This window comes from Saccharothrix coeruleofusca, from assembly GCF_014648515.1.
Classification (GTDB): domain Bacteria; phylum Actinomycetota; class Actinomycetes; order Mycobacteriales; family Pseudonocardiaceae; genus Actinosynnema; species Actinosynnema coeruleofuscum.
Window position 1 is genome coordinate 187,106 of sequence record NZ_BMRG01000005.1, and the last position, 50,514, is coordinate 237,619.

Consider the following 50,514-nt stretch of genomic DNA (forward strand, 5'->3'; position numbering starts at 1 on the left):
TGGTGATCACGTTCCTGCTGCTGTTCTTCGTGAACTTCGTGCTCACCACGATCTACCTGCAGGTCGTGCCCGCGAAGGGGAGTTGACGTGGCCACGATCAACGACCGGCTGCGCCGCGTCGCCCGCCGCCCGCTGGAGGTCCTGGACACCCTCGGCGACCAGCTGTGGTTCTACCTGCGCGCGCTGCTGTGGACGCCGCGCACGCTGACCCGCTACCTGCGCGAGACGCTGCGGCTGCTGGCCGAGGTCAGCTTCGGCAGCGGCGCGCTGGCGGTCATCGGCGGCACCATCGGCGTGATGGTCGGCCTGTCGGTGTTCACCGGCACGGTGGTGGGCCTGCAGGGCTTCACCGCGCTCAACCAGCTCGGCACCTCGGCGTTCGCGGGTTTCGTCTCGGCCTACTTCAACACCCGCGAGATCGCGCCGCTGGTGGCGGGCCTGGCGCTGTCGGCCACGGTGGGCTCGGGGTTCACCGCGCAGCTGGGCGCGATGCGGATCTCCGAGGAGATCGACGCGCTGGAGGTCATGGGCATCCCCAGCCTGCCGTTCCTGGTGACCACCCGGATCATCGCGGGCTTCGTGGCGATCGTGCCGCTGTACGTGATCGGCCTGCTGACCTCGTACCTGGCCGCGCGGACCATCACGGTGGAGTTCTACGGCCAGTCCGCGGGCACCTACGACCACTACTTCACCCTGTTCCTGCCACCGGTCGACGTGCTGTGGTCGTTCGGCAAGGTGCTGGTGTTCTCGGTGGTGATCATCCTGACGCACTGCTACTACGGCTACCGCGCCAGCGGCGGCCCGGCGGGCGTGGGCGTGGCGGTCGGCCGCGCGGTGCGCACCGCGATCGTGACGACGAGCCTGCTGGACTTCTTCCTCAGCATGGCGATCTGGGGCACCACGACCACGGTGAGGATCGCGGGATGACGATTCGGCGCAGGCTCCTCGGCGTCACCCTGCTGGTGGTGATCGCCCTGTTCCTCACCTTCACGGTGGCGCTCTACAACGACGCGTTCACCGAGGTAGTGAAGGTGACGCTGAAGACCGACCGGGTGGGCAACCAGCTCCAGCCCTCCTCCGACGTGAAGGTGCGCGGCGTGGTGGTGGGCGAGGTCCGCGCCATCCGCACCACCGGGGACGGCGCGGAGCTGGAGCTGGCGCTGCACCCCGACAAGGTCGAGCGCATCCCCGCCGACGTGTCCGCGCGGCTGCTGCCCAAGACGCTGTTCGGCGAGCGGTACGTCAGCCTGGTGCCGCCCCGCGCCACCACGGCCGCACCGCTGGCCGAGGGCGCGGTGATCGAGCAGGACCGCTCCAGCGGCGCGGTCGAGCTGGAGCGGGTGCTCGACGACCTGATGCCGGTGCTGCGGGCGGTGCAGCCGGAGAAGCTGGCGACCACGCTCACCGCGGTGTCGCAGGCGCTGGAGAACCGGGGCGAGCCGCTGGGGGAGACCCTGGTGGCGCTGGACGCCTACCTCGGCGAGTTCAACCCGCAGCTGCCCGCGCTCAAGGCGGGCATCAGCAGGCTGGCCGACGTGTCCGACGTCTACGCCGACGCCGCGCCCGACCTGGTGCGGGCGCTGGGCGACGCCACCACCACCAGCCGCACCCTGGTCGAGCAGCGCGACAACCTGCTGGCCATGTACGGCTCGCTCACCACCACCTCGCTGGACCTGCACAGCTTCCTGGCGGTGAACAAGAACAACATGATCCAGCTGGCCGACTCCAGCAGGCCGACGCTGGAGCTGATGGCCAAGTACGCGCCCGAGTACCCCTGCCTGCTCGACGGGCTGGCCAGGTTCAAGCCGGTCATGGACGAGGTGTTCGGCAAGGGCACCGACGAGCCCGGCCTGCACATCACGCTGGAGGTCACCGCCGACCGCGGCAAGTACGTGCCGAACCAGGACGAGCCGGAGTACGCCGACAAGCGCGGCCCGCGCTGCTACGACATCACGCCGAGGCCGACCCCGTTCCCGCAGTACCCGCCGGAGGGGCCGGTGCGGGACGGGGCGGTCGCGCCGCCCGCCGGGCGCAGCACCGGCGACGGCGTGCTGCCGCCGACCGCGGCCAGGGGCACCACCTCGCCCTCGGCGGTGGCGTCGACGCCCAGCCTGGCCAACTCGCCGGAGGAGCAGGCGTTCCTCGCCGCGCTGCTGGCGCCGCGCTTCGGCGTGCCCGCCGAGCAGATGCCCGGCTTCACCGCGCTGCTGCTGGGCCCGCTGTACCGGGGGGCGGAGGTGGAGCTGCGATGAGGGACCTGGCCGCGCCGCTGGTGAAGCTGCTGGTCTTCGCCGCGGTCACCATCACGGCGACCGCCCTGCTGGCGGTGACCATCTCCAACGCGAGCTTCACCGACGCCACCGCCTACACCGCGCGGTTCACCGACGCGACCGCGCTGCACGAGGGCGACGACGTGCGCATCGCGGGCGTGCGGGTCGGCCAGGTCGAGGAGGTCCGGGTGGTCGACCGCAGGGTGGCCGAGGTGGAGTTCTCCCTCGACGGCGAGCGCGTGCTGCCCGCGTCGGTGACCGCGACGATCAAGTACCGCAACCTGGTCGGCCAGCGCTACGTCGCGCTGGAGCAGGGCGTGGGCCAGGCCAACGCGGTGCTGCCGCCGGGCGGGGTGATCCCGCTGGAGCGCACCAAGCCCGCGCTGGACCTGACCGTGCTGTTCAACGGGTTCAAGCCGCTGTTCCAGGCGCTGAACCCGGAGGACGTCAACAAGCTCTCGTACGAGATCATCCAGGTGCTCCAGGGCGAGGCGGGCACCGTGGACAGCCTGCTGCGGCACACCGCCTCGCTGACCTCCGCGCTGGCCGCTCGCGACCAGGTCATCGGCGAGGTGGTGGACAACCTCAACGCCGTGCTGGACACGGTGAACTCACGCGGCGAGCAGGTCACCCAGCTGGTGGACACGCTGCAGCGGCTGACCAGCGGCCTGGCGGGCGACCGGGAGCCGATCGGCGAGGCGGTCAGCGCGCTGGGCGAGCTGACCGGCGCCACGGCGGGCCTGCTGGAGGACGCGCGGGCGCCGCTGAAGGAGGACATCGCCCAGCTCGGCCTGGTGTCGCGGACCCTGGCCGACCACGAGGCGGTGGTCGAGGGCGTGTTGAACAACTTCCCGCGCAAGCTGGAGACGCTGTCGCGGACCGCCTCCTACGGCTCGTGGTTCAACTTCTTCCTGTGCGAGGGCACCGGGCAGGTGGCCGTGCCGCCGGTCATCCGCGACCCCGTCCCGATCACCGCCCTGCCCGTCACCCAGCCGAGGTGCCGCCCGTGAAGCCCCAGCGCAACCCGGTGACCACCGGACTGGTCGGCCTGACCGTGATCGCCCTGCTGCTGCTGGCCGCCTTCCACTCCGACGACCTGCCGGTGATCGGCGGCGGCACCACCTACGCGGCCGAGTTCAGCGAGGCCGCGGGCCTGGTGCCGGGCAACGAGGTGCGGGTGGCGGGGGTCAAGGTCGGCGCGGTGACCAAGGTCCGCCTCGACGGCGACCGGGTGCGGGTGTCGTTCAAGGTCAAGGACGCCTGGGTGGGCGACCGCTCCACCGCGGCCATCCGGATCAAGACGCTGCTGGGCCAGAAGTTCCTGGCGCTGGACCCGCAGGGCGGGCAGCCGCTGGACCCCGGCACGCCGATCCCCAAGGAGCGCACGCTGGCCCCTTACGACGTGCAGGAGGCGTTCAACGGGCTGGCCGCCACGGTCGGTCAGATCGACACCAAGCAGCTGGCGGACAGCTTCCAGGTGCTGACCGAGACCTTCGAGGGCTCGGCGGAGAGCGTGCGCGGCGCACTGGACGGCCTGTCCGCGCTGTCGAAGACGATCTCCTCCCGCGACGAGCAGCTGGCCCGCCTGCTCGACGGCACCAGGCAGCTCAGCGGCACCCTGGTCGACCGCAACGAGCAGTTCGAGAAGCTGCTCGCCGACGGCAACCTGCTGCTGGCCGAGCTGCGCAAGCGGCGGGACGCCATCAGCGCGCTGCTCACCGGCACCCGCGAGCTGGCCGAGCAGCTCGGCGGGCTGGTCGCGGACAACAGCGAGCAGCTGCGACCCGCGCTGGAGCAGCTGGACCGGGTGGCCGCGGTGCTCCAGCGCAACCAGGACGACCTCGACCGGGGGCTGGCGCTGATGGCGCCGTTCTTCCGGGTGTTCGCCAACACCCTGGGCAACGGCCGCTGGTTCGACGTCTACATCTGCGGCCTGCTGCCGCCGTCGGTGAACCTCGGCGCGGTGGGCTTCAACGAGGAGGGCTGCCTGCCGCCCGGTGTGCGGCGCAGCGGAGGTGGGGGCTGATGGCCACCAGTCGGATCGGCCGCGACCTGACCCGCGCGGTGGTGATCGCGATCGTGCTCGCCCTGGTCGCCGCGACCGCGATGTGGTGGGCGTTCAGCGGCGCGGGCAGCCGCCGGGTGACCGCGCTGTTCGGCTCCGCGGTCGGCGTCTACCCCGGCTCGGACGTGCGGGTGCTGGGCGTGCGGATCGGCTCGATCGACCGGGTCGAGCCGCAGGGCACCGCGGTGCGGGTGGTCATGTCGATCGACCGCACCGTGAAGGTCCCGGCGAACGCGCAGGCCGTGGTGGTCGCGCCGAGCGTGGTCAGCGACCGCTACGTGCAGCTGGCCCCGGTCTACCGCACCGGCCCGACGCTGGGGGAGAACGCGCTGATCCCGCGCGAGCGCACCGCGACCCCCGTGGAGCTGGACGAGCTGTACGACAGCCTCAACCGGCTCACCGCCGCGCTCGGCCCCAACGGGGCGAACCGGGACGGCGCGCTGTCGGACCTGCTGGACAGCTCCGCGCGGGTGCTCCAGGGCAACGGCAAGGCGCTGGGCGAGACGATCGAGCGGCTCGGCGACGCCACCCGCACGCTGTCCGGCTCGCAGGAGGACCTGTTCGCCACGGTGGACAACCTCTCCGGGTTCACCGCCATGCTGGCCGCCAACGACAGCCAGGTGCGCGACCTCAACCGGCAGCTGGCCGAGGTGGCCGGGTTCCTCGCCGACGAGCGGGAGGACCTGGGCGCGGCGCTGGCCGAGCTGGCCACCGCGCTGGGCCAGGTGCGGGACTTCATCCGGGACAACCGCGCCGCGATCAAGGCCAACGTGGACAAGCTCACCGGCATCACGCAGGTGCTGGTGGACCAGCGGGCCGCGCTGTCCGAGGCGCTGGACGTGGCCCCGCTGGCCCTGGGCAACCTGCAGAACACCTACAACGCCGCCTCCGGCACGCTGGACACCCGCGCGAACATCAACGAGCTCAACCAGCCGCCGATCGTGCTGGTCTGCAAGCTGCTCCAGCAGGTCGAGCCGGGCACCGCGCCGCAGGCGCTGGCGCGGGTCTGCGACCAGCTCGGCCCGGTGCTCAGCGGCACGGTGCCGCTGCCCACGCCCGCCGACGTGATCGGCGACCTCAACCAGGGCAAGCTGCCGCTGCCCCTGCCGCTCGCGGGGGTGCCCCAGTGATGAGGCCAGTGATGAGGCCGGTGACGGGCTTGGCCGTCGTGGGGGCGCTGCTGGCGGGCTGCGGGTCCGGCGGGTTCAACGGCGTGCACACCCTGCCGCTGCCCGGCGGCGCGGACCTCGGCGACCACCCCTACCGGGTGACGGTGCGGTTCGCGGACGTGCTGGACCTGGTGCCGCAGGCCGGGGTGAAGGTCGACGACGTGCCGGTGGGCCGGGTGGAGCGCATCGCGCTGGCCCCGGACGGCTGGACCGCGGAGGTGGTCGTCGCGGTCAACGGCGGGGTGTCGCTGCCCGCCGACGCGGTGGCCCGGCTGCGCCAGTCCGCCCTGCTCGGCGAGAAGTACGTGGAGCTGGACGGTCCCGCCGAGGGCCGCGCCGAGGGCGCGCTGGCCGACGGCGCGGTCATCCCGGTGGAGCGGACCAACCGCAACCCCGAGGTCGAAGAGGTGTTCGGCGCGCTGTCGATGCTGCTCAACGGCGGTGGCGTGGCCCAGCTCCAGGACATCAGCCGGGAGCTCAGCGCCGCGCTGGAGGGCAACGAGGCGCAGGTCAAGTCCCTGCTGGGCAGGTTGAACGCGCTGGTCGCCGACCTGGACTCGCACAAGGCCGAGATCACCAGGGCGCTGGACGGGCTCAACCGGCTCGGCGGCGTGCTGGCCGCCCAGCGCGACCAGGTGGGCGTGGTGCTCGACGACCTGGAGCCGGGGCTGCGGGTGCTCAGCGAGCAGCGCACCCAGCTGGTGACGCTGCTGCAGTCGCTGGACGCGCTGTCCGACGTGGCGGTGGACACCGTCAACCGCAGCCGCGACGACCTGGTGGCCGACCTCCAGGCGCTGGTCCCGACGCTGCGCGCGCTCGCGGAGGCGGGCGCCAACCTGCCCAACGCGCTGGAGCTGCTGCTGACCTACCCGTTCCCGGACTCGGCGGTGGCGGGCGTCAAGGGCGACTACACCAACCTCTACGCCGACATCGACCTGAACCTGAGCACGATCGTGGAGAACCTGGGCCGGTCCCGGCAGAGCCCGCTGCCCGGCGCGGCGCTGCCCGGCATGGGCCAGACCGCGCCGAGCCTGCCGCTGCCGCTGCCCAATCAACCGCTGCCCGCCCAACCGCTGCCCGTGCCGTCCCCGTCCGCCCCGCTGCCCGGCGGCGCCACCGGCGGCGGGTTGGGCGGCCTGCTGGGTTCACTGCTGGGAGGTGGCCGGTGATCCCCCGCGCGACGAAGGTCCGGATCGGCGCGTTCGTGCTGATCGCCCTGCTGGGCGTCAGCTACGTGGGCGCGGAGTACGCCGGGCTGGGCCGGGTGTTCGGCTCGACCGGGTACGTGGTGACGATGCGGCTGGCCGAGTCCGGCGGGATCTTCACCAACGCCGAGGTCACCTACCGCGGTGTCACCGTGGGCCGGGTGGGGCAACTGCGGCTGACCGCCGACGGCGTGGAGGTGGACCTGACCGTCGACCCCGACGCGCCGCCCATCCCGGCTGACCTGGAGGCGGTGGTGGCCAACCGGTCCGCGGTCGGCGAGCAGTACGTGGACCTGCGCCCGCGCCGCGAGGACGGCCCGCACCTGGGCGAGGGCTCGGTCATCCCGCGCACCGCGACCAAGGTGCCGCCGCCGGTGGACGGCCTGCTGACCAACCTGGACGAGTTCGCCCGGTCGGTGCCCGAGGACTCGCTGCGGACCGTGGTGGACGAGCTGCACCTGGCCTTCGACGGGGCCGGGCCGGACCTGCGAGCGCTGCTGGACGGCACCCGCTCGGTCACCGACGCCGCCACCCGGCACCTGCCGCAGACCAGGGCGCTGATCGACAACGGCCTGGTGGTGCTCACCACGCAGGCGGAGCAGGGCGGCGCGATCCGCTCGTTCAGCGGCGACCTCAGGGCGCTGGCCGAGCAGCTCAAGAGCTCCGACGGGGACCTGCGCAGGCTGATCGGGGTGTCCCCGCAGGCGGCCGAGCAGGTCTCGGCGCTGCTCGCGGAGAGCGGCCCCGGCCTGGGCGTGCTGTTCGCCAACCTGCTGACCACGGCGAACATCCTGGTGACGCGGCGGGACGGCCTGGAGCAGATCGCGGTGACCTACCCGCTGGTGGTGGGCGGCGGGTTCACCGTCGCACCGGGTGACGGGCGGGCCCACTTCGGGCTGGCGCTGAACGTGTTCGACCCGCCGCCGTGCACCGTCGGTTATGAGGGCACCACGATCAGGCAGGGCACCGACACCTCGGCGGCGCCGCTGAACACCGGGGCTTACTGTGCGTTGGCCAGGGGCAGTGCCACCAGCGTGCGCGGCGCGCAGAACGCGCCCTTCGGCGGCGTGCCGAGCACGCCGACCGGGAACGCGACGGTCCAGCCGGGCCAGGAGCGCTCCGGCGGCCAGGCCGCCGGGGTGCCGGTGCTGACCAGCCTGGGACAGCTGCTCGGCCTGCCGGGCTGAGCGGGGCGGAGGAGAAGATGGGCACGGGTGTGCGGCGCTGGGCGCTGCCGGTGGCCGCGGTGCTGGCGGTGCTGGCCGCCGGGTACGCGGTGTGGGCGGGTGTGTCCTGGTGGGGCGCCTCGAGCAGCGACTCGGTGGCCTACGCGCGCGAGCGCGACGAGGTGCTGCGGGTCGGCCAGGTCGGCATCGCCAACTTCACCACGCTGGACTACCGCGAGGTGGACCGGGACCTCGACCGCTGGCTGGACACCTCGACCGGCGCGCTGCGCTCGGAGATCGAGTCGGACCGGGCCGTCCGCGCCAAGCAGCTGGCGGACGCCAGGACGGTCACCGAGAGCCGGGTGCTCGACGCGGCCGTCACCGAGCTGGACGACCGCGCGGGCCGGGCACGGGTGATCGCCGTGGTGGAGACCTCGGTGATGCCCGAAGGCGGGCAGTCGGTGAAGAAGGTCGACCGCTATCAGACCGAGCTGACCCGCACCGACGCCGGTTGGAAGCTCAGCGCGCTGGGGCCGGTCCGAGCCGGCGGCGCGTGATCCACGACAGGATTGGACAAGCCCGTGCCCCCCATCCGCCGCCGCCCGGTCCCCACCCCGCCGACCACCCGTCCTCGGGTCGCGGGCCTGCGCAAGCGCACCGCCCCGCAGCACGTGGTCGAGCCCGAGCCCGCCGTTGAGCTTCCCGCCGAGGTCCCCGCCGAGCCGACTGCCGTCGAACCCGAGAATGACGCGCAAGCGCTTGCGGACCCCGCCGGGCCCGCTGAGCCCACTGAGCCCGTGGAGCCCGTCGAGCCGGAGGAGGAACCCACTCCCCGCGTCGCCGAGGACGAGCGGGCGGACGAGGAGTCCTCCGCGAGGCGGTCCGGCTGGGCGCTGCCGGTCGCCCTGGTCGTGCTGGCCGCGCTGCTGGTGGGCCTGGGCGCGTGGTTCCAGACCCGCGCGGGCCAGGTCTCCTACAACCGGGCGCTGGTCGACAGCGCGGCCACCACCGAGGTGGCGGGCGTGGCCCGCGAGGCCGTGGAGAAGTCCTTCTCCTACAACTTCGCCGACGTCGCGGCCACCGAGAAGGCCGCGGCCGAGCTGCTCACCGGCAAGGCCCAGTGCCAGTACAGCGCGATCTTCGAGCCGGTCCGCGCGCTGGCCCCGGAGCAGAAGCTGGTGGTCACCGTGAAGGTGGTCAGCAGCGGCGTCACCTCGCTGGAGGGCGACCGGGCCACCGCGCTGCTGTTCGTGGACCAGGTCACCACCCGGACCACGGACAACCAGAGCGGCGGCGGCATGGCGATGATGCGGGTCGGGGCCCGGCGGGTGGACGACCGGTGGAAGATCGACAACATGGAGATGTTCGGCCAGGGCGGGGACCGGTCCGCCGAGCTGGCGGAGTGCCGCTAGCAAGCCTTGTGAACGTGATGTCGGTCACACTTTCTGGTAAGTCACTTAACGGAACCGCGGAGGTCGTCCTTCGGCGCCTGGACACCCGCCTGCGGTTCACCGCTGCTTGCACCGGTGTATTTCTCCTGGTCAAGGCCGTTACATCGAGTAAACGGGGCTTGCGCCACAGGGGTGATCGCCGTGTGGCATCTTGACTGGGAGCGTCGTCCGGGTCACTCTGTCGGTGAGCACGAGAAAGGTCCTTCCAGGTGCCTCTCGACAGTTGCTGCGCGCGTGGCTAGACTGCCCCTTTGCGCTGCCCTCTTTCCGTTTGCCCTTCGCCGAGAGCTGGATTGCCGGGCATCGCCGCACCCTTGACAGCCGTGCTAGTCCGCTGCTAGCCAGCTACCTGTCCCTGGAAGGACGCATCTTGGCGATCTCTCGCGCGACCAAGGCCACTGCTGCGACCAACTCCACGTCGGGGATTCCCGGAGCGCCGAAGCGAGTCTCTTTCGCGAAGATCCACGAGCCGCTTCAGACGCCCAACCTGCTCGACCTGCAGATCCAGTCCTTCGAATGGCTCACCGGCGACGAGGCGTGGTTCCAGCGCCGCGTCGACGAAGGTGACGAGGCGCCGACGGGCGGCCTCGAAGAGGTGCTCAACGAGATCTCGCCGATCGAGGACTTCTCCGGCTCGATGTCCCTGTCCTTCTCCGACCCGCGCTTCGACGAGGTCAAGGCCTCGACCGAGGAGTGCAAGGACAAGGACATGACGTACGCGGCCCCGCTGTTCGTCACGGCGGAGTTCACCAACCACACCACCGGCGAGATCAAGAGCCAGACGGTGTTCATGGGTGACTTCCCGATGATGACGGACAAGGGCACGTTCATCATCAACGGCACCGAGCGCGTCGTGGTGTCCCAGCTCGTCCGCTCGCCCGGTGTCTACTTCGACACGGCGATCGACAAGACGACCGACAAGGACGTCTTCAGCGTCAAGATCATCCCCTCCCGGGGTGCCTGGCTGGAGTTCGACGTCGACAAGCGCGACACCGTCGGCGTGCGCATCGACCGCAAGCGCCGCCAGCCGGTGACCGTGCTGCTCAAGGCCCTGGGCTGGAGCGCCGAGCGGATCCGCGAGCGGTTCTCGTTCAGCGAGACGCTGCTGACCACGCTGGAGAAGGACCACACCGCGGGCACCGACGAGGCGTTGCTGGACATCTACCGCAAGCTGCGTCCGGGCGAGCCGCCGACGAAGGAGTCCGCGCAGGCCCTGCTGGAGAACCTGTTCTTCAAGGACAAGCGCTACGACCTGGCCAAGGTGGGCCGCTACAAGGTCAACAAGAAGCTGGGCCTGGACATCCCGATCACCACGGGCGTGCTGACCGAGGACGACATCGTCACGACGATCGAGTACCTGGTCCGCCTGCACGCGGGCGAGACGACCATGAAGCCGGGCGAGACCGAGGTGCCGGTCGAGGTCGACGACATCGACCACTTCGGCAACCGCCGCCTGCGCACCGTGGGCGAGCTGATCCAGAACCAGATCCGGGTCGGCCTGTCCCGCATGGAGCGCGTCGTGCGCGAGCGCATGACGACCCAGGACGTCGAGGCGATCACGCCGCAGACCCTGATCAACATCCGCCCGGTGGTGGCGGCGATCAAGGAGTTCTTCGGCACCTCCCAGCTGTCCCAGTTCATGGACCAGATCAACCCGCTCGCGGGGCTGACCCACAAGCGCCGCCTGTCGGCGCTGGGTCCGGGCGGTCTGTCCCGTGAGCGGGCGGGCATGGAGGTCCGCGACGTCCACCCGTCGCACTACGGCCGCATGTGCCCGATCGAGACGCCGGAAGGCCCGAACATCGGCCTGATCGGCTCGCTGTCCTCCTTCGCGCGGGTCAACCCGTTCGGCTTCATCGAGACGCCGTACCGCAAGGTCGTCGACGGCCGGGTCACCGACCAGATCGACTACCTGACCGCCGACGAGGAGGACCGGTACGTCAAGGCGCAGGCCAACGCCAAGATCGACGAGGACGGCAACTTCACCGAGGACCGCGTCCTGGTCCGCAAGAAGGGCGGCGAGGTCGAGTTCATCGACCCGCGCGACGTCGACTACATGGACGTCTCGCCGCGCCAGATGGTGTCCGCGGCGACCGCGCTCATCCCGTTCCTGGAGCACGACGACGCCAACCGCGCCCTGATGGGCGCGAACATGCAGCGCCAGGCGGTGCCGCTGCTGCGCAGCGAGTCGCCGCTGGTGGGCACCGGCATGGAGCTGCGCGTCGCGGTCGACGCGGGCGACGTCGTGGTGGCCAAGAAGGCGGGTGTGGTCGAGGAGATCTCCGCCGACTACATCACCGTCATGGCCGACGACGCCTCGCGGCAGACCTACGCGCTGCACAAGTTCCGCCGGTCCAACCAGGGCAGCTGCATCAACCAGAAGCCCATCGTCAACGAGGGTGACCGGGTCGAGGTCGGCCAGGTCATCGCCGACGGGCCGTGCACCGAGAACGGCGAGATGGCGCTGGGCAAGAACCTGCTCGTCGCGATCATGCCGTGGGAGGGCCACAACTACGAGGACGCGATCATCCTCTCCCAGCGGATCGTCCAGGACGACGTCCTGACCTCGATCCACATCGAGGAGCACGAGATCGACGCCCGCGACACCAAGCTGGGCGCCGAGGAGATCACGCGGGACATCCCGAACGTCTCCGAGGAGGTGCTGGCCGACCTCGACGAGCGCGGCATCATCCGCATCGGCGCCGAGGTCCAGCCGGGCGACATCCTGGTCGGCAAGGTCACCCCCAAGGGCGAGACCGAGCTGACCCCGGAGGAGCGCCTGCTGCGCGCGATCTTCGGCGAGAAGGCCCGCGAGGTGCGCGACACGTCGCTGAAGGTGCCGCACGGCGAGTACGGCAAGGTCATCGGCATCCGCGTGTTCAGCCGCGAGGACGACGACGAGCTGCCCCCCGGCGTGAACGAGCTGGTCCGCGTCTACGTCGCCCAGAAGCGCAAGATCCAGGACGGCGACAAGCTGGCCGGTCGGCACGGCAACAAGGGCGTCATCGGCAAGATCCTGCCGGTCGAGGACATGCCGTTCCTGGAGGACGGCACCCCGGTCGACATCGTGCTGAACACGCACGGCGTGCCGCGTCGTATGAACATCGGCCAGGTGCTGGAGACCCACCTCGGGTGGATCGCCAAGCAGGGCTGGAGCATCAACGGCGACCCGGACTGGGCGAAGAACCTGCCCGCCGACCTGTACGAGGTGGAGCCGGGCACGAAGACCGCCACGCCGGTGTTCGACGGCGCGCGCGAGGACGAGCTGATGGGCCTGCTCGGCTCGACGCTGCCCAACCGCGACGGCGAGCGCATGGTGAAGGAGGACGGCAAGGCGGTGCTCCTGGACGGGCGCAGCGGCGAGCCGTTCCCGTTCCCGGTGTCGGTCGGCTACATGTACATCCTCAAGCTCGGCCACCTGGTGGACGACAAGATCCACGCGCGGTCGACCGGCCCGTACTCGATGATCACGCAGCAGCCGCTGGGCGGTAAGGCGCAGTTCGGCGGTCAGCGCTTCGGTGAGATGGAGTGCTGGGCGATGCAGGCCTACGGCGCCGCCTACACCCTGCAGGAGCTGCTGACCATCAAGTCCGACGACGTGCTGGGTCGCGTGAAGGTCTACGAGGCCATCGTCAAGGGCGAGAACATCCCGGAGCCGGGTATCCCGGAGTCCTTCAAGGTGCTGCTCAAGGAGCTGCAGTCGCTGTGCCTCAACGTCGAGGTGCTGTCCTCGGACGGCGCCGCGATCGAGATGCGCGACGGCGACGACGAAGACCTGGAGCGCGCGGCCGCGAACCTCGGCATCAACCTGTCGAGGACCGAGTCGCCGTCCGTGGACGACGTCGTCAACTGACCCTCGCCGGTCACCGGGGGGCGCCTCCCGCGCCCCCCGGTGACCCCGCCACCAGCTCCTCCCAAGCACCGATTCGAAAAAGGGGAAGAGAGTAGACGTGCTCGACGTCAACTTCTTCGATGAGCTCCGCATCGGTCTCGCGACCGCGGACGACATCCGCCAGTGGTCCTACGGCGAGGTCAAGAAGCCCGAGACCATCAACTACCGCACGCTCAAGCCGGAGAAGGACGGCTTGTTCTGCGAGAAGATCTTCGGTCCCACCAGGGACTGGGAGTGCTACTGCGGCAAGTACAAGCGCGTCCGCTTCAAGGGCATCATCTGCGAGCGCTGCGGCGTCGAGGTGACCCGCGCCAAGGTGCGCCGCGAGCGGATGGGCCACATCGAACTGGCCGCGCCCGTCACGCACATCTGGTACTTCAAGGGCGTCCCCAGCCGGTTGGGCTACCTGCTCGACCTGGCCCCCAAGGACCTCGAGAAGATCATCTACTTCGCCGCCTACGTCATCGTGGGCGTCAACACCGAGCTGCGCCACAACGACCTGCCCACGCTGGAGAGCGAGATGCAGGTCGAGCGCAAGCGCGTGGAGAACCGCCGCGACGCCGACGTGGAGGCGCGCGCGCAGAAGCTGGAAGCCGACCTGGCCGAGCTGGAGGCGGAGGGCGCCAAGTCCGACGTCCGGCGCAAGGTCAAGGAGGGCGGCGAGCGCGAGATGCGCCAGATCCGCGACCGGGCCCAGCGCGAGCTGGACCGCCTGGACGAGATCTGGAGCACCTTCACCAAGCTGGAGAAGGCCCAGCTGATCGCCGACGAGCTGCTCTACCGCGAGCTCTACGACCGCTACGGCGACTACTTCACCGGCGCCATGGGCGCCGAGGCCATCCAGAAGCTGCTGGGTGACTACGACGTGGACGCCGAGGCCGACGTGCTGCGGGAGACCATCCGCAGCGGCAAGGGCCAGAAGAAGCTGCGCGCCCTCAAGCGGCTCAAGGTCGTGGCCGCCTTCCAGGCGACCCGCAACAACCCGCAGGGCATGGTCCTGGACTGCGTCCCGGTCATCCCGCCGGACCTGCGCCCGATGGTGCAGCTCGACGGTGGCCGCTTCGCCACCTCGGACCTCAACGACCTGTACCGCCGGGTCATCAACCGCAACAACCGCCTCAAGAGGCTGATCGACCTCGGCGCGCCCGAGATCATCGTCAACAACGAGAAGCGGATGCTGCAGGAGGCCGTCGACGCGCTGTTCGACAACGGCCGCCGCGGCCGTCCGGTCACCGGTCCGGGCAACCGGCCGCTGAAGTCGCTGTCCGACCTGCTCAAGGGCAAGCAGGGCCGGTTCCGCCAGAACCTGCTCGGCAAGCGCGTGGACTACTCCGGCCGCTCGGTCATCGTGGTCGGCCCGCAGCTGAAGCTGCACCAGTGCGGCCTGCCCAAGCAGATGGCGCTGGAGCTGTTCAAGCCGTTCGTGATGAAGCGGCTGGTGGACCTCAACCACGCGCAGAACATCAAGTCCGCCAAGCGCATGGTCGAGCGCGCCCGCCCGGCCGTGTGGGACGTGCTGGAAGAGGTCATCACCGAGCACCCGGTGCTGCTCAACCGCGCGCCCACGCTGCACCGGCTGGGCATCCAGGCGTTCGAGCCGCAGCTGGTCGAGGGCAAGGCCATCCAGCTGCACCCGCTGGTCTGCGAGGCGTTCAACGCCGACTTCGACGGTGACCAGATGGCGGTGCACCTGCCGCTGTCGGCCGAGGCGCAGGCCGAGGCGCGCGTGCTGATGCTGTCGTCGAACAACATCCTCTCGCCCGCGTCGGGCAAGCCGCTGGCCATGCCCCGCCTGGACATGGTGACCGGCCTGTACCACCTGACCCGGCACAAGGAGGGCGACCTCGGCGAGGGCCTGGCGTTCTCCTCGCCCGCCGAGGCGCAGATGGCCTTCGACCGCAAGGTCCTCGGCCTGCAGGCGATGGCCAAGATCCGCATCTCGGACAAGAACCCGCCGAAGGGGCAGGAGCCGGAGGGCTGGGAGCCCGGTCAGCCGTGGCTGGCCGAGACCACCCTGGGCCGGGTGCTGTTCAACGAGATCCTGCCGCAGGACTACCCCTTCATCAACGAGGTCATGCCCAAGAAGCGGCAGGCCACGATCATCAACGACCTCGCCGAGCGGTACCCGATGGTCACCGTCGCCCGGACGCTGGACAAGCTGAAGGACGCCGGTTTCCACTGGGCCACCCGCTCCGGCGTGACCGTGGCGATCTCCGACGTGCTGATGCCCGCCGCCAAGCAGAGCATCCTCGACGAGTACGAGAAGCTCGCCGACGCGGTGGAGAAGCGCTACCAGCGCGGTCAGCTCTCCTACACCGAGCGCAACAACGAGCTGGTCAAGGTGTGGACCAAGGCGACCGAGGAGGTCGCCGAGGCGATGGAGGCCAACTTCCCCGAGGACAACTCGATCCGCATGATCGTGAAGTCCGGGGCGGCGGGCAACATGACCCAGGTCCGCTCGCTGGCCGGTATGCGCGGTCTGGTGACCAACCCGAAGGGCGAGTACATCCCGCGGCCGATCAAGAACTCGTTCCGCGAGGGCCTGTCGGTGCTGGAGTACTTCATCGCCACGCACGGCGCCCGCAAGGGTCTGGCCGACACCGCGCTGCGCACCGCCGACTCGGGTTACCTGACCCGTCGTCTGGTGGACGTCTCCCAGGACGTCATCATCCGCGAGGTCGACTGCGGCACCAGCCGCGGTGTGAACATGACCGTGGGCGAGCGCCAGGGCGACAAGGTGGTGCTGGCCGAGTTCGCGCAGACCAGCGTGTACGCCAGGACGCTGGCCGAGGACATCACCGACGCGAACGGCAACCTCGTGCTCAACCGCGGTGACGACCTGGGCGACCCGGCGCTGGCCACGCTGGTCGAGGCGGGCGTGACCCGCGTCAAGGTCCGCTCGGTGCTGACCTGCGAGTCGGCGGTCGGCGTGTGCGCGTCCTGCTACGGCCGCTCGATGGCGACCGGCAAGCTGGTCGACGTCGGCGAGGCCGTGGGCATCGTCGCCGCCCAGTCGATCGGTGAGCCCGGCACGCAGCTGACCATGCGCACCTTCCACCAGGGTGGTGTCGCCGGTGACGACATCACCACGGGTCTGCCCCGCGTGCAGGAGCTGTTCGAGGCTCGGGTGCCCAAGGGCAAGGCGCCCATCGCGGACGTCGACGGCCGGGTGCGGATCGAGGACAACGACCGCTTCTGGAAGATCACCCTCATCCCGGACGACGGGTCCGAGGAGATCGTCTTCGACAAGCTGTCCAAGCGCCAGCGCCTGGCCAACACCCCCACGGGCCCGCTGCAGGACGGCGACCACGTGGCCGTCGGCCAGCAGCTGCTGGAGGGCACGCCCGACCCGCACGAGGTGCTGCGCATCATGGGTCCGCGCGAGGCCCAGCTGCACCTGGTGCAGGAGGTCCAGAAGGTCTACCGGGCCCAGGGCGTGGCGATCCACGACAAGCACATCGAGGTCATCGTGCGGCAGATGCTGCGCCGCGTGACGATCATCGACTCGGGCGCGACGGAGTTCCTGCCCGGCTCGCTCGTGGAGCGCGCGGAGTTCGAGTCCGGCAACCGCCAGGTCGTGGCCGAGGGCGGCGAGCCCGCCGCCGGTCGCCCGGTCCTGATGGGCATCACGAAGGCGTCGCTGGCGACGGACTCGTGGCTGTCCGCGGCCTCCTTCCAGGAGACGACGCGCGTGCTGACCGACGCCGCCATCAACGGCCGGTCGGACAAGCTCATCGGCCTGAAGGAAAACGTGATCATCGGCAAGCTGATCCCGGCGGGCACCGGCATCAACCGGTACCGGAACATCCAGGTCCAGCCGACCGAGGAAGCGCGCGCCGCGGCCTACGCCATCCCGAGCTACGACGACGGCTACTACACGCCGGACGTCTTCGGCACGGGCACCGGCGCGGCCGTGCCGCTGGACGACTACGACTTCGGCCGCGACTACCGCTGACCGGAGCCAGTCACGGGAAAGGCCCCCGGAGCACCTGCTCCGGGGGCCTTTCCCCTACTCCGAACATCCCACCCGGCGCGGTCGGGCGTCCCCGACGCCGCCTGCGCGGCGATTCAGGACGAGAAGAACAGGCCACCGAGGCCGCGGTGCTTGCGGTGGCCGTAGTGGCCGCCGTAGTGCGGCTGCGCGCCCCAGCCGGGCTGGGCGTAGCCGGGGGCCGGAGCGGCGGGCGGCGGGGGCGGCGGAACGGCCATCTGGGTCTCCAGCCGGGTGATGGCCTCCAGCTCGCCGTAGTCCAGGAAGACCCCTCGGCAGCCGTCGCACTGTTCGATGTGCACGCCCATGCGGTCGTAGGTGCGCATGTTCGCATGACACTTGGGACACTGCATCGTGTTGAGCCTCCTGCTCTCGGTGCGGTATGCGCGATATTAGCCACGTTGGCCGATGCCGGTGGCGGAGATGATCCGTCCGCAGGCGTCGATCAGGGCTTCCTGCTCGTCGGTCAACGCCGTGCCGTCGCGCTCCGCGGCGGCGAGGGCACGTGCTGCCATCTGCACCACCAACGCGCGGGCCGGGACGTCCAGTTCCGCCCACGGGTCGTGCGGTGACACGCCGGTCCCGCCCGCGGCGAGGTAGGCGTCCAGCAGCCGCCCCCACAGCTCCGGGTCCAGCACGCCCGCCGCGTGCAGGGCGGCGGGGCGGGCCAGGTCCCACGCCGGGTCGCCGGTGCCGAGGTCGTCCACGTCGATCAGCCGCCACCCGCCGTCCCGGCGCACGAGCTGGCCCAGGTGCCAGTCGCCGTGGATGAGGGTGGTCGCCGCGGTGTCCAGCGGGGGCAGCGTGGCGAAGGCGCGCAGCACCCGCCGGGCAGCCGCGGAGCCGCGCGGCAGTTCCCGCACCGCGCGCTCCAGCCGGGGCCGCGCGCCCGAGGGGGGCAGCGGTCCGGCGAAGTCCGCGGCGGTGAAGCGGTGCAGCGCGGCCAGCATCGCGCCAGCTTCTTCCAGCGGCACCGCGTCGGGGTCGCGCGGCGGCACCGGTTGCCCCAGCGGCCACGCGGTCACCACCCGCCCGGCGACCACGGCCGGGGCCGCGCGGGGGGCGAGCAGCAGCCCGCCCAGCCGCGGGTCCCCGGCCAGCCGCAGCCGGGCGGACAGCGCGCCGAGGTCGGTGCCCGCCTCGTGCGCCTTGAGCACCACGTCGCCCACCCGCACCACCACGACGTCCCCGCGCACCGCGAGGACGACGGGCTCGGCGTCGGCCGCGACCAGCGCGGCCATGCCCGCGACGAGATCGGAGTTCACCCGATCAGTGTGACCGGGCCCGGACCGCGCTCAGGTGGCGGTCAGGCACACGGTCGTGGCGGGCTCCGAGTAGACGCGCGGCGTGGCCGGGGCCGCGCACGCCGTGGCGTCCGCCTTGCCGCGCACCACCTTGGTGACCTTCTCCACCGACGGCCCGCAGGCCACCTTCGAGTACAGCTTGGCGGCGCGGTAGGTGTCGAGCTTGAGGCACTCGCCCTCGTTGACGTTGAGCATGAAGCACTTGCGCAGCTTCCGGGTGGACTTGCGGCCCGACCGGCCGGTGTCGGCGAAGTAGTCGCCGTCCGGGCAGCGCGGGTTCACGGAGGTCTCGCTGTAGCCGACCTTGTAGGCCGCCTTCGGCGCGGCGCAGTCCACCTTCACCAGGTCGTAGTCGTCGCGCGACTTGCTCCTGGGCTCCGCGCAGTCGCCCACGCCCGGCGAGGTGCGGGAGATGAAGAAGAACATCGCGCCGATGGCCACCACGACGACCGACGCCACCACGATCCCCAGCTTGGTGGCCCGGCGGCGCTTGTCCGGCGGTGTGCGCATGTGCGCCTGCCACTCCGGCGGTATGGGGTGGCTGCTGCTGGTCACTCCGGTCACGGGTGTCCCCCCTCAGATGGACAGCTTGCGGTCGACGTCCGCGGCGTTGGGCGGTTCGTCGGCAAGCATGTCGTAGACGTCCTTGCCGCCCGCCTTGGCGTTGTCCACCAGCGTGGTCCCCGCGTTGGTCAGCGCGTCCCGGCCGAACTGCTGCGCGGAGCCCTTCCAGCCGCCGGGCCCGAGCACGTTCCCGGCGGCGTCGCGCCCGCGGAAGACGTCCATGGCGTCCTTGCCCGCGAACTTCTCCGCGGTGGTGCGCCACCACTTGGGGCCCGCCAGCCTGCCGCTGAGCACCTTCAGCGCCTTGCTGATCTTCTGCAGGATGGCGGTGACCTTCTGCACGATCCGCGTGACGCGGGAGGTGGCCACCGCGATCTCGGCGGTGGTGGCCGCCGCGGCGGCCACCTCGGAGGCGCCCAGCGTGGGCACGGCCGCCGCCTGCGCGGCCAGCCAGGTGATGATCAGCCACTCGACCAGGCTGGCGATCAGGTCCATGACCAGGTCGTAGGCGGTCTTCATGAGCGCTTTGCTGCCGTTGAGGATGTCCACCACGCCGGCGGCCTCGCCGCTGGTGCCCATGATCCCCTCGGCGAACTCGGCCAGCCGCTCGCGACTGGCCCCCGACGCCGCGCCCTGCCAGGACTCCAGGCCGGTCTCCACGGTGGTGGCGAACTTCTTCGCCAGCCCCTCCAGGTCCTTGCTGACCTTGTCGAACTTCTCCGCGGCGATGCCCAGCTGCTCCTCGTCGCCGGTGACCAGCTTGAGCGCGTCGTCCAGCGGCTTGATCAGGTCGACCAGGAAGCCGAGCCCGAAGGTGAGCAGGGTGTGCAGCGGGTCGACGACCAGGCCCGCGATGGGCAGCTCGGCGACGAAGCCCTGGATCTCGCCGACCGCCGCGTGCACCTCGGCGGGGTTGCCGCTGGTCAGGTCGCCGAGGGCGGACCAGGCCTTCTGCCCGCTCTCGTAGAGCCCGCTCTCCTGCAGGGTGCCGACGAACCCCTCGCCCTTGAGGAAGCCGTCGCCGCCGTCCTCGCTGGTCCAGTAGTTGTCGTCGCGGACTTCCTGCTCGGTGCTGACCGTCTTCTCCTCGGTCACCTCACGCCCCCGATCCGACCGAGGGCGGCTTGGCCGCGCCGCCGAGCTGCCTGCCGATGTCCTCCAGCGCGTCCGCGACGGCCTGGTTCACGTCGCGGTAGTGCTCACCGGACAGCGACAGCTGGTCGCCCAGGTCGGTCATCCGCTCGACCATCTTGTCCATGTGGTCCATGAAGGTGTTGGTCAGCTCGACGTAGTCGCCGTAGGTCAGCGCCTGGCCCAGCAGGCCCCAGGAGATCTCCGGCACCACGGCCGCGCTCGCCTCCTGCTTGATCTTCTCCGCGTCGGCGGCCAGTGCGGTCACGTCCCTGCCGCACTTGGTCACCGCCGCCGCGTCCACTCCGAATGCCATCGGTGCTCCTCCTCAGTGGGATTCCGGCGGGTCTCAGCGCAGGATCGGGCCGAAGCCCTCGTCGGGGTCCTCCTCGTGCGGCGGCGCCGGTCGGCGCGGCGGCGCGGGTGGCTGGACCCGAGGGGGGAAGTGCGGCGCCTGCGGCGGTGGCGGCGGCGCGACCGGTGGGCGGGCGCCCGCCTGCTGGAGGAACGTCGCGCCCGGCGCGGGCGGGGGAGGGGGCGGCGGGGCCTGCTCGGCGGGGTTGACGCCGAAGACCTCCTCCTGCACCTTGTTCACCCGCGCGGCGATGTCGATCTGGTCGCCCGCGAACTGCTGCACCAGCTCCGCCGAGCGGCGTGCCGAGTCGGCGACGGCGGTCCGGATGGTGCTCATGATCGTGCGGGACAGCGCGGGCGGTGGCATGCGCTGCGCCTCCGGGCCGAGCTGGAGGTCCAGGACCGCGCCGCCCGGACCGGCCACCACGGTGACCGCCCGATCGGGTGAGATAGCGGTCACGCGCAGTTGTGCCATCTGCTCTTTCATCTGCTGGTAACCCGCGAGCCGCTGCTCGGCCTTGCGGCCTGCCTCGGCGATCTCGCGGACGCGCTGGTCGGACACCTGGCCCCCGTGGTAGGTCGTGCGATTGCCCGCTCTGTCTACTGCATTCGGCCGCTCGTGGGAGTAGTTTTGATCGCGGACGGCGCTGTGAGTTGGACTGGTCCGGGTGCGTGACGGACCGCGCGGAAAGCGCAGGCAGCGGGCCCGACTCGGGCCAAGCCCGGCGGTGGTGACCCCGTTTTGACCAGTGAGAGCGGCGGGGGGTATCTTTGGTACTCGTGCCCGACCCATGTCGGGCCGCTCCGCGTGCCTACGCGCCAGTGGTGCTGGAGAGCCGGCCGCGGTGACCTCCACTCGTAGGGGCATCCTGGGATGTCGCCTGCGGACCCGGGGACACAGTGCTCGGCCGCCTCGGCTTTCGGCGAGGGGCGCGACACGCCCGACCTCGGGTGCAGAGAGGGACCAAGTAAACAGTGCTCGGCCGCCCCGCGGGCGAGACGTGAACGGAAGAAGCAGCCGGCGTATGCCAACGATCCAGCAGCTGGTCCGAAAGGGCCGCCAGGACAAGGTCGCCAAGCAGAAGACCGCGGCGCTCAAGGGCAGCCCGCAGCGGCGCGGTGTGTGCACCCGCGTCTACACCACGACGCCCAAGAAGCCGAACTCGGCGCTGCGCAAGGTCGCCCGCGTGAAGCTGACCAGCGGCATCGAGGTCACGGCTTACATCCCGGGTGAGGGTCACAACCTGCAGGAGCACTCGATGGTGCTCGTGCGCGGTGGCCGTGTGAAGGACCTCCCCGGCGTCCGTTACAAGATCATCCGCGGCTCGCTCGACACGCAGGGCGTGAAGAACCGCAAGCAGGCTCGCAGCCGCTACGGCGCGAAGAAGGAGAAGAGCTGATGCCCCGCAAGGGACCGGCCCCGAAGCGGCCGCTGATCTCCGACCCGGTCTACAGCTCTCCGCTGGTGACCCAGCTCATCAACAAGGTGCTGGTCGACGGCAAGCGCTCCGTGGCCGAGCGGATCGTGTACGGCGCCCTGGAGGGTGCCCGCGAGAAGACCGGCACCGACCCGGTGGTGACGCTCAAGCGCGCCCTGGACAACGTCAAGCCCGCGCTGGAGGTCAAGAGCCGCCGCGTCGGTGGCGCGACCTACCAGGTGCCCGTCGAGGTGAAGCCGGGTCGCTCGACCACGCTCGCCCTGCGCTGGCTGATCACCTTCTCCCGGCAGCGCCGTGAGAAGACCATGGTCGAGCGCCTGATGAACGAGCTGCTCGACGCGAGCAACGGCCTGGGCGCGAGCGTCAAGCGCCGCGAGGACACGCACAAGATGGCCGAGTCGAACAAGGCCTTCGCCCACTACCGCTGGTGATCCGACGCCCGGCCGGGGAACACCCGGCCGGGCTCTCCCAGCCCTAGTGAGCCTGCTACCAGCTAGCTCAAGACAGGGGAAACACCCGTGGCACAGGACGTGCTCACCGACCTGGCCAAGGTCCGCAACATCGGGATCATGGCCCACATCGACGCGGGCAAGACCACGACGACCGAGCGGATCCTCTTCTACACGGGGATCAACTACAAGATCGGCGAGGTCCACGACGGCGCCGCGACGATGGACTGGATGGAGCAGGAGCAGGAGCGCGGCATCACCATCACGTCCGCCGCGACGACCTGCTACTGGAAGAACCACCAGATCAACCTCATCGACACGCCCGGCCACGTCGACTTCACCGTCGAGGTGGAGCGCAACCTCCGCGTGCTCGACGGTGCCGTGGCGGTGTTCGACGGCAAGGAAGGCGTCGAGCCCCAGTCCGAGCAGGTCTGGCGGCAGGCGAGCAAGTACGACGTGCCGCGCATCTGCTTCGTCAACAAGATGGACAAGCTCGGTGCGGACTTCTACTTCACCGTGCGCACCATCTCCGAGCGCCTCGGCGCCAAGCCGCTGCCGATCCAGCTGCCGATCGGCGCCGAGAGCGACTTCATCGGCGTCGTCGACCTGGTCGAGATGCGGGCGCTGACCTGGCGCGGCGAGGTCCAGAAGGGCGAGGACTACGCGGTCGAGGAGATCCCGGCCGACCTGGTCGACCGGGCCAACGAGTACCGCGAGCAGCTCATCGAGGCCGTCGCGGAGACCGACGACGCCCTGATGGAGGCCTACCTCGGTGGCGAGGAGCTGACCGTCGAGCAGATCAAGGCGGGCATCCGCAAGATCGTCAACGACGGCACGGCCTACCCGGTGCTGTGCGGCTCGGCGTTCAAGAACAAGGGCGTGCAGCCCATGCTCGACGCGGTGATCGACTACCTGCCGTCGCCGCTGGACCTGCCGCCGGTCGAGGGCACGCTGCAGGACGGGGAGACCCCGGCCACCCGCCGCGCCGCCAGCGACGAGCCGTTCTCGGCCCTGGCGTTCAAGATCGCCGCGCACCCCTTCTTCGGCAAGCTGACCTACATCCGGGTGTACTCGGGTCGGGTCGCCTCCGGCACCCAGGTCATCAACTCGACCAAGGACCGCAAGGAGCGCATCGGGAAGATCTTCCAGATGCACGCCAACAAGGAGAACCCGGTCGACGAGGCCATCGCGGGCCACATCTACGCCGTGATCGGCCTGAAGGACACCACCACCGGTGAGACGCTGAGCGACCCGCAGTCGCCCATCGTGCTGGAGTCGATGACCTTCCCCGAGCCGGTCATCCAGGTGGCGATCGAGCCCAAGACGAAGGCCGACCAGGAGAAGCTGGGCACCGCGATCCAGAAGCTCGCCGAGGAGGACCCGACCTTCCGGGTCAACCTGGACGAGGAGACCGGGCAGACCATCATCGCGGGCATGGGCGAGCTGCACCTGGACATCCTGGTGGACCGGATGCGCCGCGAGTTCAAGGTCGAGGCGAACATCGGCAAGCCGCAGGTGGCCTACCGGGAGACCATCCGCCGCAAGGTGGAGAAGTACTCCTACACCCACAAGAAGCAGACCGGTGGTTCGGGCCAGTTCGCGAAGGTCCTGATCGACATCGAGCCGCTGGAGAAGAACGCCGAGGGCGCGCTCTACGAGTTCGTCAACGCGGTCACCGGTGGTCGCATCCCGCGGGAGTACATCCCGTCGGTCGACGCCGGTGCCCAGGACGCGATGCAGTACGGCGTGCTGGCGGGCTACCCGCTGGTCGGCATCAAGGTGACGCTGGTCGACGGCGCCTACCACGAGGTCGACTCCTCCGAGATGGCGTTCAAGATCGCCGGTTCGATGGCGCTCAAGGAAGCCGCTCGCAAGGCCGACCCGGCACTGCTCGAGCCGATGATGGCGGTCGAGGTGACCACGCCCGAGGAGTACATGGGCGACGTCATCGGCGACCTGAACTCCCGCCGTGGCCAGATCCAGGCCATGGAGGAGCGCAGCGGCACCCGCGTCGTCAAGGCGCTGGTCCCGCTGTCGGAGATGTTCGGGTACGTCGGCGACCTGCGGTCCAAGACCCAGGGTCGCGCGAACTACTCGATGACGTTCGACTCCTACGCCGAGGTTCCCACGAACGTCGCGAAGGAGATCATCGCGAAGGCGACGGGCGAGTAACCCCAACCGGAGCACCGCAGCACCACGCGGGCTCTCCGGGGTCTCTCGTCCCTGGGGTCCGCAAAACCCTGACGTGACGCCCGGCGGGTGGCCGACCACCCGCCGGGCACAGCACCAGAAGTCCAGGAGGACAATCCAGTGGCGAAGGCGAAGTTCGAGCGGACGAAGCCGCACGTCAACATCGGCACCATCGGTCACATCGACCACGGCAAGACGACGCTGACCGCGGCGATCTCCAAGGTCCTGCACGACAAGTACCCGGACCTGAACCCCTTCACGCCGTTCGACCAGATCGACAAGGCGCCGGAGGAGAAGCAGCGCGGCATCACCATCTCGATCGCGCACATCGAGTACCAGACCGACAAGCGCCACTACGCGCACGTCGACTGCCCCGGTCACGCCGACTACATCAAGAACATGATCACCGGTGCGGCGCAGATGGACGGCGCCATCCTGGTGGTCGCGGCGACCGACGGCCCGATGCCGCAGACCAAGGAGCACGTCCTCCTGGCCCGCCAGGTCGGTGTGCCCTACATCGTGGTGGCCCTGAACAAGGCCGACATGGTGGACGACGAGGAGATCCTGGAGCTCGTCGAGCTCGAGGTCCGCGAGCTGCTCTCCGAGTACGAGTTCCCCGGTGACGACCTGCCCGTCGTCCGCGTCTCCGCGCTGAAGGCGCTGGAGGGCGACGCCGAGTGGGGCGAGAAGCTCATCGGCCTGATGGACGCCGTGGACGAGAACATCCCGGAGCCGGAGCGCGAGGTCGACCGGCCGTTCCTGATGCCGGTCGAGGACGTCTTCACCATCACCGGCCGCGGCACCGTGGTCACCGGCCGCATCGAGCGCGGCATCATCAAGGTCAACGAGGAAGTCGAGATCGTCGGCATCAAGGACCAGTCGCGCAAGACGACTGTCACCTCGATCGAGATGTTCAAGAAGTTCCTCGACGAGGGCCAGGCGGGCGACAACGCCGCCCTGCTGCTGCGCGGCATCAAGCGCGAGGAGGTGGAGCGCGGCATGGTGATCGTGAAGCCGGGCACCACCACCCCGCACACCGAGTTCGAGGCGCAGGTCTACATCCTGTCCAAGGACGAGGGCGGCCGCCACACGCCGTTCTTCAACAACTACCGCCCGCAGTTCTACTTCCGCACCACCGACGTGACCGGCGTGGTGACCCTCCCCGAGGGCACCGAGATGGTCATGCCGGGCGACACCACCTCCATGTCCGTGAAGCTGATCCAGCCGATCGCGATGGACGAGGGCCTGCGGTTCGCCATCCGCGAGGGTGGCCGCACCGTCGGCGCGGGCTCGGTCACCAAGATCATCAAGTGATCTAGCTCTACAACTCCACCCCGGATTTGGCGCACGCGCTGGCGTGTGCGACCATTGACGGGTTGCTCGTCGGGGCGGCCGGTTCGAGTTCGGAACTCGGCCGCCCCGCCACGAGCGGGGTTTGGCAAGACAATCCCACAAGCTGCATCAGTGGGACTGGTCTGTGCGGGCGGCGCGACACGCCCGACCGCGTGGACCGGGCACCGTGACACCGCTCGGTGTCAGTCCTGAATAGGGGGCGGAGCGCGCCGGGGGTACCCAGTTGCCCCGCCAGAGGCACCGCACCGCGGCGGTACTACAAGCAGAGGAACGGCAAGCCATCATGGCGGGACAGAAGATCCGCATCCGGCTCAAGGCCTACGACCACGAGGCGATCGACGCGTCCGCGCGCAAGATCGTCGAGACCGTGACGCGCACCGGCGCTCGGGTCGTCGGGCCTGTGCCGCTGCCCACTGAGAAGAACGTTTACTGCGTCATCCGCTCGCCGCACAAGTACAAGGACTCGCGCGAGCACTTCGAGATGCGCACGCACAAGCGTCTGATCGACATCCTCGACCCGACGCCGAAGACGGTGGACGCGCTCATGCGCATCGACCTGCCGGCGAGCGTCGACGTCAACATCCAGTAAGCGTTGGACGCGGCAGTGTTGATCCCATTTGGGGCGGAGAGCAAAGAGACCCATGTCTGACAGGCAGGTAAAGGGCCTCCTGGGCACCAAGCTCGGCATGACTCAGGTCTTCGACGAGAACAACCGGATCGTCCCGGTGACCGTCGTCAAGGCCGAGCCGAACGTGGTCACCCAGGTTCGGACCCAGGAGAACGACGGCTACTCGGCCGTGCAGCTGGCCTTCGGCGCGATCGACCCGCGCAAGGTCAACAAGCCCGTTGCGGGCCACTTCGCCAAGGCGGGCGTCACGCCCCGCCGTCACCTGGCGGAGCTGCGCACCACGGACGCCGCCGAGTACCAGGTCGGCCAGGAAGTCACCGCTGAGGTGTTCGAGGCCGGCGCGGTTGTCGACGTGGTCGGCACCAGCAAGGGCAAGGGCACCGCGGGTGTCATGAAGCGCCACGGCTTCGGCGGCCTCGGGGCCAGCCACGGCACGCAGCGCAAGCACCGCTCGCCCGGCTCCATCGGCGGGTGCGCCACGCCCGGCCGCGTGTTCAAGGGCCTGCGCATGGCGGGTCGCATGGGCCACGTGCGCGTGACCACCCAGAACCTCAAGGTGCACAAGGTCGACGCCGAGTCGGGCCTGCTGCTCATCAAGGGCGCGGTTCCCGGTCCCAAGGGCGGCCTCGTGTTCGTCAAGACCGCTGCGAAGGGTGGTGCCTGATCATGACCTCCGTTGAGGTCCGCACCCCGGACGGCAAGACCGACGGCACCGTCGAGCTGCCCGCCGCCGTCTTCGACGCCCAGGCCAACGTCGCGCTGCTGCACCAGGTCGTCGTGGCCCAGCAGGCCGCGGCCCGCCAGGGCACGCACAAGGCGAAGACCCGCGGCGAGGTCTCCGGCGGCGGCAAGAAGCCCTACCGCCAGAAGGGCACCGGCCGCGCCCGCCAGGGCTCGACCCGCGCCCCGCAGTTCGCGGGCGGCGGCACCGTGCACGGTCCCGTGCCGCGCGACTACAGCCAGCGCACCCCCAAGAAGATGAAGGCCGCCGCCCTGCGCGGTGCCCTCTCCGACCGGGCGCGCGCGGGCCAGGTGCACGTGGTGAGCGGCTTCGTCGAGGGCGACGCCCCGTCGACCAAGACCGCCCGCAAGGTGCTGGAGTCGGTCACGCAGGCCCGCCGCGTGCTGGCCGTGCTGCTGCGCACCGACGAGGTCTCGTGGGTCAGCCTGCGCAACCTGCCGCACGTGCACATCATCGCCCCCGACCAGCTGAACACCTACGACGTGCTGGTCAACGACGACGTGGTGTTCACCAAGGACGCACTGGACGTGTTCCTGGCGAGCAAGGCCCAGCAGGGCAAGGGCTCCGCCGAGGCCACCGCCACGTCGTCCGCAGTGGACGAGGAGGCCGCGAAGTGATCCCCGACCACAGGGACGTCCTGCTCGCACCGGTCATCTCCGAGAAGTCCTACGGGCTGCTCGAGGAGAACAAGTACACCTTCGTGGTGGCGCCGGGCGCGAACAAGACCCAGATCAAGATTGCCGTGGAGAAGGTCTTCGGCGTCAAGGTCGTCAGCGTCAACACGATCAACCGCCAGGGCAAGCGCAAGCGCACCCGGACGGGCTTCGGCAAGCGCAAGGACACCAAGCGCGCCATCGTGACGCTGTCCGCCGAGAGCAAGCCGATCGAGATCTTCGGCGGCCCGGCCGCCTGATGACGACGAGGACTGCGTAGAGATGGGCATTCGCAAGTACAAGCCGACGACCCCCGGTCGTCGCGGTGCGAGCGTCTCCGACTTCGCCGAGATCACTCGGTCGACGCCGGAGAAGTCGCTGATCCGCCCGCTGCACGGCCGCGGTGGCCGCAACGCGTCGGGCAAGATCACGACGCGGCACAAGGGTGGCGGTCACAAGCGGGCCTACCGCCTGATCGACTTCCGCCGCACCGACAAGGACGGCGTGCCCGCCAAGGTCGCGCACATCGAGTACGACCCCAACCGCACGGCGCGCATCGCGCTGCTGCACTACGCCGACGGCGAGAAGCGCTACATCATCGCGCCGTCGAAGCTGCAGCAGGGTGACCGGATCGAGAACGGCCCCAAGGCCGACATCAAGCCGGGCAACAACCTGCCGCTGCGCAACATCCCGGTCGGCACCGTGATCCACGCGATCGAGCTCCGCCCCGGCGGCGGCGCCAAGATCGCCCGCTCGGCCGGTGCCAGCGTCCAGCTCGTCGCCAAGGACGGCCCCTACGCCCAGCTGCGGATGCCCTCGGGCGAGATCCGCAACGTGGACGTGCGCTGCCGCGCCACGGTCGGCGAGGTCGGCAACGCCGAGCACCAGAACATCAACTGGGGCAAGGCGGGCCGCATGCGGTGGAAGGGCAAGAAGCCCACCGTCCGCGGTGTCGCCATGAACCCGGTCGACCACCCCCACGGCGGTGGTGAGGGCAAGACCTCCGGTGGTCGCCACCCGGTCAACCCGGCTGGTAAGCCCGAAGGCCGCACCCGCCGCCGCAAGGCAAGCGACAAGCTCATCGTCCGGCGTCGTCGCACCGGTAAGAAGCGCTGAGCAGGGAGGGAGTGAAGGATGCCTCGCAGCCTTAAGAAGGGCCCCTTCGTGGACGACCACCTGCTCAAGAAGGTGGACGTCCTCAACGAGTCGGGCAAGAAGACCGTCATCAAGACCTGGTCCCGCCGGTCGACGATCATCCCCGACATGCTGGGCCACACGATCGCGGTGCACGACGGCCGCAAGCACGTGCCGGTGTTCGTGACGGAGGCGATGGTCGGGCACAAGCTCGGCGAGTTCGCCCCGACCCGCACGTTCAAGGGTCACATCAAGGACGACCGGAAGTCGCGCCGCCGCTAGGCGACGAACTAGGAAAAGAGCAAGGGGAAGCAGCGATGAACGCCCGCAACGAAGCCGAAGCGCCGGAGTACCCGCGCGCCGTGGCTCGGGCTCGCTACGTCCGCGACACGCCCATGAAGGTGCGCCGCGTCGTCGAGCTCATCAGGGGTCGTAGCGCCAGCGAGGCCCTGGCCGTGCTCCAGTTCGCGCCGCAGGCGGCAAGTGAGCCGGTCCGCAAGGTGCTCGCGAGCGCCGTGGCCAACGCCGAGAACAACCTGTCCCTCGACCCGGACACCCTGTGGGTGTCCAAGGTCTACGTGGACGAGGGTCCGACCCTCAAGCGGTTCCGCCCGCGGGCCCAGGGCCGCGCGTACCGGATCCGCAAGCGGACGAGCCACATCACCGTCGAGGTGGAGTCGCGTCCGAAGAAGACCAGCGCGAAGGGGAACCGGTAGTGGGCCAGAAGATCAACCCGCACGGCTTCCGGCTGGGGATCACCACCGACTGGAAGTCCCGCTGGTACGCCGACAAGCAGTACGCCGAGTACGTGGCCGAGGATGTCAAGATCCGCAAGCTGCTCTCGCGTGGCATGGAGCGTGCCGGCATTTCCAAGGTGGAGATCGAGCGCACCCGCGACCGGGTCCGCGTCGACATCCACACCGCCCGGCCGGGCATCGTCATCGGCCGCCGCGGCGCCGAGGCCGACCGCATCCGCGGTGAGCTGGAGAAGCTCACCAAGAAGCAGGTGCAGCTGAACATCCTCGAGGTCAAGAGCCCCGAGTCGGACGCCCAGCTCGTCGCGCAGGGCGTGGCCGAGCAGCTGTCCAACCGCGTCGCCTTCCGCCGCGCGATGCGCAAGGCCATCCAGTCGGCCATGCGCTCGCCGCAGGTCAAGGGCATCCGCGTGCAGTGCGGTGGTCGTCTCGGCGGCGCCGAGATGTCCCGCTCGGAGCACTACCGCGACGGCCGCGTGCCGCTGCACACGCTGCGCGCCGACATCGACTACGGCTTCTTCGAGGCCCGCACCACGTTCGGCCGGATCGGCGTGAAGGTGTGGATCTACAAGGGTGACGTGGTCGGCGGCCTCAGCGCCAAGCGCGAGCGCGACGCCGCCCCGGCGCCCGACCGCGGCGCCCCGCGCCGCGACCGCGGCGACCGCCCGAACCGCGCCCGTCGCTCCGGTGCCAGCGGCACCACCGCGACCAGCACCGAGGCGGGTCGGGCCGCCCAGAGCGACCAGACGACCGGCGACGTTGCCACCGACAACGCCCCGGCCGTCGCGAAGACGGAGGGCTGAGTAGTGCTCATCCCGCGCAGGGTCAAGCACCGCAAGCAGCACCACCCCGGCCGGTCCGGTGCTGCCAAGGGCGGCACGAGGGTCACCTTCGGCGAGTACGGCATCCAGGCACTGGAGCCCGCCTACGTGACCAACCGGCAGATCGAGTCGGCTCGTATCGCCATCACCAGGCACATCCGCCGTGGTGGCAAGGTCTGGATCAACATCTTCCCGGACCGCCCGCTGACCAAGAAGCCCGCCGAGACCCGCATGGGTTCGGGTAAGGGTTCGCCGGAGTGGTGGGTCGCCAACATCAAGCCGGGCCGCGTGCTCTTCGAGATGAGCTTCCCGAACGAGGCGGTGGCCCGCGAGGCGCTGCGTCGCGCGATCCACAAGCTCCCGATGAAGTGCCGCATCGTTACGCGTGAGGGTGGTGAGTTCTGATGGCAGCGGGTACCACCGCTTCCGAGCTGCGTGAGCTCACCGAGGAAGAGCTCGTGCTGCGCCTGAGGGAGGCGAAGGAGGAGCTGTTCAACCTCCGCTTCCAGATGGCCACCGGGCAGCTGGACAACAACCGCCGCCTGCGCACGGTCCGGAACGAGATCGCCCGGATCTACACCGTGATGCGGGAGCGGGAGCTGGGTCTCTCCGCCTCCCCGGACGCGGTTTCCACTGGTGAGGGTGCGGCATGACCGAGAGCAACGAAGTGACTGAGACTCGAAACGACCGCAAGGTCCGCGAGGGCTACGTCGTGTCCGACAAGATGGACAAGACGATCGTGGTGGCGGTCGAGGACCGCAAGAAGCACCGCCGCTACTCCAAGGTCATGCGCTCCACCACCAAGGTGAAGGCGCACGACGAGCAGAACACCGCCGGTGTCGGCGACCGCGTCCTGCTGATGGAGACCCGGCCGCTGTCGGCCACCAAGCGCTGGCGCCTCGTCGAGATCCTCGAAAAGGCCAAGTAGTTCAGACCGAGCCCGTCAGGTCGGAAATCTGGCGGGCCAGGAATGGTCAGGAGACAGGTAAGTGATCCAGCAGGAGTCGCGGCTGCGCGTCGCCGACAACACCGGTGCGAAGGAGATCCTCTGCATCCGTGTTCTCGGTGGCTCGGGCCGCCGCTACGCGGGCATCGGGGACATCATCGTCGCCACGGTGAAGCAGGCCATCCCCGGCGCCGGTGTGAAGAAGGGTGACGTCGTCAAGGCGGTCGTCGTCCGCACCGTCAAGGAGAAGCGCCGTCCCGACGGCTCTTACATCCGGTTCGACGAGAACGCCGCGGTGCTCATCAAGAACGACAACGAGCCGCGGGGCACCCGCATCTTCGGCCCGGTCGGTCGTGAGCTGCGCGACAAGAAGTTCATGAAGATCATCTCGTTGGCGCCGGAGGTGCTCTGATGAAGGTGAAGAAGGGCGACACCGTCGTCGTTATCGCCGGCAAGGACAAGGGCGCGCGCGGCAAGGTCATCCAGGCCTACCCCGCCGAGAACCGCGTCCTGGTCGAAGGCGTCAACCGCATCAAGAAGCACACCCGGATCACGCAGACCCAGCGCGGCGCGCAGTCGGGCGGCATCGTGACCCAGGAGGCGCCCATCCACGTGTCCAACGTGATGGTGGTCGACTCCGACGGCAAGCCGACCCGTGTGGGCTACCGGACGAACGACGAGGGCAAGCGGGTCCGCATTTCCCGTCGCAACGGGAAGGACATCTGAGATGACGACCGCAGAGAAGATCGCGCCGCGGCTGAAGACCCGCTACCGCGAGGAGATCGTGGCCGAGCTGCGCAAGCAGTTCGACTACGCGAACGTGATGCAGATCCCCGGCGTCGTGAAGGTTGTCGTCAACATGGGCGTCGGCGACGCCGCCCGTGACGGCAAGCTGATCGAGGGCGCCGTTCGGGACCTGTCCATCATCACCGGCCAGCGCCCCGAGGTCCGTCGGGCCCGCAAGTCCATCGCGCAGTTCAAGCTGCGCGAGGGCATGCCCATCGGTGCGCGCGTGACGCTGCGCGGCGACCGCATGTGGGAGTTCCTGGACCGGCTGCTGACCATCGCGCTGCCCCGCATCCGCGACTTCCGCGGCCTGTCGGGCAAGCAGTTCGACGGCAACGGGAACTACACGTTCGGCCTCAACGAGCAGTCGATGTTCCACGAGATCGACCCGGACGCCATCGACCGCCCGCGCGGCATGGACATCACGGTCGTCACCACCGCCACCAACGACGAGGAGGGCCGGGCGCTGCTCAAGCACCTGGGCTTCCCGTTCAAGGAGAACTGATGGCCAAGAAGGCGCTGATCAACAAGGCCGCGGCCAAGCCGAAGTTCAAGGTGCGGGCCTACACCCGCTGCCAGCGCTGCGGGCGCCCGCACTCGGTGTTCCGCAAGTTCGGCCTGTGCCGGATCTGCCTCCGCGAGATGGCCCACCGGGGCGAGCTGCCCGGTGTGAACAAGTCCAGCTGGTAGTACCGGCTCGGCGGCAGGTTTTTCAAAATCCACTTCGCTGTAGGCCCGCTCACGACCGATCCGGACCCTGACTGGGGAACCGCAGCGAGAAAGGTTGACCAGGTCACCATGACGATGACCGACCCGATCGCAGACATGCTGACGCGTCTGCGGAACGCGAACTCGGCTTACCACGACAAGGTCGTGATGCCGCACTCCAAGCTGAAGGCCAACATCGCCGAGATCCTCAAGCGCGAGGGTTACATCGCGGGCTACCGCGACGAGCAGGGCGACGTGGCCAAGAACCTGGTCATCGAGCTGAAGTACGGCCCGAACCGGGAGCGCAGCATCGCCGGCCTGCGCCGCGTGTCCAAGCCCGGTCTGCGGGTGTACGCGAAGTCGACCAACCTGCCGAAGGTGCTCGGCGGTCTGGGCGTGGCGATCATCTCGACCTCTGGCGGTCTGCTGACCGACCGCCAGGCCAACAAGCAGGGCGTGGGCGGAGAAGTCCTCGCCTACGTCTGGTGAGGAAGGGGGACTAGGCATGTCGCGCATCGGAAAGCTGCCGATCACCGTCCCCGCCGGGGTCGACGTGAACATCGCCGGCCGGGACGTCAGCGTGAAGGGCCCGAAGGGCACCCTGTCGCTGACGATCGCCGAGCCGATCATCATCGAGAAGGCCGAGGACGGCACTCTCGAGGTCAAGCGCCCGAACGACGAGCGTCGCAGCCGTTCGCTGCACGGGTTGTCCCGCACGCTGGTGCAGAACATGGTCATCGGCGTGACCCAGGGCTACGAGAAGAAGATGGAGATCCACGGCGTCGGCTACCGCGTGGCGCTCAAGGGCTCCGACCTGGAGTTCGCGCTGGGCTACAGCCACCCGGTGAAGGTCGAGGCCCCCGAGGGCATCACCTTCGCGGTGGAGACCCCCACCAGGTTCTCCGTCTCCGGCATCGACAAGCAGCTCGTCGGCGAGGTCGCCGCCAACATCCGCAAGCTGCGCAAGCCCGACCCGTACAAGGGCAAGGGCGTGCGTTACGCGGGCGAGAAGATCCGCCGCAAGGTCGGAAAGACGGGTAAGTGACATGAGCGAGACTGCAACGAAGCGCAAGCCGGTGGGCAAGGACATCTCGACCACTCGCCGCATCGCCAAGACCCGCCGTCACTTCCGCCTCCGCAAGAAGGTCAGCGGCACTCCCGAGCGCCCGCGCCTGGTGGTGCACCGCTCGTCGAAGCACATCACCGTGCAGATCATCGACGACCTGGCCGGTCACACGCTGGCCGCGGCGTCCTCCGTCGAGGCGGACGTCCGCGCGGTCGAGGGCGACAAGAAGGCCAAGGCCGCGAAGGTCGGCCAGCTGGCCGCCGCCCGCGCCAAGGAAGCGGGCATCAGCAAGGTCGTGTTCGACCGCGGTGGCAACGCCTACCACGGCCGGATCGCGGCTCTGGCCGACGCCGCTCGCGAGGCGGGGCTGGAGTTCTGACAATGATCATCACTGGAATTGAGAGGGACGCCTGATGCCAGGACGCACGCGTCGCGAAGGCGGCGGGGGCGAGCGCGGAGAGCGTCGCGACCGTCGTGACGGCGGCCGCGGCGGCGCGGCCCAGGAGAAGACCCCGCACCTGGAGCGCGTGGTTGCCATCAACCGCGTCTCCAAGGTCGTGAAGGGTGGTCGTCGGTTCAGCTTCACCGCCCTGGTCGTGGTCGGCGACGGCGACGGCATGGTCGGCGTCGGCTACGGCAAGGCCAAGGAAGTGCCCGCGGCCATCGCCAAGGGTGTGGAGGAGGCGAAGAAGAACTTCTTCCGCGTCCCCCGCATCGCGGGCACGATCCCTCACCCGGTGCAGGGCGAGAAGGCGGCGGGCGTCGTCCTGCTGCGCCCGGCCTCGGCCGGTACCGGTGTCATCGCCGGTGGTGCGGTCCGCGCGGTGCTGGAGTGCGCCGGTGTCCACGACGTGCTGAGCAAGTCGCTGGGCTCGGACAACGCCATCAACATCGTGCACGCCACCGTGGAGGCCCTGAAGGGCCTGCAGCGTCCGGAGGAGGTCGCGGCGCGTCGCGGCCTGCCGCTGGAGGACGTGGCCCCCGTCGGCATGCTCCGCGCTCGCGCGGGCCAGGGGGTGTGACGTGGCGCAGCTCAAGGTGACCCAGGTCAAGAGCAGCATCGGTACCAAGCACAACCACCGGGAGTCCCTGCGGACCCTGGGGTTGCGCAAGATCCGCCAGTCGGTGGTCCGTGAGGACACGCCGCAGGTGCGCGGCCTGATCCACGCCGTGCGCCACCTGGTGGTCGTCGAGGAGGTCCAGTCGTGACCATCAAGATCCACCACCTGCGTCCGGCCCCCGGCGCCAAGACCGCGAAGACCCGCGTGGGTCGCGGTGAGGGCTCCAAGGGCAAGACCGCGGGTCGCGGTACCAAGGGCACCGGAGCGCGGAAGAACGTCTCGCCGCGCTTCGAGGGTGGCCAGATGCCGCTGCACATGCGGCTGCCGAAGCTGAAGGGCTTCCGCAACCCGTTCCGCACCGAGTACCAGGTCGTCAACGTCGGCGACATCGCGCGGGTCTTCCCCGACGGTGGCCGCGTCGACGTCGAGGCCCTGGTCAAGGCGGGCCTGGTCCGCAAGGGCCAGCTCGTCAAGGTGCTGGGCAACGGCGACCTCGCGGGCGTCAAGCTGGAGGTCGTCGCCAACAAGTTCTCGGGCAGCGCGGTGGAGAAGATCGCCGCCGCCGGTGGCACCACCACCGTGCTCTGAGTTCACGGCACGTCCGAAAGGGCCCCGGAGCACCCGCTCCGGGGCCCTTTCGACGTTCCGCGCGCCCACGAGTTGAGACGTGTTCTCGCAGGGCGTAAATCCGCTTGGGCGGCGGGTTAGCGTTCCTGGCATGTGGCTCGTGGTCTTCTTCGGCGCCGCCGTCCTGGTGGCACTCACGCCTGGCGCCAACAACCTGCTGGGGATGCACCACGCGGTGCGGCACGGCCCCGCGCGGGCCGCCACGGCCCTCCTGGGGCGCTTGGCGGCCTTCTCCCTGATGGTGGCGGCGGTGGTGGCCGGGCTGGGTCCGCTGCTGGCCGCCTCCCAGGTGGCGCTGACCGTCATCAAGTGGCTCGGCGTCGCCTACCTGGTCTACCTCGGCGTGCGCATCCTGCTGTCCGCCAGGACCGCCGCGGACTCCGGGGACGAGGCGCCACCAGCGGGTTCCCCGCTGCGCAAGGAGTTCATGGTGGCCATCACCAACCCCAAGGCGCTGCTCATCTTCACCGCCTTCGTGCCCCAGTTCGTCGACCCGGACCGGGGGCCGGTGGCCGCCCAGCTCGCCCTGCTCGGCGCGGTCTACCTGGTCGCCGAGGCGCTGGCGGGGACCGGCTACGTGGTGGTCGGCGCGGTGATCCGGGCGGTCCGGCTCAGCGGGCGCGCGCGGCGCGGGCTGGACCGGGGGACCGGTGTGCTGCTGCTGGGCATGGCGGGTCTGCTGGCGACCAGCCGAACTTGATCCGTTCGGCGGATTGCGAACATGAAAGCCCGAACGGGTGTGAACGGACAACGGTGACTGGCTACGGCGATGAGGCCCTTGGCTGTTAAAGTCGCGGGCTGAACCCGGATGTCCTCCGGGTCGATCGCGGTTACCCGCCGCGAACGATGCCACCGTGCCGGCAACACTGCCGGTACCGCACGGATGCCGACCCCTCGCGGGCGGCAACGCTTCAGGAGGTTCGCGTGCTCGGCGCATTCCGCTCGGCTCTCGCGACGCCGGACCTGCGCAAGAAGATCCTCTTCACACTGGGGATCGTCGTGGTGTACCGGTTGGGCGCGACCATGCCCGCGCCGGGCGTCTCCTTCGTGAACGTCAAAAAGTGCGTCGAGCAGGTCGACCAGCAGGGCATCTACTCGCTGATCAACCTGTTCAGCGGCGGTGCGCTGCTGAACCTCTCGATCTTCGCGCTGGGCATCATGCCCTACATCACCGCCAGCATCATCATCCAGCTCCTCACCGTGGTCATCCCCCGGTTCGAGCAGCTGAAGAAGGAAGGCCAGGCGGGCCAGGGCAAGCTCACCCAGTACACGCGCTACCTGACGATCGCGCTCGCGGTCCTGCAGTCCACCGGCATCATCGCGCTGGCCGTGCGCGGCCAGCTGTTCCAGAACTGCGACGTCCCCGTCATCCCCGACGACAGCATCTTCTCCCTGGTCGTCCTGGTCATCGCGATGACCGCGGGCACCAGCGTGATCATGTGGCTCGGTGAGATCATCACCGAGAAGGGGATCGGCAACGGCATGTCGCTGCTGATCTTCACCGGCATCGCGGCCCGCATCCCGGCCGAGGGCCAGATCATCCTCAGCCGCGGCGGCCTGACCTTCTTCCTGGTCTGCGTGGCGGCTCTGCTGATCATCGCCAGCGTCATCTACGTGGAGCAGGCCCAGCGCCGCATCCCGGTCCAGTACGCCAAGCGCATGATCGGCCGCCGGATGTACGGCGGCACGTCGACCTACCTGCCGCTGAAGGTGAACCAGGCCGGTGTCATCCCGGTCATCTTCGCCTCGTCGCTGCTGTACCTGCCCGACCTCATCTCCCGGCTGACCGCCTCCACCGACGGCACGCCGAGCTGGTGGGAGACCTTCGTGCAGACGCACCTGGTGTCGCAGTCCAGCCCGGTGCACATCTCGCTGTACTTCCTGCTGATCGTCTTCTTCACCTACTTCTACGTCGGCATCACGTTCAACCCGGACGAGCGCGCCGACGAGATGAAGAAGTTCGGTGGGTTCATCCCCGGCATCCGACCGGGGCGGCCCACCGCCGAGTACCTCCGCTTCGTCCTGGGGCGGATCACGCTGCCCGGCTCGCTCTACCTCGGCATCGTGGCGATCCTGCCGAACCTGTTCCTCGACCTGACCGGTCAGGGCCAGAACCAGAACTTCCCGTTCGGCGGCACCGCCGTGCTGATCATGGTCGGTGTCGGCCTCGACACCGTGAAGCAGATCGAGAGCCAGCTCATGCAGCGCAATTACGAAGGGTTCCTCCGCTAGTGCGACTCGTTCTCGTCGGCCCGCCCGGAGCGGGCAAGGGCACCCAGGCCGCGATCCTCCGGGACAAGCTGGGCGTGCCGCACATCTCCACCGGGGACCTCTTCCGCGCCCACATCAGCCAGCAGACCGAGCTCGGCAAGGAGGTCCAGGAGTACCTGGACTCCGGCGAGCTGGTGCCCGACGCGGTCACCAACGAGATGGTCCGGACCCGCCTGGCCGAGGCGGACGCCGCGGGCGGCTTCCTGCTCGACGGCTTCCCCCGCAACGTCGCCCAGGCGGGCGTGCTGGGCGAGATCCTGGCCCAGCACGGCCACCGGCTCGACGCGGTCCTGGAGTTCCGCATCCCCGAGGACGTGGTGGTCGAGCGCCTGCTGGCCCGCGGCCGCACCGACGACAAGGAGGAGGTGATCCGGCACCGGCAGCAGGTCTACCGCACGGAGACCGCGCCCCTGCTGGACCACTACTCCGACATCGTGCTGACCATCGACGCGGTCGGCGAGGTCGACGAGATCAGCGAGCGCGCGCTCACGGCGCTGCGCGCGCTTGGCGAGAAGTGACCGGAGGACTGCTCGATGCTGTTCGCCGTGTCGTGCCGGGCGGTCGCGACCGCATGATCGAGATCAAGAGCCGCGGCCAGCTGGAGGCCATGCGGGCCGCAGGCCTGGTCGTGGCCAAGGCGCTGACCCTGATGGCAGGCCACGCCAAGGCAGGGGTCAGCACCGCCGAGCTGGACGAGCTGGCCGAGCAGACCATCCGCGACGCGGGCGCGATCCCGTCGTTCAAGGGCTACCACGGCTTCCCGGCCAGCATCTGCGCGTCGGTCAACGAGCAGGTGGTCCACGGCATCCCCAGCCGCACGCAGGTGCTCGCCGAGGGTGACCTGGTCTCCATCGACTGCGGGGCCATCCTGGACGGCTGGCACGGCGACTCGGCCATCACCCTGCCCGTGGGGACGGTGACCGAGGCCGAGCTGAAGCTGTCCGAGGCCACCCGCGAGTCGATGCTCGCGGGCATCGAGGCCGCCGTGCCCGGCGCGCGGCTGACCGACATCTCGTTCGCCATCGAGTCGGCCACCATCGCGGCGGGCGAGCGCGACGGCGTCGAGTACGGCATCGTCGACGGCTACGGCGGCCACGGCATCGGCACCAAGATGCACATGGACCCGTTCCTGCCGAACTACGGCAAGCCCGGCAAGGGCCCGAGGCTCAAGGTCGGCATGGCCATCGCCATCGAGCCGATGCTGACCCTGGGCAGCGAGCGCACGGTCGAGCTGGACGACGGCTGGACCGTCATCACCGCCGACGGCTCGCGCGCCGCCCACTGGGAGCACAGCGTGGCCATCACCGACGACGGCCCCTGGGTGCTCACCGCGCCGGAGGCGTGACCCGGACACCAGGTGCAGTCCCATCCGGGGGCTAGCCCCATGTCCGCCGGGCCCTGGCTGGGTCACCATGGGGTGGTGACCCAGCCTGTGCGGCCCGAGGACATCCGGGCCTCAGACGTCGAACGGGAGCTGGTGCAGCAGCGACTGCACGGGGCGCACGCCGACGGCCGACTCGACCTCGCGGAGTTCGACGCCCGAGTGGTGCGCACCTGGCAGGCCAAGACCCGCGGCGAGCTGGCCGCCCTGGTGGCCGACCTGCCCGAGACGCCACTGGCGGGCCCCCTGACGGCGCCGGTGCCCGCTTCCGCCGCCGAACCCGTGGTAACCACCCGATCGGGTGGTCGGACCGCCCTGCGGGTGCTCACCGCGATCTGGCTGAGCGTGAGCGCGCTGAACTTCGCCATCTGGCTGCTGGTGAGCCTGCTGGGCGGTGGGGGTCTGGTGTACCCGTGGTTCCTGTGGGTCGCCCTGCCCAGCGGGTCCGTGCTGGGCGCGGTCTGGTTGGCCACCAAGCCGCGGTGAGCGGGTTCGAGCGGGCGGTGGAGCGCGACCGGGCGGCGGTCGCCGAGGAGCTGCGCCGGGCACTGGCCGAGGGGCGCATCACCCGAGCGGAGTACGACCAGCGTGTCGCCGTCGTCCCGACCGCCGCCTCCTACGCCGAGTTGGCGGCTTTGGTCGCCGATCTGCCCACGGACGTCCCGGCGCGGGCGGCCGAGCGCCCCCGCAGGCGGGTGCTGCGGGCGTTCACGCTGCTCTGGCTGGTCGCGAGCGTGGTCAACCTCGCGGTGTGGGGTGTCATCGCCCTGGTCGACGAGCCCCCGTACCCCTGGTGGCTGTGGGTGGCGGGCCCTTGGGGCGTGCTGCTGCTGGCGGCCCGATTTGGGCGTTCGGGCTGAGGTGCGTACTATGGAACGGTGGCGCACGTCGCGCCGGTTCCGTCATGCGCATGCGTAGGCAAGCCTTCCGCGGGTGACACGGGGTTCGCAAGGGCCTCCCAGGAGTCGGGGTGCCGCGTGCCCGCGAATCCGGAAGCACCCACCGTCACGAAACGCGGAGGACATGGGCAAGAAGGACGGGGCCATTGAGGTCGAGGGCCGCGTAGTCGAGCCGCTCCCCAACGCGATGTTCCGCGTCGAGTTGGAGAACGGGCACAAGGTCCTGGCACACATCAGCGGCAAGATGCGTCAGCACTACATCCGCATCCTCCCAGAGGACCGGGTTGTCGTGGAGCTCTCGCCCTACGACCTGTCCCGCGGGCGCATCGTCTACCGCTACAAGTGACCTCCACGGTGCCGGGGGCAGCCGCCCCTGGCACTCGGTTGAAGCAGGAGAGCTCAGGCGTGAAGGTCCAGCCGAGCGTCAAGAAGATCTGCGACAAGTGCAAGGTGATCCGCCGCCACGGCCGGGTCATGGTGATCTGCGAGAACCTGCGCCACAAGCAGCGCCAGGGCTGAGCAGGGCACTAGTCGCGGAGGCTTCGCCGACGCAGACGTGAAGCAAGTCTCCTCGCACCTGCCCAGCCCACCGGCTGGGCCTACCCCCGGACTCCAGGCCGGGGCCGGGACACCGCGCCGCGAGAGCGGCCGGAACGACACAGCGAGTCGGTCTCGGAACCGGGCGAGGAGCAGACCTGGAGCGACACCACCGTTAGGAGCAAGCGCCGTATGGCACGACTCGCTGGCGTCGACCTCCCCCGCGACAAGCGGATGGAGATCGCGCTCACCTACATCTTCGGCATCGGCCGCACCCGGTCCAAGGAGCTGCTGACCGCCACTGGCGTCAGCCCCGACCTCCGGGTGAGGGACTTGAGCGACGACGACCTCGCCAAGCTGAGGGACTACGTCGAGAACAACTTCAAGGTCGAGGGTGACCTCCGCCGCGAGGTTCAGGCCGACATCCGTCGCAAGATGGAGATCGGCACCTACCAGGGCCTGCGCCACCGTCGCAACCTGCCCGTCCGCGGGCAGCGCACGAAGACGAACGCGCGCACCCGCAAGGGTCCGAAGAAGACCGTGGCGGGCAAGAAGAAGGCCGGCAAGAAGTAAGACCTCGCGTACCCAAGTAGGAGATCACCCAGAATGCCACCCAAGTCCCGCCAGGGCGCCGGGGTCAAGAAGGTCCGGCGCAAGGAGAAGAAGAACGTCTCCCACGGCCAGGCCCACATCAAGAGCACGTTCAACAACACCATCGTGTCCATCACGGACCCGATGGGCAACGTGATCAGCTGGGCTTCCGCAGGCCACGTCGGTTTCAAGGGCTCCCGCAAGTCGACGCCCTTCGCCGCCCAGATGGCCGCCGAGAACGCCGCCCGCAAGGCCGCCGAGCACGGCATGCGCAAGGTGGACGTGTTCGTGAAGGGCCCCGGCTCCGGCCGGGAGACCGCGATCCGTTCGCTGCAGGCCGCAGGCCTCGAGGTCGGCACCATCCAGGACGTGACCCCGCAGCCCCACAACGGCTGCCGCCCGCCCAAGCGGCGCCGGGTCTGAGGCACGGGGAGGAGTAAGAACACATGGCTCGCTACACCGGACCGGCCACCCGCATCTCGCGGCGCCTCAAGGTCGACCTCGTCGGCGGGGACCAGGCGTTCGAGCGCCGTCCCTACCCGCCCGGCCAGCACGGCCGCGGTCGGATCAAGGAGTCGGAGTACCTGCTCCAGCTCCAGGAGAAGCAGAAGGCCCGCTACACCTACGGCGTGCTGGAGAAGCAGTTCCGCCGGTACTACGAGGAAGCGGTCCGCCGCACCGGCAAGACCGGTGAGAACCTGCTGCAGATCCTGGAGTCCCGCCTGGACAACGTGGTGTACCGCGCGGGTCTCGCGCGCACCCGCCGCCAGGCGCGCCAGCTCGTCAGCCACGGGCACTTCCTGGTCAACGGCCAGAAGGTGAACATCCCCAGCTACCGGGTGTCGAAGTTCGACATCATCGACGTCAAGCCGAAGTCGCTGCCGACGCTGCCCTTCGAGGCCGCCCGCGCGTCCTTCGGTGAGCGGCCGATCCCGGCCTGGCTGCAGGTGGTCCCGTCGACCCTGCGGATCCTGGTGCACCAGCTCCCGGAGCGGGCGCAGATCGACACGCCCGTGACCGAGCAGCTCATCGTCGAGCTCTACTCGAAGTGATCCTCCTGGAGGGGCCGCCGCCGGTGGCCCCTCCAGTCGGGTCCCGCGGCGGCACGAAGGGTGTGCCGCACGCGTTCGCCGGTCTCCGCGACCGGTGTTCTGACGACGTCATATGGCGGGCGTCGTGTAGGAGAGGAAGAACCCAGTGCTGATTTCCCAGCGCCCCTCGCTCAGCGAGGAAGCGGTCAACGAGACCCGCTCCCGGTTCGTCATCGAGCCGCTGGAGCCGGGCTTCGGCTACACCCTCGGCAACTCCATCCGCCGCACCCTGCTGTCGTCCATCCCCGGCGCGGCCGTGACCAGCATCCGCATCGACGGTGTGCTGCACGAGTTCACGACCGTCCCCGGTGTGAAGGAAGACGTCACCGACATCATCCTCAACCTCAAGGAGCTGGTCGTCAGCTCCGAGGAGGACGAGCCGGTGACCATGTACCTGCGCAAGCAGGGGCCCGGTGCGGTGACCGCAGGCGACATCGTGCCCCCGGCTGGTGTCACCGTGCACAACCCCGACCTGCACATCGCGACCCTGAACGGCAAGGGCAAGCTGGAGATCGAGCTCGTGGTCGAGCGCGGTCGCGGCTACGTCCCGGCCGTGCAGAACAAGCAGGCGGGCGCCGAGATCGGCCGCATCCCCGTCGACTCGATCTACTCGCCCGTCATGAAGGTGACCTACAAGGTCGAGGCCACCCGTGTCGAGCAGCGGACCGACTTCGACAAGCTGATCCTCGACGTGGAGACCAAGCCCTCGATCACGCCGCGTGACGCGGTGGCGTCGGCGGGCAAGACCCTGGTGGAGCTGTTCGGTCTCGCCCGCGAGCTGAACGTCGACGCCGAGGGCATCGAGATCGGCCCCTCGCCCGCCGAGGCGGACACCATCGCGGCGTTCGCGATGCCGATCGAGGACCTGGACCTCACCGTCCGGTCCTACAACTGCCTCAAGCGCGAGGGCATCCACACGGTGGGCGAGCTGGTCTCGCGCAGCGAGGCGGACCTGCTGGACATCCGCAACTTCGGCGCCAAGTCGATCGACGAGGTCAAGATGAAGCTCGTCGGCCTCGGCCTCGCGCTCAAGGACAGCCCCCCTGGGTTCGACCCGTCGGCTGCCGCGTCCGACTACCCCGCCGAGGGCTGGGGTGCGGACACGGGCGTGGACTCCCACGACGACGGCCAGGACTACGCGGAGACCGAGCAGCTCTGAGGCCGCTTAGCGGCCGGGCCGGAGCAGAGGATCAGAAAGCAATCCGAGGAGCAATTCGATGCCCACCCCCACCAAGGGACCCCGTCTCGGTGGCTCGCCGGCCCACGAGCGGCTCATGCTGGCCAACCTGGCCACGTCGCTGTTCACCCACGGTCGGATCACCACGACCGAGGCGAAGGCGAAGCGGCTGCGCCCGTACGCCGAGAAGCTGATCAGCAAGGCCAAGGTCGGTGACCTGCACAACCGTCGCGAGATCATGAAGGTGATCCGCGACAAGGACGTCGTGCACAAGCTGATCGCCGAGATCGGTCCGTTCTTCAGCGACCGCCAGGGCGGCTACACCCGCATCACCAAGACGCTGCCGCGCAAGGGCGACAACGCCCCCATGGCCGTGATCGAGCTGGTGCAGGAGAAGACGGTCACCTCCGAGGCCGAGCGCGCCCGCAAGACCAAGTTCGCCAAGGACGAGGCGCCCAAGGCGGCTGAGGCCACCGAGGAGACCAAGTCCGAGGAGGTCGTCGACCAGGACGCCGAGGCGCCCGAGTCGGCCACCAAGGACGCCACCGACGAGCCCGCCGAGGGTGCCGACGACGAGTCCGCCGAGCCCACCAAGGCCGAGGACAAGAAGGACGAGTCCTGACGGACGAGTACTTCGCCGACGAGCCCGCCGCTCCCCTCGGGGACGGCGGGCTCGTCCGTGTGCGTTTGGACCTGGCCTACGACGGCACCGACTTCTCGGGTTGGGCGCGTCAGCCCGGTCGTCGCACGGTGTGCGGGGTGCTGGAGGACACCATGTCCACGGTGCTGCGCGAGGACGTGACGCTCACGGTGGCGGGCCGCACGGACGCGGGCGTGCACGCCGCGGGCCAGGTGGCGCACGTCGACCTGCCGTCCTCGGTGGACGTCGAGGGGCTGCCGAAGCGGTTGGCGCGGGCTCTGCCCCCCGACGTGCGGGTGTTCGCCGCGCGAGTGGTGCCCGCCGCGTTCGACGCCCGGTTCTCTGCGTTGCGCAGGCACTACGAGTACCGCGTCTCCGACGCCCCGCACGGTGCGCACCCGCTGCGGCGCCTGGACACCCTGTCCTGGCCGCGCCCGCTGGACCTGACCGCGTTGAACGAGGCTTCCGCGCTGCTGCTGGGCGAGCACGACTTCTGCGCCTTCTGCCGTCGCAGGGAGGGTGCCACGACCATCCGCGAACTGCAGCGGCTGGAGTGGGCACGTGACGGCGATGTGCTGACCGCTTTCGTCTCAGCGGACGCGTTCTGCCACTCGATGGTGCGCAGTCTGGTGGGTGCCCTGCTGGCCGTCGGGGAGGGCCGCAAGCAGCCTTCCTGGCCGGCGTCGCTGCTGTCGCTGACGGCGCGTTCCAGCCAGGTGACGGTGGCCCCACCGCACGGCCTGTCGTTGGTCCGGGTCGACTACCCGGCCGACGACGAGCTGGCCGCGCGCGCGGAAGTCACGAGAAACGTTCGGGTGAAGACGATCTAGCACCAGTCGTTCGAGTGACGACTTCGAACCACGGTTCGAATACCGTCGCGATCATGACATCACTCCCCGCACTGCTGTCCGACAACGAGGTCCTCGCCGCCTTCTCGGAGGTCGAGGCCGCCATGCGATCGCTGCACCGCCGCCGCCTCGACCTGCTGGCCGAAGTGCTGCGGCGCGGCCTGGACGTCGAATCCTGCCGCCGGGCCGTCCGCGTCGACTCGGCGGTGATGAAGCGCTGGATCACGCAGGTGAAGTGGTTCCTGCCCGGACGAAGTCCGACCGGGCAGCCGCTGGGGTCTGCGCATCCGGCGGTCTCGGCGGCGCTGGCGGAGCTGTCCGAGGAGCACCTGGTGGAGCTGTCGCGGGCCATCAGGCGGCGGCTGCCGCAGGGCGCCGAAGAGGCATTGGTGCGGACCGCGGTGTCGGCGGAGCCCAAGGCGGTCAAGGAGTTGGCCCGCCGCCTCCGCGACCGCGCCGCGTCCACGGTCGGCCAGGGTGACGTGCTGCGCCTGCGGAACCTGGCCGACGGCAGGCTGGAGTTGCGGGGCAGGCTGTCGGTGGAGGCGGGAGCGGAGTTCCGCGCCGCGCTGGAGCCGCTGTCCCGGCCACGCGCGGGCGACACGCGACCACTGGCCCAGCGCCAAGGGGAGGCGTTCGGTGAACTGCTGGGCCTGGCGCTGCGGTCCGCCGAGCTGCCGTCGGAGGCGGGGGAGCGCCCGCACGTGAACATCACCCTCGACTACGCCGCGCTGCGCCGGGGCGTGGGACGCGCGGCACTGGACGGCGGGCGGCAGCTGTCGGCCGCGCAGGTGCGCCGGATCGCGTGTGACGCGAAGGTGGTGCCGGTGGTCCTCGGCGGCCGATCGGAAGTGCTCGACGTCGGGCGCGCCAAGCGGGTGCTGACCCTGGCCCAGCGCAGGGCGCTGCACGTCCGCGATGGCGGCTGCGCGTTCCCCGGTTGTGATCGTCCGCCGAAGTGGTGCGAGGTCCACCACGTGGTCCACTGGGTCGACGGCGGCCAGACCGACGTGGCGAACCTGGTGCTGTTGTGCAAGAAGCACCACGCGCTGGCGCACGGCTCGCAGTGGCGGATCGTCATGGACGGCGGGGTGCCGTTCTTCGTGCCCCCGCGCCAGGAGGGCCCGCGACGGCACCCGCGACGCGCCCCCGGCCGTCGGACGCCGGTCATCGGGGCGCGACACGCACGGCGGCCCCCACCGCGCAGGATGGGGGCCGCCGGAAGCGCGCTACCTCACAGAGGAGCTCAGAGGTCGAGGGTCCAGCTGTCGATGTAGCCGGTGTCCTGGTTGTACCAGTCGCGGACCCGCAGCTGCCAGTTGCCGTTGGCGTCCTCGGTGGACAGGTTCACCGTGTAGGTGGCATCCAGGTTGTCCGTGCCGTCCGAACCCGACTGGGCCCTGAGCTGGCGCACCGCGCCGCTCGGGGTGACCAGGTGCACGGACAGGTCACCGCGGTAGGTGTGCTTGACGTGCACCTCGATGGTGACCGCCGTGCTCGCCTTGCCCGCGCAGTCGGTCACCGCGATGGTGCTGACACCAGTCCCCAGGTCGGGCACGGCCACGTCGGCGTCGTTGGTCTTGGCCGGGCAGCCGATGGGCTGCGGGCCGGTGCCCCCGACCACGCGCAGCAGCTTGTTCGGCGAGCCGTTGCCGGGGCTGGTCACCACGTCCGAGGTGGCCCCGTCCACCAGGCCGTCGCGGACCTGCTGCGGGGTCGCGGTCGGGTTGGCGGCCAGGAACAGCGCCGCGGCGCCGACCACGTGCGGGGTCGCCATCGAGGTGCCGCTGATGGTGTTGGTGGCCGTGTCGCCGGTGTGCCACGCGGAGGTGATGTTCGAACCGGGCGCGAAGATGTCGAGGCAGGTGCCGATGTTGGAGAACGACGAGCGGGCGTCGGTGTTGGTGGTGGAGCCGACCGTGATCGCCTCCGGGGTGCGGGCGGGTGAGAACCCGCAGGCGTCCGCGCCGCTGCTGTTGCCACCCGCGAGGCCGTAGGTCACGCCCGAGGCGATGGAGTTGCGCACCGCCTGGTCGACCGTGGCGTCCGCCCCGCCGCCGAGGCTCATGTTGGCCACGGCGGGCTTGACCGCGTTGGCGGTGACCCAGTCGATGCCCGCGATGACACCCGCGTAGGTGCCGGAGCCGGAGCAGTTCAGCACCCGGACGCCGACCAGCTTCACCTTCTTGGCCACGCCGTAGGTGCTGCCGCCGACGGTGCCCGCCACGTGCGTGCCGTGGCCGTTGCAGTCGGTGGAGTCGTCGTCGTTGTCCACGGTGTCGCGGCCGGAGCTGGCGCGGCCCGCGAAGTCGCTGTGGGAGAACCGGATGCCCGTGTCGATGATGTAGGCGGTGACGCCCTCACCCTCGTTCGGATAGGTGTAGGAGTTGTCCAGCGGCAGCGCGGCCTGGTCGATGCGGTCCAGACCCCATGAGGGGGTCGGCGCCTGTGTGGCGGAGATGCTGACCTCGGCGTCCTGCTGGACGTAGGCCACCGCCGGGTCCGCGGCCAGCTTGCGGGCCTGCGCTTCGGACATGGTGGCCGAGAAGCCGTGGAGGGCGCGCGTGTAGGTGTGCTTGACCGTCGCCTGGTATTTGGCGCTCAACGAACTGGCGCTGGCGGTGCTGACGTCCTTGAGCACCACGATGTAGCTGTCCTTGACCGCCTTCTCCGTACCCAGGCCGCGGATTTCGCCCTCGGCGGCGGAGGAGGTGAAGGTGGTCAGCGCGGCGGTGACCGCGAAGGCCGTGCCGGTGGCCAGCCCGACACCGGCCAGCCGTCTCGTCCAGGAAGTGCGAAGTTCTGCCATAGCGGAGGTCTCCTCTTCGCAGGGTCTGCGCCGGTGGTGCAGCCCCGAACCCCCGGTCGCGTGACTCGTTCTTAGTTAGCTCCGCAGGTGGCGCGCAACGATTTGCGCGGACAATGCGGCATTCGGCTCCTCAACAGTTTTTGTTCGCGCTGTCAACGAAGTGCTTCGGTGGACGCCTGGACGGGCGCAAAGAAACGTGCCCCGGACCGGGGTCCGGGGCACGATCTTGCGGTGGTGGTCTTCAGTCGCCTCGGCGCACCGCGCCCAGGATCTGCTGCTCTCCCGGTGTGGTCACCAACCGCAGCGGGCGCCACAGGTTGGCGCCCAGCGCGATCACCTGGTCGTCCTTGAGCGTGGTCAGCTGGTGGGCCATCTGGGGCGGCAGCCGCCAGATCTGGCTCGCCAGCTGGGCCTGGCCGACCGGCAGGCGCTGGAGCAGCACCAGGTCGGCGGAGTTCGCCGTGGCCGCCGCCTGCGGGTGCAGGTAGGGCAGCACGTACATGGTGGTCTGCCACGGCGAGCGCGGCGGGAACAGCTCCTGCGGCACGTGGCCGCCGTCGTGCACGACCAGCAGCGGGCTGTCCTCGGACGGTCGGGGCAGCTCCACCGGGCTGAGCCTGCGCAGCTGCACCAGCGGCGAGGGACGCCCGTCCGGGCCCGCGCCCGCCGCCCGCACCACCGGCTGCCACGCGGCGGGGCGGCCGGTGGCGATGGTGATCCACGCGCCGGTCGCCATGGCGCGCAGCGCGATCTGGCGGGCCAGGTACAGGCCGCCGACCACGACCATGCGGGTCGGTGTGGAGCGCAGCACCGAGATGGTCAGTGGCTCGCCCTGCAGTCCGGAGCCGAGCACCATGCCGCCGCGGTCGCCCGACGGGCTGACCACGTCCAGCAGTTGCGGGTCGACCAGGAACTCGGGGGCGACGCCCTTGTTGTGGCCCTGCGCGTCCATCAGGCGGGAGGCGCTCATGCCACACCTCCCAGCGGCAGCGTGGCGGCCAGGCCGGAGACCTGCAGGCCGTTGAGCGGGGTCAGGGTGATGTCCAGCTTGTCCGCCAGCGCCTTGAGCCGGTCGTCGGCGCGGTCCAGCTCGGTGGGGGTGCGGGCGCTGACCCGCACCAGTCCGCGCAGGCCGACCTGGCCCTGCTCGCCGCTGGGGGAGATGGACATCGCCAGCGTGGAGGACAGCGCGCGCACGCCGGTGAGGGCGTTGAGGTTGTTGCGCATGCCCTTGGCGGGCCAGCCGGTGATCGCGTAGCTGGCGTGCCCGACGCCGCCCGCGGTCACCCCGGACCACTTCTCCCGCAGCGACACCGCCTTGTTCGAGCCTGCCACGGAGGTCAGCTCGGCCGCGGAGATGCCCGCGCGGATGAGCTCGTCGGAGTCCAGCGGCCGGATCGACACGCCCGCGGACTCCAGGGCGTTGCGCACCCGCGACAGGGCGCCGATCAGGGCGCGGTGCGCGCCCACCACGCCGCCGCCGCGCTCGCGGATCGCCGCGGCGCAGCGCCGGGGGTCCAGCCGCACCGCGATCCACGTGGTGCGCCGCGCCGCCGCGGGCAGCGGGCCGAGCACTTCCAGGTACGAGTTGAGCGCGGGCGAGTTCGAGGGCAGCGCCGCGCTGCCGGGGTAGCAGTGCCAGATCACCGAGATGGCGTCGAGCACCACGCCGCGGTCCTCCAGGCACGGCGCGAGGGCGCCCAGGGGCAGGCTCGGCGCGCTGCCGACCGCGTTGATCAGGCCGGGCGCCGGGTCGACCAGCAGCACGGCGGTCCACGCGCCCTGGTGCCAGGCCATGCCCAGCGGCCTGCGCTCGTGGTCCACGCCCTTGGCCACCACCAGGTCCGGCACGGCCAGCCGCAGCAGCGCCACCCGCGGGTCGTCCGGGCCGATCACGGAGGCGTCCTCCTCCGACGGCGGCTTCATCTCCACCGGGCCCGCGCTCTTGGCGGTGCGGCTGTGGGAGCGGAAGTTGTAGCGGACCACCAGGGTGATCCACTGGGTCAGCCAGCGGCCCCTGGACCGGGTGAACGCCAGGATCAACGCGATCAGCACGATGCCGCCCGCGATGTACAGCGGCACGGGCGCGATGGAGTCGCCGGTCGCGCCGACCGCTATCAGGATCAGCGCTATCGCGACACCGGTTTCCAGGACGACCAGGTTCGCGACGGGCAGCGCGCCGAGGCTGGCCCCGGCGGTGCGCCTGCGGGCCCGCAGCGCGGCGGCGCGCACCGCGCCCGCGGCGGCTTGGGCGCGCGCCATCGCGGGGTTGGGCTGGCCAGGGTGTGGGGTGGTGACGGCCATACCGATTCGGTCTCTTTCCCCTCGGTGTTCGGTGCGCCTCGGGCGG

Annotated in this window: 60 protein-coding genes and 1 pseudogene; 52 read left to right on the top strand and 9 right to left on the bottom strand. The window is 70.0% G+C overall.

All coding sequences use genetic code 11. The features are described from left to right. The 12 genes and pseudogenes from IEZ00_RS36690 to IEZ00_RS16425 all read left to right on the top strand — a co-directional run. A pseudogene (locus IEZ00_RS36690) lies at positions 1-86 on the top strand (ABC transporter permease); the annotation flags it as partial. Position 87: 1 nt separating this feature from the next. Beyond that, complete coding sequence (locus IEZ00_RS16375; protein WP_189224121.1) at positions 88-927, top strand: MlaE family ABC transporter permease; 840 nt, start codon at positions 88-90, stop codon at positions 925-927. Beyond that, positions 924-2,252, top strand: coding sequence for an MCE family protein (locus IEZ00_RS16380; protein ID WP_189224122.1), 1,329 nt, complete (start codon positions 924-926; stop codon positions 2,250-2,252). The genes IEZ00_RS16375 and IEZ00_RS16380 overlap by 4 nt, the downstream gene beginning before the upstream one ends. Further along, positions 2,249-3,280: an MCE family protein gene (locus IEZ00_RS16385; RefSeq protein WP_189224123.1), complete on the top strand. Its 1,032-nt coding sequence runs from the start codon at positions 2,249-2,251 to the stop codon at positions 3,278-3,280. Before IEZ00_RS16380 ends, IEZ00_RS16385 begins: the two co-directional genes overlap by 4 nt. Further along, entirely contained in the window at positions 3,277-4,296 is a 1,020-nt protein-coding gene (locus IEZ00_RS16390; RefSeq protein ID WP_189224124.1) for an MCE family protein, read from the top strand. The genes IEZ00_RS16385 and IEZ00_RS16390 overlap by 4 nt, the downstream gene beginning before the upstream one ends. Further along, on the top strand, positions 4,296-5,465 hold the full coding sequence (locus IEZ00_RS16395) for an MCE family protein (RefSeq protein ID WP_189224125.1): 1,170 nt from the start codon (positions 4,296-4,298) through the stop codon (positions 5,463-5,465). Before IEZ00_RS16390 ends, IEZ00_RS16395 begins: the two co-directional genes overlap by 1 nt. A gap of 11 nt (positions 5,466-5,476) precedes the next feature. Beyond that, entirely contained in the window at positions 5,477-6,673 is a 1,197-nt protein-coding gene (locus IEZ00_RS16400) for an MCE family protein (protein WP_189224126.1), read from the top strand. After that, a complete protein-coding gene (locus IEZ00_RS16405) occupies positions 6,670-7,896 on the top strand; it encodes an MCE family protein (RefSeq protein WP_189224127.1) in 1,227 nt (408 codons plus the stop codon). Before IEZ00_RS16400 ends, IEZ00_RS16405 begins: the two co-directional genes overlap by 4 nt. A gap of 17 nt (positions 7,897-7,913) precedes the next feature. Continuing rightward, the gene (locus IEZ00_RS16410; protein WP_189224128.1) at positions 7,914-8,432 is read left to right on the top strand and encodes an Rv1363c family protein; all 519 of its coding nucleotides are present in this window, start codon (positions 7,914-7,916) and stop codon (positions 8,430-8,432) included. A 24-nt stretch (positions 8,433-8,456) separates the two neighbouring features. Further along, the gene (locus IEZ00_RS16415; protein WP_189224129.1) at positions 8,457-9,287 is read left to right on the top strand and encodes a hypothetical protein; all 831 of its coding nucleotides are present in this window, start codon (positions 8,457-8,459) and stop codon (positions 9,285-9,287) included. A 409-nt stretch (positions 9,288-9,696) separates the two neighbouring features. After that, positions 9,697-13,179: a DNA-directed RNA polymerase subunit beta gene (rpoB, locus tag IEZ00_RS16420; protein ID WP_189224130.1), complete on the top strand. Its 3,483-nt coding sequence runs from the start codon at positions 9,697-9,699 to the stop codon at positions 13,177-13,179. Between the two features lie 97 nt (positions 13,180-13,276). Beyond that, the gene (locus IEZ00_RS16425; RefSeq protein WP_189224131.1) at positions 13,277-17,173 is read left to right on the top strand and encodes a DNA-directed RNA polymerase subunit beta'; all 3,897 of its coding nucleotides are present in this window, start codon (positions 13,277-13,279) and stop codon (positions 17,171-17,173) included. Between the two features lie 113 nt (positions 17,174-17,286). Here the strand turns inward: IEZ00_RS16425 and IEZ00_RS16430 are convergent, their stop codons facing one another. From IEZ00_RS16430 to IEZ00_RS16455, 6 genes are read right to left on the bottom strand one after another with little or no spacing between them, the layout of a single operon-like run. Further along, complete coding sequence (locus IEZ00_RS16430; protein ID WP_189224132.1) at positions 17,287-17,562, bottom strand: TFIIB-type zinc ribbon-containing protein; 276 nt, start codon at positions 17,560-17,562, stop codon at positions 17,287-17,289. A gap of 39 nt (positions 17,563-17,601) precedes the next feature. Continuing rightward, positions 17,602-18,474 (bottom strand): phosphotransferase, encoded by an 873-nt coding sequence (locus IEZ00_RS16435; RefSeq protein ID WP_229795801.1) that lies wholly within the window; start codon positions 18,472-18,474, stop codon positions 17,602-17,604. A gap of 30 nt (positions 18,475-18,504) precedes the next feature. Then, positions 18,505-19,077 carry an LppU/SCO3897 family protein gene (locus IEZ00_RS16440; RefSeq protein ID WP_189224133.1) on the bottom strand — a complete coding sequence of 191 codons (573 nt, stop codon included), beginning with the start codon at positions 19,075-19,077 and terminating at the stop codon, positions 18,505-18,507. Positions 19,078-19,089: 12 nt separating this feature from the next. After that, positions 19,090-20,172, bottom strand: a complete 1,083-nt coding sequence (locus IEZ00_RS16445) for a WXG100 family type VII secretion target (RefSeq protein ID WP_189224134.1) — start codon at positions 20,170-20,172, stop codon at positions 19,090-19,092. 1 nt (position 20,173) lies between these two features. Continuing rightward, positions 20,174-20,524 (bottom strand): hypothetical protein, encoded by a 351-nt coding sequence (locus tag IEZ00_RS16450; protein WP_189224135.1) that lies wholly within the window; start codon positions 20,522-20,524, stop codon positions 20,174-20,176. Between the two features lie 33 nt (positions 20,525-20,557). After that, positions 20,558-21,124, bottom strand: coding sequence for a YbaB/EbfC family nucleoid-associated protein (locus IEZ00_RS16455; protein WP_189224136.1), 567 nt, complete (start codon positions 21,122-21,124; stop codon positions 20,558-20,560). 463 nt (positions 21,125-21,587) lie between these two features. On the opposite strand from IEZ00_RS16455, the gene rpsL reads away from it, so the two are divergent. The 40 genes from rpsL (at position 21,588) to IEZ00_RS16655 (ending at position 46,632) form a co-directional block, all read left to right on the top strand. Then, on the top strand, positions 21,588-21,962 hold the full coding sequence (gene rpsL / locus IEZ00_RS16460) for a 30S ribosomal protein S12 (RefSeq protein WP_030473471.1): 375 nt from the start codon (positions 21,588-21,590) through the stop codon (positions 21,960-21,962). Continuing rightward, positions 21,962-22,432: a 30S ribosomal protein S7 gene (gene rpsG, locus IEZ00_RS16465; RefSeq protein ID WP_189224137.1), complete on the top strand. Its 471-nt coding sequence runs from the start codon at positions 21,962-21,964 to the stop codon at positions 22,430-22,432. Before rpsL ends, rpsG begins: the two co-directional genes overlap by 1 nt. 87 nt (positions 22,433-22,519) lie before the next feature. After that, positions 22,520-24,622 carry an elongation factor G gene (gene fusA / locus IEZ00_RS16470; RefSeq protein WP_189224138.1) on the top strand — a complete coding sequence of 701 codons (2,103 nt, stop codon included), beginning with the start codon at positions 22,520-22,522 and terminating at the stop codon, positions 24,620-24,622. Between the two features lie 138 nt (positions 24,623-24,760). Next, positions 24,761-25,954 carry an elongation factor Tu gene (gene tuf, locus IEZ00_RS16475; protein ID WP_189224139.1) on the top strand — a complete coding sequence of 398 codons (1,194 nt, stop codon included), beginning with the start codon at positions 24,761-24,763 and terminating at the stop codon, positions 25,952-25,954. Between the two features lie 322 nt (positions 25,955-26,276). After that, complete coding sequence (gene rpsJ, locus IEZ00_RS16480) at positions 26,277-26,582, top strand: 30S ribosomal protein S10 (protein ID WP_003938093.1); 306 nt, start codon at positions 26,277-26,279, stop codon at positions 26,580-26,582. Between the two features lie 52 nt (positions 26,583-26,634). Further along, positions 26,635-27,285, top strand: a complete 651-nt coding sequence (gene rplC, locus IEZ00_RS16485) for a 50S ribosomal protein L3 (protein WP_189224140.1) — start codon at positions 26,635-26,637, stop codon at positions 27,283-27,285. Positions 27,286-27,287: 2 nt separating this feature from the next. Continuing rightward, complete coding sequence (gene rplD, locus IEZ00_RS16490) at positions 27,288-27,980, top strand: 50S ribosomal protein L4 (protein ID WP_189224141.1); 693 nt, start codon at positions 27,288-27,290, stop codon at positions 27,978-27,980. After that, entirely contained in the window at positions 27,977-28,276 is a 300-nt protein-coding gene (rplW, locus tag IEZ00_RS16495) for a 50S ribosomal protein L23 (RefSeq protein ID WP_189224142.1), read from the top strand. Before rplD ends, rplW begins: the two co-directional genes overlap by 4 nt. Before the next feature lie 22 nt (positions 28,277-28,298). Then, positions 28,299-29,132 (top strand): 50S ribosomal protein L2, encoded by an 834-nt coding sequence (rplB, locus tag IEZ00_RS16500; RefSeq protein WP_189224143.1) that lies wholly within the window; start codon positions 28,299-28,301, stop codon positions 29,130-29,132. An 18-nt stretch (positions 29,133-29,150) separates the two neighbouring features. Continuing rightward, the gene (gene rpsS / locus IEZ00_RS16505) at positions 29,151-29,432 is read left to right on the top strand and encodes a 30S ribosomal protein S19 (protein WP_015105260.1); all 282 of its coding nucleotides are present in this window, start codon (positions 29,151-29,153) and stop codon (positions 29,430-29,432) included. 35 nt (positions 29,433-29,467) lie between these two features. Next, on the top strand, positions 29,468-29,866 hold the full coding sequence (rplV, locus tag IEZ00_RS16510) for a 50S ribosomal protein L22 (protein WP_037330377.1): 399 nt from the start codon (positions 29,468-29,470) through the stop codon (positions 29,864-29,866). Further along, positions 29,866-30,708 carry a 30S ribosomal protein S3 gene (rpsC, locus tag IEZ00_RS16515; protein WP_189224144.1) on the top strand — a complete coding sequence of 281 codons (843 nt, stop codon included), beginning with the start codon at positions 29,866-29,868 and terminating at the stop codon, positions 30,706-30,708. Before rplV ends, rpsC begins: the two co-directional genes overlap by 1 nt. A gap of 3 nt (positions 30,709-30,711) precedes the next feature. Continuing rightward, the gene (gene rplP / locus IEZ00_RS16520; RefSeq protein WP_053715230.1) at positions 30,712-31,131 is read left to right on the top strand and encodes a 50S ribosomal protein L16; all 420 of its coding nucleotides are present in this window, start codon (positions 30,712-30,714) and stop codon (positions 31,129-31,131) included. Further along, entirely contained in the window at positions 31,131-31,379 is a 249-nt protein-coding gene (gene rpmC, locus IEZ00_RS16525; protein WP_189224145.1) for a 50S ribosomal protein L29, read from the top strand. Before rplP ends, rpmC begins: the two co-directional genes overlap by 1 nt. Beyond that, the gene (gene rpsQ / locus IEZ00_RS16530) at positions 31,376-31,654 is read left to right on the top strand and encodes a 30S ribosomal protein S17 (RefSeq protein ID WP_189224146.1); all 279 of its coding nucleotides are present in this window, start codon (positions 31,376-31,378) and stop codon (positions 31,652-31,654) included. Before rpmC ends, rpsQ begins: the two co-directional genes overlap by 4 nt. 61 nt (positions 31,655-31,715) lie before the next feature. Beyond that, the gene (gene rplN, locus IEZ00_RS16535) at positions 31,716-32,084 is read left to right on the top strand and encodes a 50S ribosomal protein L14 (RefSeq protein ID WP_015805282.1); all 369 of its coding nucleotides are present in this window, start codon (positions 31,716-31,718) and stop codon (positions 32,082-32,084) included. Beyond that, entirely contained in the window at positions 32,084-32,398 is a 315-nt protein-coding gene (gene rplX / locus IEZ00_RS16540; RefSeq protein WP_121224914.1) for a 50S ribosomal protein L24, read from the top strand. The genes rplN and rplX overlap by 1 nt, the downstream gene beginning before the upstream one ends. A 1-nt stretch (position 32,399) precedes the next feature. Further along, the gene (gene rplE, locus IEZ00_RS16545; protein ID WP_189224147.1) at positions 32,400-32,963 is read left to right on the top strand and encodes a 50S ribosomal protein L5; all 564 of its coding nucleotides are present in this window, start codon (positions 32,400-32,402) and stop codon (positions 32,961-32,963) included. Then, positions 32,963-33,148, top strand: a complete 186-nt coding sequence (locus IEZ00_RS16550) for a type Z 30S ribosomal protein S14 (protein ID WP_141980309.1) — start codon at positions 32,963-32,965, stop codon at positions 33,146-33,148. Before rplE ends, IEZ00_RS16550 begins: the two co-directional genes overlap by 1 nt. A 108-nt stretch (positions 33,149-33,256) precedes the next feature. After that, positions 33,257-33,655 (top strand): 30S ribosomal protein S8, encoded by a 399-nt coding sequence (gene rpsH / locus IEZ00_RS16555; RefSeq protein WP_189224148.1) that lies wholly within the window; start codon positions 33,257-33,259, stop codon positions 33,653-33,655. A 16-nt stretch (positions 33,656-33,671) separates the two neighbouring features. Beyond that, positions 33,672-34,211 carry a 50S ribosomal protein L6 gene (gene rplF, locus IEZ00_RS16560; protein WP_189224149.1) on the top strand — a complete coding sequence of 180 codons (540 nt, stop codon included), beginning with the start codon at positions 33,672-33,674 and terminating at the stop codon, positions 34,209-34,211. A 1-nt stretch (position 34,212) separates the two neighbouring features. Beyond that, positions 34,213-34,611 (top strand): 50S ribosomal protein L18, encoded by a 399-nt coding sequence (gene rplR, locus IEZ00_RS16565; RefSeq protein ID WP_229795804.1) that lies wholly within the window; start codon positions 34,213-34,215, stop codon positions 34,609-34,611. 34 nt (positions 34,612-34,645) lie between these two features. Then, positions 34,646-35,254 (top strand): 30S ribosomal protein S5, encoded by a 609-nt coding sequence (gene rpsE / locus IEZ00_RS16570; protein ID WP_189224150.1) that lies wholly within the window; start codon positions 34,646-34,648, stop codon positions 35,252-35,254. A 1-nt stretch (position 35,255) separates the two neighbouring features. Beyond that, complete coding sequence (rpmD, locus tag IEZ00_RS16575) at positions 35,256-35,441, top strand: 50S ribosomal protein L30 (RefSeq protein WP_033428588.1); 186 nt, start codon at positions 35,256-35,258, stop codon at positions 35,439-35,441. After that, entirely contained in the window at positions 35,438-35,881 is a 444-nt protein-coding gene (rplO, locus tag IEZ00_RS16580; protein ID WP_189224151.1) for a 50S ribosomal protein L15, read from the top strand. Before rpmD ends, rplO begins: the two co-directional genes overlap by 4 nt. Positions 35,882-36,011: 130 nt before the next feature. Then, positions 36,012-36,620: a LysE family translocator gene (locus IEZ00_RS16585; protein WP_189224152.1), complete on the top strand. Its 609-nt coding sequence runs from the start codon at positions 36,012-36,014 to the stop codon at positions 36,618-36,620. 224 nt (positions 36,621-36,844) lie between these two features. Continuing rightward, a complete protein-coding gene (gene secY, locus IEZ00_RS16590) occupies positions 36,845-38,152 on the top strand; it encodes a preprotein translocase subunit SecY (protein WP_189224153.1) in 1,308 nt (435 codons plus the stop codon). Next, positions 38,152-38,709 carry an adenylate kinase gene (locus tag IEZ00_RS16595; RefSeq protein ID WP_189224154.1) on the top strand — a complete coding sequence of 186 codons (558 nt, stop codon included), beginning with the start codon at positions 38,152-38,154 and terminating at the stop codon, positions 38,707-38,709. Before secY ends, IEZ00_RS16595 begins: the two co-directional genes overlap by 1 nt. Before the next feature lie 53 nt (positions 38,710-38,762). Then, on the top strand, positions 38,763-39,536 hold the full coding sequence (gene map, locus IEZ00_RS16600) for a type I methionyl aminopeptidase (RefSeq protein ID WP_189224155.1): 774 nt from the start codon (positions 38,763-38,765) through the stop codon (positions 39,534-39,536). 75 nt (positions 39,537-39,611) lie between these two features. Continuing rightward, positions 39,612-40,058: a DUF1707 SHOCT-like domain-containing protein gene (locus tag IEZ00_RS16605; RefSeq protein ID WP_189224156.1), complete on the top strand. Its 447-nt coding sequence runs from the start codon at positions 39,612-39,614 to the stop codon at positions 40,056-40,058. Further along, entirely contained in the window at positions 40,055-40,432 is a 378-nt protein-coding gene (locus IEZ00_RS16610) for a DUF1707 SHOCT-like domain-containing protein (protein WP_189224157.1), read from the top strand. Before IEZ00_RS16605 ends, IEZ00_RS16610 begins: the two co-directional genes overlap by 4 nt. 163 nt (positions 40,433-40,595) lie before the next feature. Continuing rightward, positions 40,596-40,817 carry a translation initiation factor IF-1 gene (gene infA / locus IEZ00_RS16615; protein WP_005166804.1) on the top strand — a complete coding sequence of 74 codons (222 nt, stop codon included), beginning with the start codon at positions 40,596-40,598 and terminating at the stop codon, positions 40,815-40,817. A 59-nt stretch (positions 40,818-40,876) separates the two neighbouring features. Further along, entirely contained in the window at positions 40,877-40,990 is a 114-nt protein-coding gene (gene rpmJ, locus IEZ00_RS16620) for a 50S ribosomal protein L36 (RefSeq protein WP_010148647.1), read from the top strand. Positions 40,991-41,200: 210 nt separating this feature from the next. Further along, positions 41,201-41,581 (top strand): 30S ribosomal protein S13, encoded by a 381-nt coding sequence (gene rpsM, locus IEZ00_RS16625; RefSeq protein WP_189224158.1) that lies wholly within the window; start codon positions 41,201-41,203, stop codon positions 41,579-41,581. Positions 41,582-41,614: 33 nt separating this feature from the next. Continuing rightward, entirely contained in the window at positions 41,615-42,022 is a 408-nt protein-coding gene (rpsK, locus tag IEZ00_RS16630) for a 30S ribosomal protein S11 (protein ID WP_033428592.1), read from the top strand. Positions 42,023-42,045: 23 nt separating this feature from the next. Continuing rightward, positions 42,046-42,651, top strand: a complete 606-nt coding sequence (gene rpsD / locus IEZ00_RS16635; protein WP_189224159.1) for a 30S ribosomal protein S4 — start codon at positions 42,046-42,048, stop codon at positions 42,649-42,651. A gap of 145 nt (positions 42,652-42,796) precedes the next feature. After that, positions 42,797-43,849 (top strand): DNA-directed RNA polymerase subunit alpha, encoded by a 1,053-nt coding sequence (locus IEZ00_RS16640; protein WP_189224160.1) that lies wholly within the window; start codon positions 42,797-42,799, stop codon positions 43,847-43,849. A 58-nt stretch (positions 43,850-43,907) separates the two neighbouring features. Continuing rightward, on the top strand, positions 43,908-44,489 hold the full coding sequence (gene rplQ / locus IEZ00_RS16645; RefSeq protein WP_189224161.1) for a 50S ribosomal protein L17: 582 nt from the start codon (positions 43,908-43,910) through the stop codon (positions 44,487-44,489). 59 nt (positions 44,490-44,548) lie between these two features. Continuing rightward, on the top strand, positions 44,549-45,337 hold the full coding sequence (gene truA, locus IEZ00_RS16650; RefSeq protein WP_189224162.1) for a tRNA pseudouridine(38-40) synthase TruA: 789 nt from the start codon (positions 44,549-44,551) through the stop codon (positions 45,335-45,337). Between the two features lie 53 nt (positions 45,338-45,390). Further along, the gene (locus IEZ00_RS16655) at positions 45,391-46,632 is read left to right on the top strand and encodes an HNH endonuclease signature motif containing protein (protein ID WP_189224163.1); all 1,242 of its coding nucleotides are present in this window, start codon (positions 45,391-45,393) and stop codon (positions 46,630-46,632) included. On the opposite strand, the gene IEZ00_RS16660 is transcribed toward IEZ00_RS16655, so the two are convergent. The 3 genes from IEZ00_RS16660 to eccE form a co-directional block, all read right to left on the bottom strand. Then, a complete protein-coding gene (locus tag IEZ00_RS16660; RefSeq protein ID WP_189224164.1) occupies positions 46,602-48,164 on the bottom strand; it encodes a S8 family peptidase in 1,563 nt (520 codons plus the stop codon). The genes IEZ00_RS16655 and IEZ00_RS16660 overlap by 31 nt on opposite strands. Positions 48,165-48,405: 241 nt before the next feature. Continuing rightward, entirely contained in the window at positions 48,406-49,134 is a 729-nt protein-coding gene (locus IEZ00_RS16665; protein WP_189224165.1) for a hypothetical protein, read from the bottom strand. Beyond that, positions 49,131-50,468: a type VII secretion protein EccE gene (gene eccE, locus IEZ00_RS16670; RefSeq protein ID WP_189224166.1), complete on the bottom strand. Its 1,338-nt coding sequence runs from the start codon at positions 50,466-50,468 to the stop codon at positions 49,131-49,133. The genes IEZ00_RS16665 and eccE overlap by 4 nt, the downstream gene beginning before the upstream one ends. Positions 50,469-50,514 lie beyond the last annotated feature (46 nt).

Excerpts from the sequence above, each read along its gene's own strand:
- IEZ00_RS16380 (WP_189224122.1), top strand. The coding sequence starts at position 924 with ATGACGATTCGGCGCAGGCTCCTCGGCGTCACCCTGCTGGTGGTGATC.
- IEZ00_RS16385 (WP_189224123.1), top strand. The coding sequence starts at position 2,249 with ATGAGGGACCTGGCCGCGCCGCTGGTGAAGCTGCTGGTCTTCGCCGCG.
- IEZ00_RS16395 (WP_189224125.1), top strand. The coding sequence starts at position 4,296 with ATGGCCACCAGTCGGATCGGCCGCGACCTGACCCGCGCGGTGGTGATC.
- IEZ00_RS16400 (WP_189224126.1), top strand. The coding sequence starts at position 5,477 with ATGAGGCCGGTGACGGGCTTGGCCGTCGTGGGGGCGCTGCTGGCGGGC.
- IEZ00_RS16410 (WP_189224128.1), top strand. The coding sequence starts at position 7,914 with ATGGGCACGGGTGTGCGGCGCTGGGCGCTGCCGGTGGCCGCGGTGCTG.
- IEZ00_RS16430 (WP_189224132.1), bottom strand. The coding sequence starts at position 17,562 with ATGCAGTGTCCCAAGTGTCATGCGAACATGCGCACCTACGACCGCATG.
- IEZ00_RS16450 (WP_189224135.1), bottom strand. The coding sequence starts at position 20,524 with ATGGCATTCGGAGTGGACGCGGCGGCGGTGACCAAGTGCGGCAGGGAC.
- rpsL (WP_030473471.1), top strand. The coding sequence starts at position 21,588 with ATGCCAACGATCCAGCAGCTGGTCCGAAAGGGCCGCCAGGACAAGGTC.
- rpsG (WP_189224137.1), top strand. The coding sequence starts at position 21,962 with ATGCCCCGCAAGGGACCGGCCCCGAAGCGGCCGCTGATCTCCGACCCG.
- rpsJ (WP_003938093.1), top strand. The coding sequence starts at position 26,277 with ATGGCGGGACAGAAGATCCGCATCCGGCTCAAGGCCTACGACCACGAG.
- rplC (WP_189224140.1), top strand. The coding sequence starts at position 26,635 with ATGTCTGACAGGCAGGTAAAGGGCCTCCTGGGCACCAAGCTCGGCATG.
- rplD (WP_189224141.1), top strand. The coding sequence starts at position 27,288 with ATGACCTCCGTTGAGGTCCGCACCCCGGACGGCAAGACCGACGGCACC.
- rplB (WP_189224143.1), top strand. The coding sequence starts at position 28,299 with ATGGGCATTCGCAAGTACAAGCCGACGACCCCCGGTCGTCGCGGTGCG.
- rpsS (WP_015105260.1), top strand. The coding sequence starts at position 29,151 with ATGCCTCGCAGCCTTAAGAAGGGCCCCTTCGTGGACGACCACCTGCTC.
- rplV (WP_037330377.1), top strand. The coding sequence starts at position 29,468 with ATGAACGCCCGCAACGAAGCCGAAGCGCCGGAGTACCCGCGCGCCGTG.
- rpmC (WP_189224145.1), top strand. The coding sequence starts at position 31,131 with ATGGCAGCGGGTACCACCGCTTCCGAGCTGCGTGAGCTCACCGAGGAA.
- rpsQ (WP_189224146.1), top strand. The coding sequence starts at position 31,376 with ATGACCGAGAGCAACGAAGTGACTGAGACTCGAAACGACCGCAAGGTC.
- rplX (WP_121224914.1), top strand. The coding sequence starts at position 32,084 with ATGAAGGTGAAGAAGGGCGACACCGTCGTCGTTATCGCCGGCAAGGAC.
- rplE (WP_189224147.1), top strand. The coding sequence starts at position 32,400 with ATGACGACCGCAGAGAAGATCGCGCCGCGGCTGAAGACCCGCTACCGC.
- IEZ00_RS16550 (WP_141980309.1), top strand. The coding sequence starts at position 32,963 with ATGGCCAAGAAGGCGCTGATCAACAAGGCCGCGGCCAAGCCGAAGTTC.
- rpsH (WP_189224148.1), top strand. The coding sequence starts at position 33,257 with ATGACGATGACCGACCCGATCGCAGACATGCTGACGCGTCTGCGGAAC.
- rplF (WP_189224149.1), top strand. The coding sequence starts at position 33,672 with ATGTCGCGCATCGGAAAGCTGCCGATCACCGTCCCCGCCGGGGTCGAC.
- rplR (WP_229795804.1), top strand. The coding sequence starts at position 34,213 with ATGAGCGAGACTGCAACGAAGCGCAAGCCGGTGGGCAAGGACATCTCG.
- rpsE (WP_189224150.1), top strand. The coding sequence starts at position 34,646 with ATGCCAGGACGCACGCGTCGCGAAGGCGGCGGGGGCGAGCGCGGAGAG.
- IEZ00_RS16585 (WP_189224152.1), top strand. The coding sequence starts at position 36,012 with ATGTGGCTCGTGGTCTTCTTCGGCGCCGCCGTCCTGGTGGCACTCACG.
- map (WP_189224155.1), top strand. The coding sequence starts at position 38,763 with ATGATCGAGATCAAGAGCCGCGGCCAGCTGGAGGCCATGCGGGCCGCA.
- infA (WP_005166804.1), top strand. The coding sequence starts at position 40,596 with ATGGGCAAGAAGGACGGGGCCATTGAGGTCGAGGGCCGCGTAGTCGAG.
- rpsM (WP_189224158.1), top strand. The coding sequence starts at position 41,201 with ATGGCACGACTCGCTGGCGTCGACCTCCCCCGCGACAAGCGGATGGAG.
- rpsK (WP_033428592.1), top strand. The coding sequence starts at position 41,615 with ATGCCACCCAAGTCCCGCCAGGGCGCCGGGGTCAAGAAGGTCCGGCGC.
- rpsD (WP_189224159.1), top strand. The coding sequence starts at position 42,046 with ATGGCTCGCTACACCGGACCGGCCACCCGCATCTCGCGGCGCCTCAAG.
- rplQ (WP_189224161.1), top strand. The coding sequence starts at position 43,908 with ATGCCCACCCCCACCAAGGGACCCCGTCTCGGTGGCTCGCCGGCCCAC.
- IEZ00_RS16655 (WP_189224163.1), top strand. The coding sequence starts at position 45,391 with ATGACATCACTCCCCGCACTGCTGTCCGACAACGAGGTCCTCGCCGCC.
- IEZ00_RS16660 (WP_189224164.1), bottom strand. The coding sequence starts at position 48,164 with ATGGCAGAACTTCGCACTTCCTGGACGAGACGGCTGGCCGGTGTCGGG.
- IEZ00_RS16665 (WP_189224165.1), bottom strand. The coding sequence starts at position 49,134 with ATGAGCGCCTCCCGCCTGATGGACGCGCAGGGCCACAACAAGGGCGTC.
- eccE (WP_189224166.1), bottom strand. The coding sequence starts at position 50,468 with ATGGCCGTCACCACCCCACACCCTGGCCAGCCCAACCCCGCGATGGCG.